At 71.5% G+C, this 57,671-nt stretch carries 45 protein-coding genes (2 of these 45 running past the window's edge); 15 read left to right on the top strand and 30 right to left on the bottom strand.

Features of this window, described 5'->3' with window-relative positions; genetic code table 11:
- From IM787_RS17490 to IM787_RS17475, 4 genes are all read right to left on the bottom strand, one after another.
- Window positions 1-237, bottom strand: partial view of a hypothetical protein gene (locus tag IM787_RS17490; protein WP_193677993.1) — the 5' portion only. Its footprint begins 87 nt before the window's first position; the window shows 237 of its 324 coding nt (coding positions 1-237); its start codon is at window positions 235-237; the stop codon falls past the left edge of the window.
- 444 nt (window positions 238-681) lie between these two features.
- The gene (dcd, locus tag IM787_RS17485) at window positions 682-1,248 is read right to left on the bottom strand and encodes a dCTP deaminase (RefSeq protein ID WP_193677992.1); all 567 of its coding nucleotides are present in this window, start codon (window positions 1,246-1,248) and stop codon (window positions 682-684) included.
- A gap of 467 nt (window positions 1,249-1,715) precedes the next feature.
- Window positions 1,716-3,014 (bottom strand): guanine deaminase, encoded by a 1,299-nt coding sequence (gene guaD / locus IM787_RS17480; protein ID WP_193677991.1) that lies wholly within the window; start codon window positions 3,012-3,014, stop codon window positions 1,716-1,718.
- Between the two features lie 4 nt (window positions 3,015-3,018).
- Window positions 3,019-4,092, bottom strand: a complete 1,074-nt coding sequence (locus tag IM787_RS17475; RefSeq protein WP_193677990.1) for a BMP family ABC transporter substrate-binding protein — start codon at window positions 4,090-4,092, stop codon at window positions 3,019-3,021.
- Between the two features lie 382 nt (window positions 4,093-4,474).
- Here IM787_RS17475 and IM787_RS17470 point away from each other — a divergent pair, with 382 nt between their 5' ends.
- Genes IM787_RS17470 through IM787_RS17460 form a run of 3 tightly spaced genes read left to right on the top strand, consistent with a single transcriptional unit; the run spans window position 4,475 to window position 10,423 of the window.
- Entirely contained in the window at window positions 4,475-6,094 is a 1,620-nt protein-coding gene (locus tag IM787_RS17470; RefSeq protein WP_193677989.1) for an Ig-like domain-containing domain, read from the top strand.
- A 52-nt stretch (window positions 6,095-6,146) separates the two neighbouring features.
- A complete protein-coding gene (locus tag IM787_RS17465) occupies window positions 6,147-8,585 on the top strand; it encodes a hypothetical protein (RefSeq protein ID WP_193677988.1) in 2,439 nt (812 codons plus the stop codon).
- 32 nt (window positions 8,586-8,617) lie between these two features.
- Entirely contained in the window at window positions 8,618-10,423 is a 1,806-nt protein-coding gene (locus IM787_RS17460) for a hybrid sensor histidine kinase/response regulator (protein WP_193677987.1), read from the top strand.
- Here IM787_RS17460 and IM787_RS17455 read toward each other — a convergent pair.
- From IM787_RS17455 to IM787_RS17445, 3 genes are all read right to left on the bottom strand, one after another.
- Window positions 10,420-11,508 (bottom strand): D-alanyl-D-alanine carboxypeptidase family protein, encoded by a 1,089-nt coding sequence (locus tag IM787_RS17455; protein WP_193677986.1) that lies wholly within the window; start codon window positions 11,506-11,508, stop codon window positions 10,420-10,422. The two genes, IM787_RS17460 and IM787_RS17455, sit on opposite strands and share 4 nt — an antisense overlap.
- Window positions 11,509-11,592: 84 nt before the next feature.
- A complete protein-coding gene (locus tag IM787_RS17450; RefSeq protein WP_193677985.1) occupies window positions 11,593-12,867 on the bottom strand; it encodes a DEAD/DEAH box helicase in 1,275 nt (424 codons plus the stop codon).
- On the bottom strand, window positions 12,864-13,094 hold the full coding sequence (locus IM787_RS17445) for a hypothetical protein (RefSeq protein WP_354004437.1): 231 nt from the start codon (window positions 13,092-13,094) through the stop codon (window positions 12,864-12,866). The genes IM787_RS17450 and IM787_RS17445 overlap by 4 nt, the downstream gene beginning before the upstream one ends.
- A 79-nt stretch (window positions 13,095-13,173) precedes the next feature.
- On the opposite strand from IM787_RS17445, the gene arfB reads away from it, so the two are divergent.
- Window positions 13,174-13,572, top strand: a complete 399-nt coding sequence (arfB, locus tag IM787_RS17440; protein ID WP_193677984.1) for an alternative ribosome rescue aminoacyl-tRNA hydrolase ArfB — start codon at window positions 13,174-13,176, stop codon at window positions 13,570-13,572.
- Window positions 13,573-13,582: 10 nt separating this feature from the next.
- Here arfB and IM787_RS17435 read toward each other — a convergent pair whose 3' ends face one another.
- The 8 genes from IM787_RS17435 to IM787_RS17400 are packed head-to-tail and all read right to left on the bottom strand — an operon-like array spanning window position 13,583 to window position 22,055.
- Window positions 13,583-14,296: an RNA pseudouridine synthase gene (locus IM787_RS17435; protein WP_193677983.1), complete on the bottom strand. Its 714-nt coding sequence runs from the start codon at window positions 14,294-14,296 to the stop codon at window positions 13,583-13,585.
- Between the two features lie 11 nt (window positions 14,297-14,307).
- Complete coding sequence (locus IM787_RS17430) at window positions 14,308-15,342, bottom strand: adenosine deaminase (RefSeq protein ID WP_193677982.1); 1,035 nt, start codon at window positions 15,340-15,342, stop codon at window positions 14,308-14,310.
- Window positions 15,342-16,319: a Rieske 2Fe-2S domain-containing protein gene (locus tag IM787_RS17425; protein WP_193677981.1), complete on the bottom strand. Its 978-nt coding sequence runs from the start codon at window positions 16,317-16,319 to the stop codon at window positions 15,342-15,344. Before IM787_RS17425 ends, IM787_RS17430 begins: the two co-directional genes overlap by 1 nt.
- Window positions 16,320-16,377: 58 nt before the next feature.
- A complete protein-coding gene (locus tag IM787_RS17420; RefSeq protein WP_193677980.1) occupies window positions 16,378-17,559 on the bottom strand; it encodes a BMP family ABC transporter substrate-binding protein in 1,182 nt (393 codons plus the stop codon).
- Window positions 17,560-17,597: 38 nt separating this feature from the next.
- A complete protein-coding gene (locus tag IM787_RS17415) occupies window positions 17,598-18,518 on the bottom strand; it encodes an ABC transporter permease (RefSeq protein WP_193677979.1) in 921 nt (306 codons plus the stop codon).
- Between the two features lies 1 nt (window position 18,519).
- Window positions 18,520-19,593 carry an ABC transporter permease gene (locus tag IM787_RS17410; protein ID WP_193677978.1) on the bottom strand — a complete coding sequence of 358 codons (1,074 nt, stop codon included), beginning with the start codon at window positions 19,591-19,593 and terminating at the stop codon, window positions 18,520-18,522.
- A complete protein-coding gene (locus IM787_RS17405; RefSeq protein WP_193677977.1) occupies window positions 19,580-21,094 on the bottom strand; it encodes an ABC transporter ATP-binding protein in 1,515 nt (504 codons plus the stop codon). Before IM787_RS17405 ends, IM787_RS17410 begins: the two co-directional genes overlap by 14 nt.
- 28 nt (window positions 21,095-21,122) lie before the next feature.
- Window positions 21,123-22,055 (bottom strand): LysR family transcriptional regulator, encoded by a 933-nt coding sequence (locus tag IM787_RS17400; protein WP_193677976.1) that lies wholly within the window; start codon window positions 22,053-22,055, stop codon window positions 21,123-21,125.
- Between the two features lie 72 nt (window positions 22,056-22,127).
- Between IM787_RS17400 and xdhA the strand changes: the two genes are divergently transcribed.
- From xdhA to IM787_RS17380, 4 genes are all read left to right on the top strand, one after another.
- Window positions 22,128-23,597 (top strand): xanthine dehydrogenase small subunit, encoded by a 1,470-nt coding sequence (gene xdhA / locus IM787_RS17395; protein WP_193677975.1) that lies wholly within the window; start codon window positions 22,128-22,130, stop codon window positions 23,595-23,597.
- Window positions 23,594-25,903, top strand: a complete 2,310-nt coding sequence (gene xdhB / locus IM787_RS17390) for a xanthine dehydrogenase molybdopterin binding subunit (protein ID WP_435531169.1) — start codon at window positions 23,594-23,596, stop codon at window positions 25,901-25,903. Before xdhA ends, xdhB begins: the two co-directional genes overlap by 4 nt.
- 144 nt (window positions 25,904-26,047) lie before the next feature.
- Window positions 26,048-28,915 carry a DUF2339 domain-containing protein gene (locus tag IM787_RS17385; RefSeq protein WP_193677974.1) on the top strand — a complete coding sequence of 956 codons (2,868 nt, stop codon included), beginning with the start codon at window positions 26,048-26,050 and terminating at the stop codon, window positions 28,913-28,915.
- Window positions 28,912-30,303 carry a DUF3999 family protein gene (locus IM787_RS17380; protein WP_193677973.1) on the top strand — a complete coding sequence of 464 codons (1,392 nt, stop codon included), beginning with the start codon at window positions 28,912-28,914 and terminating at the stop codon, window positions 30,301-30,303. Before IM787_RS17385 ends, IM787_RS17380 begins: the two co-directional genes overlap by 4 nt.
- Before the next feature lie 13 nt (window positions 30,304-30,316).
- On the opposite strand, the gene IM787_RS17375 is transcribed toward IM787_RS17380, so the two are convergent.
- Both IM787_RS17375 and IM787_RS17370 read right to left on the bottom strand, forming a co-directional pair.
- Entirely contained in the window at window positions 30,317-30,754 is a 438-nt protein-coding gene (locus IM787_RS17375) for a hypothetical protein (RefSeq protein ID WP_193677972.1), read from the bottom strand.
- Window positions 30,755-30,867: 113 nt separating this feature from the next.
- Window positions 30,868-32,007, bottom strand: coding sequence for an alpha/beta hydrolase family protein (locus tag IM787_RS17370; RefSeq protein ID WP_193677971.1), 1,140 nt, complete (start codon window positions 32,005-32,007; stop codon window positions 30,868-30,870).
- A 106-nt stretch (window positions 32,008-32,113) separates the two neighbouring features.
- Here IM787_RS17370 and IM787_RS17365 point away from each other — a divergent pair, with 106 nt between their 5' ends.
- The gene (locus IM787_RS17365; protein WP_193677970.1) at window positions 32,114-32,566 is read left to right on the top strand and encodes a helix-turn-helix domain-containing protein; all 453 of its coding nucleotides are present in this window, start codon (window positions 32,114-32,116) and stop codon (window positions 32,564-32,566) included.
- Window positions 32,567-32,670: 104 nt separating this feature from the next.
- Complete coding sequence (locus IM787_RS17360; protein ID WP_193677969.1) at window positions 32,671-32,970, top strand: hypothetical protein; 300 nt, start codon at window positions 32,671-32,673, stop codon at window positions 32,968-32,970.
- Here IM787_RS17360 and IM787_RS17355 read toward each other — a convergent pair.
- Window positions 32,960-33,853, bottom strand: a complete 894-nt coding sequence (locus IM787_RS17355; RefSeq protein ID WP_193677968.1) for a LysR family transcriptional regulator — start codon at window positions 33,851-33,853, stop codon at window positions 32,960-32,962. The genes IM787_RS17360 and IM787_RS17355 overlap by 11 nt on opposite strands.
- Before the next feature lie 86 nt (window positions 33,854-33,939).
- Here IM787_RS17355 and IM787_RS17350 point away from each other — a divergent pair, with 86 nt between their 5' ends.
- From IM787_RS17350 to IM787_RS17335, 4 genes are read left to right on the top strand one after another with little or no spacing between them, the layout of a single operon-like run.
- Window positions 33,940-36,093 carry a thiamine pyrophosphate-dependent enzyme gene (locus IM787_RS17350; protein WP_193677967.1) on the top strand — a complete coding sequence of 718 codons (2,154 nt, stop codon included), beginning with the start codon at window positions 33,940-33,942 and terminating at the stop codon, window positions 36,091-36,093.
- On the top strand, window positions 36,090-37,703 hold the full coding sequence (locus IM787_RS17345) for an indolepyruvate oxidoreductase subunit beta family protein (RefSeq protein WP_193677966.1): 1,614 nt from the start codon (window positions 36,090-36,092) through the stop codon (window positions 37,701-37,703). Before IM787_RS17350 ends, IM787_RS17345 begins: the two co-directional genes overlap by 4 nt.
- A 55-nt stretch (window positions 37,704-37,758) precedes the next feature.
- Window positions 37,759-38,754, top strand: coding sequence for a Bug family tripartite tricarboxylate transporter substrate binding protein (locus IM787_RS17340; protein ID WP_193677965.1), 996 nt, complete (start codon window positions 37,759-37,761; stop codon window positions 38,752-38,754).
- A 2-nt stretch (window positions 38,755-38,756) separates the two neighbouring features.
- Window positions 38,757-39,176 (top strand): acyl-CoA thioesterase, encoded by a 420-nt coding sequence (locus tag IM787_RS17335; protein WP_435531168.1) that lies wholly within the window; start codon window positions 38,757-38,759, stop codon window positions 39,174-39,176.
- Window positions 39,177-39,178: 2 nt separating this feature from the next.
- Here IM787_RS17335 and IM787_RS17330 read toward each other — a convergent pair whose 3' ends face one another.
- From IM787_RS17330 to IM787_RS17290, 9 genes are all read right to left on the bottom strand, one after another.
- Window positions 39,179-39,550, bottom strand: coding sequence for a response regulator (locus IM787_RS17330; protein WP_193677963.1), 372 nt, complete (start codon window positions 39,548-39,550; stop codon window positions 39,179-39,181).
- A complete protein-coding gene (locus IM787_RS17325; RefSeq protein WP_193677962.1) occupies window positions 39,547-43,158 on the bottom strand; it encodes a PAS domain-containing protein in 3,612 nt (1,203 codons plus the stop codon). The genes IM787_RS17330 and IM787_RS17325 overlap by 4 nt, the downstream gene beginning before the upstream one ends.
- Window positions 43,159-43,278: 120 nt before the next feature.
- Window positions 43,279-44,124: an S-formylglutathione hydrolase gene (gene fghA, locus IM787_RS17320; RefSeq protein WP_290427335.1), complete on the bottom strand. Its 846-nt coding sequence runs from the start codon at window positions 44,122-44,124 to the stop codon at window positions 43,279-43,281.
- Between the two features lies 1 nt (window position 44,125).
- Window positions 44,126-45,232 carry an S-(hydroxymethyl)glutathione dehydrogenase/class III alcohol dehydrogenase gene (locus tag IM787_RS17315; protein ID WP_193677961.1) on the bottom strand — a complete coding sequence of 369 codons (1,107 nt, stop codon included), beginning with the start codon at window positions 45,230-45,232 and terminating at the stop codon, window positions 44,126-44,128.
- A gap of 79 nt (window positions 45,233-45,311) precedes the next feature.
- Window positions 45,312-45,884, bottom strand: a complete 573-nt coding sequence (locus tag IM787_RS17310) for a cysteine hydrolase family protein (protein ID WP_193677960.1) — start codon at window positions 45,882-45,884, stop codon at window positions 45,312-45,314.
- Window positions 45,881-49,723, bottom strand: coding sequence for an ATP-binding protein (locus IM787_RS17305; protein ID WP_193677959.1), 3,843 nt, complete (start codon window positions 49,721-49,723; stop codon window positions 45,881-45,883). The genes IM787_RS17310 and IM787_RS17305 overlap by 4 nt, the downstream gene beginning before the upstream one ends.
- A 130-nt stretch (window positions 49,724-49,853) precedes the next feature.
- A complete protein-coding gene (locus tag IM787_RS17300; RefSeq protein WP_193677958.1) occupies window positions 49,854-50,810 on the bottom strand; it encodes a tripartite tricarboxylate transporter substrate binding protein in 957 nt (318 codons plus the stop codon).
- 60 nt (window positions 50,811-50,870) lie between these two features.
- Window positions 50,871-51,941 carry a tartrate dehydrogenase gene (locus IM787_RS17295; RefSeq protein ID WP_193677957.1) on the bottom strand — a complete coding sequence of 357 codons (1,071 nt, stop codon included), beginning with the start codon at window positions 51,939-51,941 and terminating at the stop codon, window positions 50,871-50,873.
- Between the two features lie 99 nt (window positions 51,942-52,040).
- Window positions 52,041-53,138 carry a hypothetical protein gene (locus tag IM787_RS17290; RefSeq protein WP_193677956.1) on the bottom strand — a complete coding sequence of 366 codons (1,098 nt, stop codon included), beginning with the start codon at window positions 53,136-53,138 and terminating at the stop codon, window positions 52,041-52,043.
- Window positions 53,139-53,235: 97 nt separating this feature from the next.
- Between IM787_RS17290 and IM787_RS17285 the strand changes: the two genes are divergently transcribed.
- Window positions 53,236-54,144, top strand: coding sequence for a LysR family transcriptional regulator (locus tag IM787_RS17285; RefSeq protein ID WP_193677955.1), 909 nt, complete (start codon window positions 53,236-53,238; stop codon window positions 54,142-54,144).
- Between the two features lie 3 nt (window positions 54,145-54,147).
- Here IM787_RS17285 and IM787_RS17280 read toward each other — a convergent pair whose 3' ends face one another.
- The 3 genes from IM787_RS17280 to xdhC all read right to left on the bottom strand — a co-directional run.
- The gene (locus IM787_RS17280; RefSeq protein WP_193677954.1) at window positions 54,148-55,464 is read right to left on the bottom strand and encodes a glycerate kinase type-2 family protein; all 1,317 of its coding nucleotides are present in this window, start codon (window positions 55,462-55,464) and stop codon (window positions 54,148-54,150) included.
- 488 nt (window positions 55,465-55,952) lie between these two features.
- Window positions 55,953-57,149 (bottom strand): urate hydroxylase PuuD, encoded by a 1,197-nt coding sequence (locus tag IM787_RS17275; RefSeq protein WP_193677953.1) that lies wholly within the window; start codon window positions 57,147-57,149, stop codon window positions 55,953-55,955.
- Between the two features lie 126 nt (window positions 57,150-57,275).
- On the bottom strand, window positions 57,276-57,671 hold the 3' portion of the coding sequence (gene xdhC / locus IM787_RS17270) for a xanthine dehydrogenase accessory protein XdhC (RefSeq protein ID WP_193677952.1). 399 nt of this gene lie beyond the right edge of the window; only the last 396 of its 795 coding nucleotides appear in the window; its start codon lies beyond the right edge, outside the window; it ends in the stop codon at window positions 57,276-57,278.

Here is a 57,671-nt window from a genome sequence, read left to right as displayed (position 1 = left end):
GATGCGCCGGCTGCAGCTCGCAATGGTGGAACCCGGGATGTACTGCAGGCAGTCCGCCAGCGCCATCTGGTGCACCATGACCTCGTTGTTGCGCGCTTCGGCCTTGCGGACCTGGTGGCTGCACAGGAGCCAGAACGCGAACAGCTGCGCGACGACCAGCGCCCCCAGCAGGACCCAGAACATGCGGCTGCGGGGCTCCTGCGTTTGCGGGTCGATGACGTTGGCGAGGATGGACATGGCGGGACTTCCTTGGGGTACTTTGATGCTAGGCCCCGCCCTGGGCCGCCGCCAGAGTGGCCGCCGCGTCCTGCTGTAGGACGGAATCTTGACTGCACAGCTTGCGGTTCTTCCGGCCTCTCGACGAACCTTCCGCGTGCCATTCACCGCGCGCGCGGTACGCGCGCAGTGCATGCGCCCGCTGCCGGGTACTTTGTTGCGCGCGAGCGACCGCTTCGATGCTGGGGCGCCGCGAAAGCGCGGCGGACCATCCCTCCGCGCACCGGCCAAGTAGCGCGCCGGCAACGGAAACGGAAAGACTGATGGAACGTCGCGACAGCACGAAAGTGCGCATCCGCCTTCCCGCGAACACGCCGCACTGCCCGGCCGTGGCCCAAACGAAGCGAGCGCCCACGTGGGGCGCTCGCCGAAGCGGTGCGGCGGACTACACGCCGCCGTGGGGATTCAGGCCTTCGGCAGCGTCACCCCGTGCTGGCCCTGGTACTTGCCGCCGCGGTCCTTGTAGCTCACGTCGCATTCCTCGTCGCTCTCGAAGAACAGGACCTGCGCGCAGCCTTCGCCCGCATAGATCTTCGCGGGCAGCGGCGTGGTGTTGGAGAACTCCAGCGTCACGTAGCCTTCCCACTCGGGCTCGAACGGCGTGACGTTGACGATGATGCCGCAACGGGCGTACGTGCTCTTGCCCAGGCAGATGGTGAGCACGTTGCGCGGGATGCGGAAGTACTCCACCGTGCGTGCCAGCGCGAAGCTGTTGGGCGGGATGATGCAGGAGTCGCCGTGGAAGTCGACGAAGCTCTTCTCGTCGAAGTTCTTCGGGTCCACCACGGTGCTGTGGATGTTGGTGAACACCTTGAACTCCGGCGCGCACCGGATGTCGTAGCCGTAGCTGGAGGTGCCGTAGCTGATGACGCGGCGGCCGTCGACTTCGCGCACCTGCTTCGGCTCGAACGGCTCGATCAATCCGTGCTTCTCCGCCATGCGGCGGATCCACTTGTCGCTCTTGATGGTCATCGCGGGGGGCTCCTCGGTCGGTATTCTAGGTTGGACGCGCCGTGAGTCCTTTGTGCACACGGGGTCAGGGCGAGGTCGGGGGCCGGGGGCCCGCCCTCCGGTCCAGGCTCGCGCAATCCGCGGCCATGGAGAACGAGAGCCTCCAATGCGGACGAGCGGTCAGGTGCACCAGGAGCCAGGTAGCGCGAATCGTCCCTGCGGTCGGACCCCCAACCCCCAACCTCATCACGCCGCAGTTCATGACGGAGCGCAGCCTGGGAGGATTCACTTGCGCTCTGCCAGGGTCGGGGGTTCGGGTTCCCGATCGCAGGGACGATTCGCTCCCCCATGGACAGCATTGCACCAAGCCGCTCGTCCGCAGCAAAGCCTCTTGCTCTCCATGACCGGCAATAGAGCGAGCCTGGACCGGAGAGCGGGGGCCCGGACCCCCGGCCCCGCCCTGCCACCGACAGCGGAAGGGCTCGCGCTCAGCGAGCCATAGTGCACGCCGCCCCATCCGCCCACACCTGCTCCACCACCCGGTCATCCCCCAGCACGATCAGCGAGAACAGCAGTTCGTCCAGGTTGCGCGCATTCGCGACCTTGCGCGCCAGCAACGGCGTGGCCGACGGGTTCAGCACCACGAAGTCGGCCTCGCATCCCGGCCGCAGGTTGCCGATCACGCCTGCGAGACCGAGCGCCTGCGCGGCACCGGCCGTGTGCTGCCACCACAGGTGCTGCGGCGAGAGGCTGACGCCCGGCTTGGTCTGTCCCTCGCGGCCCACGTAGTAGGCGGCGAGCATGGTGTGGAAGGGGCTGAAGCTGGTGCCGCCGCCGACGTCGCTCGCCAGGCCGAAGCGGAAGCCGACGCGCATCGCGCCTTCGTAGTCGAAGAAGCCGCTGCCCAGGAACAGGTTGCTGGTCGGGCTCACCGCCGCCGCGGCGCCCGTATCGCGCATCAGCGCGCGGTCCTCGTCGTCGAAGTGGATGCAGTGCGCGTAGACCGCGCGGTCGCGCATGAGGCCGAAGTCCTGGTACACGGAGAGATAGCTGCGCGACGCGGGGAACAGTTCTCGCGCCCAGCGCACCTCGTCCTTGTTCTCGGCGACGTGCGACTGGATCCAGACGTCGCCGTACTGCGCGGCCAGCTCGCCGGCACCGCGCAGCTGCGCCTCCGTGCAGCTGGGCGCGAAGCGGGGCGTGATCGCATAGCCGAGCCGGTCGGTGCCGTGCCAGCGCCGGATCAGCGCTTCCGTGTCCAGCAGGGACTGGACGGTCTCGTCGCGCACGCCGTCGGGCGAATGGCGGTCCTGCAGCACCTTGCCCGCGACCAGGCGCAGCCCGCGCCGTTGCGCGACTTCCATGAGCGCGTCGACCGAGTGCGGATGCGAGGTGCAGAAGGTCAGCGCGCTCGTCACGCCGTTGCGCAGCAGTTCGTCCAGGAACACGTCCGCGACGCCGAGGGCGTAGGCGTGGTCGGCGAAGCGCGCCTCGTGCGGGAACGTGTAGTCCTCCAGCCAGGGCAGCAGGCCCTCGGCCGGCGAACCGATCACGTCCGTCTGCGGGAAGTGCACGTGCAGGTCGATGAAGCCCGGCGCCAGGAGGCGGCCGGGCAGGTGCGTCACCGCGACGCCGGGAAAGTTGGCCGCGAGCGTGGAGAACGCGCCGGCCGCGCGCACCACCTTGCGGCCGCGGGCATCGGGGCCGATGACCAGCAGGCCGTCGGGTTCGTGGCGGGCGGAGCCGTCGTCGTCGAAGAAAAGCAGCGCGGCGCGGAAGGCTTGCATCCGCCTATTGTCCCGCCTTCCCCTGCACCCCGGCGACGAGGTAGTCCATGGCGAGGATCTGCGCGTCGGTCAGCGCCTGGCCCTTGCCGAGCACGACGCGGCCGGTGTTGTCCGTGATCGGCCCCGCGAAGGGCTGCAGCCTGCCGGCACCGATGTCCTTCTGCCGCGCGAGCACCTCGTCCTGCACCGCCTTCGGCACCCGCGCGCCGAACCAGCCGACGCGGACCATCCCTTCCTTCACCCCGCCCCAGATGTTGTGCGGCTTCCAGCTGCCGTCCAGCACCGCCTGCGTGCGCAGCCGGTAGTAGTCCGCCCACTGGTGCGTGACGGCGAGCACCTGCGCGTCGGGCGCGACCTTGCGCATGTCGGAATGGTAGGCGACGGCCCACTTGCCACGCTCCTGCGCGGCCGCCATCACGGCGGTGGACGCGGTGTGGAACGCGAGCACGTCGGCGCCCTGGTCCATCAGCGCCATGGCCGCGTCGCGCTCCTTGCCCGGGTCGAACCAGGTGTTGAGCCACAGCACCTTCACCTGGGCTTGCGGATCGACGGACCGCATGCCGAGCGTGAACGCGTTGATGCCCTGCAGCACCTCGGGGATGGGAAAGCCGGCCACGTAGCCGGCGACGTGGCTCTTCGTCATGCGCCCCGCGGCGACGCCGGCAAGGTAGCGTCCCTCGTAGTAGCGTGCGTTGGCCGCCGCGACGTTCGGCGCCGTCTTGTAGCCCGTGACCGATTCGAACTTCACGTCCGGGAAGTCCTTCGCCACCTTCAGCGTGGGTTCCATGTAGCCGAAGCTGGGCGTGAAGATCAGCTTGTGGCCGGTGGCGGCGAGATCGCGGATCACGCGCTCTGCATCGGGGCCCTCGGCCACGTTCTCGACGCGGCTCGTCTGCACGCGGCCGCCGAACGCGGCCTGCACGGCCAGCCGGCCGTCCTCGTGCTGCCGGACCCAGCCGGCCTCGGTGATGGGAGCGACGTGCACGAAGCCGACCTTCAGGGGTTCGCTTTTCTGTGCCTGCGCGGGAAAGGTGAAGAGTCCGGCCGCCATGGCGATGGCAGCGAGGTTTTTGTACATGGTGTTCCTCGACATGGCCCCGGGAAAAAGGAAAGAGGCCGCCGGGGCGCGACCTCATGCGTGGATTGTACGTGCGCGATCTTCGAAAGGCAGGGCAGCAGCGCTCCACGAACGCTCGCTTCCGCCACCGGCTGCACGGCACCGGCGGCGCCGCACGATGCGCCGGCGGCATCGACGGACTCGCGCGGGACGCAGGAGGCCTGAGCGCTCCGCCGAAGCGCGTCGCGCCTGGCGACGCGCGAGAACTAGTTCCCGAACGGAGGTCCCGGCCCCTGGTGCGTGACCGGGGTCACTTACGGCGACGCGGCCGTGCCCGAATACTCCGCCGTTTTCGCAGAACGGACCTCCAGTGCGCAGCCTCCATCGAACTTCCCGCCTGTACTTGGGCGCGCTTGCCGCCGCCTTCCTCGTCTCCGCCTGCGGCGGCGGAGGCGGATCCCCCGCGCCGGCACCCGCACCGGCACCGGCGCCCGATCCCAACGCACTCTCCATCCGCAGCGCCACGCCGGAGGCAGGGGCGACGGACGTCGCCACCGACGTGCGGCCGCGCCTGCTGTTCTCGCACGGGCTCGATGCCGCGACCGCCACGGCCGGCAGCATCCGCCTGTCCAGCGGCCAGGGCACCGAGGTCTTCACGCCACGCGTGGCCGGCACGGAGCTGACCCTCACGCCGCAGCGCCGCCTGCTGCCCCTGACCTCCTACACGCTGGAAATCGGCACGAGCCTCGCGGGCACCGGCGGCGAACGGCTGCCGGCCGCGTCCTCCTTTACCTTCACCACCGCGGACGCGAGCTGGTCGGCACCTGCCGCCCTGCCGGCGCCCGCCGGCGGGGAACACAAGGTGCTGGTGGAGCGCAGCGGCGCCATGACGGTGGTGTGGACCCAGGACCTGGGCGCGACGACCGGCGTGTTCGGCATGCGCCACACGGCCGAAGGCGGCTGGAGCACGGCGCAGCAGGTCAACACGGGCGCCGGGCGCGTGACGCAGCTCGTGCTGAGCGAGGGACGCGACGGCGAGATCTTCCTGGGTTTCGCCAAGCTGGAAGGCGGCGTCAGCTACAGCGTGTTCTCCAGCCGCTTCACGGCCGCCACGGGCTGGGAAGCGCCGCATCCGCTGGAGAACAGCACCCTGTCGGCCCATGACGTGCGCATCGCCTCCGATCCGGCAGGCAACGCCATCGCGGTCTGGTACCAGTGGGACGGCGTCCGCTACAGCATCTGGGCCGCGCGCCGTCCCGCCGGTGCCGCCTGGGGCACCGCCGGCGTGATCGAGACCACCAACATGCCGGCGGCCGCGCCGGAGCTGGCCATGAACGCCGGCGGCGAAGCGATCGCCGTCTGGACTCACTACGACAACACCCGCAACAGCGTCTGGGCCGCCCGCTACACGCCCGCCGGCGGCTGGTCCAGCCCGCGGATGGTCGACCTGGCGAACGTCCAGGACCGCGTCGAGCCACGCGTCGCCGTCGCGCCGTCGGGCGAAGCCATCGCGGTGTGGAGCGAGATCGATGGCGCGAACCGCACCCTGCGCGGCAGCCACTTCACGCCGACCGGCGGTTGGGGCGCCACCGTGTCGCTCGAGGCTTCCGGTCCGGCCGACTCCTCCGCGGCGAGGATCGGCATGGATGCCGCCGGCCACGCGATCGCCACCTGGGTCCGCGACGGCGGCGCGTCGGATGTGTGGACGAACCGCTGGGTCCCGGGCACCGGATGGGGCACGGCGCGCCGGATGAATCCCGCCGGCGTGCTGTCCGATGCGCCGGTGCTCGCGGTGAACGCGCGCGGCGAAGCGCTGCTGGTCTGGCGGGAGAGCCCCGCCTCGGGAGGGCTGCACCTGGGCGCGGCGCGCTATCGCCCGGCCACGGGCTGGACCGCCAGCGAGCGCATCGCCAGCAGCGCCTACGAACCGCATGCATCGCTCAACGACAGCGGCGTCGGCATGCTGTTGTGGCGGCCGAGCGCGACCGGCTCGGCGAACATCCAGGGCCGCAGGCTGGATTGAGGCAGCGCCCGCGGGCCCGGCGCGCGCCGGGCCCGCGGGCGAGCCGACCTGCATGGCCACCGCTGCCTTCCTGCTCGCGACCCGCGTCGCCGTCCCCCAGCAACTGCCCGGCGAACCGCCGCGCAGGACGCCGTACGACCAGGCGGTCCTGGACCACGACGGCGCTTCGGGCCGGCCCTTCCCCGAGGAAGCCGACCACCCCGACCCCTTCGGGCACCAGCCACCCCGGGACGCGGCGTTGCTGCCGCTGCTCGCCTACCGGGGCCTGCGCTTCCGGCCCGTGCGCCGGCGCGCCGGCCTGGCCTTCGTCGCCGGCGCCGTCCGCTCCGAGACCTTCAACTTCGGCGAATCGCGCAGGGACGAACTCGGCCGGGCGCACGACCTGGTGCACGCCTATGGCGGCGATGCCGTCGTCCTGTGGACCTGGGGACAGGCGGTCCACGTGTGGGCGGCCCGTTCCGCGGGACCGGGTGCACGGCCGGCCGTGCTGCAACTGAGCCTGCGCATCACGGCGCCCCGCGGGGGCCGTACGCAAGGCGCGGCCGAACGCCTCTGCGCCTGGCTGCGCGGGTCCGACCTCGCGCCGGACCCGCCGGCCCTGCAACGGGCGCTGGCGGCCGCTCCACTGTCCCTGGCGGACTTCTTCGCCGCGTTCGGCATTCCCGGCGTGGAGGAACTCTCGCCGGTGGATCCCGCGCCGGTGTGGGATGCGTTCGCGCAGGGGGCCGACGCGCTGCTGGCCGGAAGGCCGGCCGACCCCGCGGCGCGCAAGGTCGTGAATGCCGCGATCCACGACGCGACGCAGCACCTGCCGGCCAAGCCCGCAACACGCCTCGGTGCAACGGCGCGGCGCGTGGCCGCTGCGTTCGCTGCCTTGCGGGAGGAACTGGGCACGCCGACCTCGCCCCGCCTGGCGCAATGCGCAGCCGCGGCGGCGCTCTTCGACCCCATCACAAGCGGCCCTGCGGGCGACGCCCTGCTCCGCACCTCGGGCAAGCAGCCGGCGCTGGCCCTCGCCCTGGGCCGCCTGCTCGCGCACTACCCCGTGGCGCTGCGCCGCGACCCCTTGTTCCTGGCGCTGGCCGCCCATGAGGCCGAAGCCTGGAACGGCCACCTGTACGCGGCCGCGTTCGCCGAACTGGCGGAACGGGCTCGCGTCGCGGGCTTCACCGCGGTGCTGGTGCCGGCGGCGCGGGAACAGGCCTTACGCAAGGCGCATGGCCTGCAAGCTGACGCGAGTGCCGCACGGGACGGCTGGGCGGGCGAAGTGTCGATCGACCTGGCCGAGGGCCCGTGCGAGGGCTTCGCGCGCTGGTTCGCGAAGACCGGTGCCGACGGGGCCGTGCTGCGCTGCGGCGCCGACGGTCATGGCGAGCTGCTGCGCTTCTCGGCCGGCGAGCGCTCGCGGCAGGACGTGCCGGCGCAGGTGTCCGACGCCGCACGCGCCCTCGATCCGCGCGGCGCCCTCCTCGCCGCCGGCCTGGCCGACGTTCTCGCCCCGGGCGCACTGGCGCCGCAGGAGCGCGCGCCGCAAGGCACCGGCGAACCGGTCGTGCCGCGCTGCGAACTGGAACAGCGCCTGCGCGGCGAGGCGACCACCGTGGCCTGGCCGATGGACCGCGGCTGGCCCCGGCAGGACGAGCGCGTGGCTTTGCTGCTGCGCCTTCCCGCGCCCGACCCGGCCTGCCTCGCCGCCATCGTCCTGGACGCGCGGGCCGCGTGGATGCGCGGCATCCACGCGGAAGTCGCACCCGGCGGCGCCGAACTCTGGCTGCACACCGGCCCGCGCACGGGCCAGGCGGGACAACTCGCGCGCCTGCTGGGAGACCTGCCCGCCGGCAGCCGCCTCGCCCTCGTGCATGGGGCGCATGCCGCGGTACTGCGGATCGCCGAGGCGCCGGAAGGCCCGTACTTCCCGCCCACGCTGGTCCCGGCCGAGCCGGGCTGGACACCGCCCAGGGTGCTGCTGCACGCGCAGAACATCTATGCCACGGCCGACACCTCGCGCCTGTCCTGGTACCGCGCCCAGCGGCAGCAGATGGCGCAACGGCTGGCCGCCCGGTACCCGCAGCGGGTGCAAGCGGGAACGGAGGTCACGCCGCAGCAGGCACTGGGCCTGCACGACGCCGCGCTCCGCGACATCGGGTTCGCGCCCGTCGGCGACCTGCTCGCGTCGCATCTCTACGCCTGCGCCTTGCGCGCCTACGTCCACGCCGACGGCGTGACCGCGGCGCTGGTGTACCTGCTGCCGGCGCGCCCCGCGATCGAATGCGAATTCCGCACGCGCCTGGCCGACGGCGCGGACGTCGTCACCGCCTCGATGAACCCCGCCCGGCCCCTGCGCGCCGGAGCGTCGCGGCGGCACGTCGACGCGCCCGTGCACGGCCTGCACGAGTCGCACGCGATGCACGTCGCGGAGGTGCGAGGCGACCGCGCGGCCACCGGCGCCCCGAAGACCCTGGAAGAAGTCGCCCGCTCGCTGGAGACCTAGCGGCAAGGGCGCCCTGCGCATAATCGCCCGGCGTGCCTGCCTCCTCCTTCCACCGGCTGCTGCAGTCGTTCCGCCCCACGCCCGCCGCCGGCGCGGTCCCGGTGGCGGTCCAGCGCATCCAGCTGGACCTGCTGCTGCAGAAGACCGGCGCCCTGCGCCTGCTGTCGCCCATCCCCTTCGCCGCGCCGCTGGCGCTGATCTTCCACGCGCGCTGGGGTTCGCCGCTGGCGCTGGCATGGCTGGCGCTCTTCGCGGCGGTCAGCATCTCGTGCTTCGTGGCGCGGCACCGGCTCGAACGCCGACAGCCGCTCGCCGACGACGCCATCGCGCCCGCGCTGCGGCGCAGCCACCGCAACATCCTGCTGCTGGGCCTGATGTGGGGGCTGGCGCCGTGGATGCTCGACCCGCACGGCGACCTCGCCTACCTCCTGATGACGTCGGTCTTCGTCGTCGCGGCCGTCGCGCTCGGTTCGATGCTGGTCGCCTCGCACCGGCAGACGATCGCGGCGATGCTGGGCCTGTGCTCGGCCCTCGCGTGGTTCGGCGGCGTGGTCGGCTGGGTGCTCGCGGCGTCCAGCCTGCTGTTCCTGCTGATGGCGCTGGACTGGATCCGCCAGCAGCAGGCCCTCCTCCAGCAATCGCTGGTCGTGCGCTTCGAGAAGGAAGACCTCGCGCGCCGGCTCGAGCAGCAGGTCGAACTCGTGCGCGAAGCCAACCGCGAGAAGACGCGCTTCTTCGCATCCGCCAGCCATGACCTGCGGCAGCCGCTGCATGCGATCTCGCTGTTCACCTCGACGCTGCAGCGCACCGCGCTGCCGGCGGACGGCGTGGAGACGGTGGAGCAGCTGGCGCAATCCGTGCAGGCGCTCAGCCACTCGCTGGAGACGATGCTGGACGTCTCGCGCCTCGACGCCGGCGCGGTGCAGCCCCGGCTGCGGTCGGTGGGCGTGCATGCCCTCTTCGTGTCGCTGCAGAACACCTTCGCCGGCCGGGCAGAGGAAAAGGGGCTGCACCTGCGGCTGCGCTCGCCGGGCGACCTGCACGTGGCGAGCGACCCGCTGCTGCTCGAGCGCCTGGTCGGCAACCTCGTCGACAACGCCATCAAGTACACGCACGCGGGCGGCGTGCTGGTGGCCGCGCGCGCGGCGGACGTGTCGGGCCGCGCCGGGCACATCCGCATCGACGTCGTCGACACGGGACAAGGCATTCCCGCGGAGGAACACCGGCGGGTCTTCGAGGAGTTCTACCAGGTCGGCAACCCGCAACGCGATCGCGGCTCCGGGCTCGGCATCGGCCTGTCGATCGTGAAGCGGCTGTCCGAGCTGCTGGCGCACCCGGTGCGCCTGCAGTCGCGGCCGGGCCGCGGCACGCGCGTGCAGGTCTGGGTGCCGCAGGCGCACGCCGCCCCGTCCGCGCGAAGCGAAGGCGACGCCGCGGCGGAGACCGTCGCTGCGCCTGCGCTTCCCGCGCACGTCCTCGTGCTGGACGACGAGGCCGCCAGCCGGCAGGCGATGGCGGCGCTGCTCGCGTCGCACGGCTGCCGCGTCAGCACCGCCGGCGGCATCGCCGAAGCGGAGGCCCTCCTGCACGGCGCGCGCTTCGATGCGGCGATCGTCGACTACCGCCTGCCGGGCGCGCGCAACGGCCTGGATTACCTGCTGGACCTGCGGGAGCAGTCGCCACGGCTGCGGACGCTGCTGGTCACGGGCGAAACGGCACCGCGGCGGATGGCGGCGATCCACGCGAGCGGCGTGCCCTTCCTGCACAAGCCGGTGCGGGCGCAACAGCTGCTGGAGGCCCTTGCAAGCCCCCGCGAACCGCACGGCGAAAAGACCTAGCTCTCGTCGCGCCCGGGGGAACCGGCGATCTCCGAGTGCTTGCCCAGCCAGCGGCGCAGCAGTTCGGCGTCCTTGATGCGCGTGACCTTGCTGGCCGAATCGAGGAACACCATGATCAGGTTGCGGCCCTTCACCCGGGTCTGCACGACCAGGCACTGCCCCGCCTCGGAGATGTAGCCCGTCTTCTGCAGGCCGATGTCCCATTCGCCGCTGCGCACCAGCCGGTTGGTGTTCACGTAGCGCAGCGAGCGGCCGCCGACGGCCAGCTGGTAGCCCGGCGAGGTGGAGTACTCCCGCAACAGCGGGCGTGCGTAAGCCGCGTCGGCCAGCAGCACGAGGTCGCGCGCGCTCGACTGGTTCCGGCTGGAGAGGCCGGTCGGGTCCACGTAGCGTGTCTGCTGCATGCCCAGCTGGCGCGCCTTGTTGTTCATCGCGCTCACGAAGGCGCTGACGCCGCCCGGATACGTGCGGGCCAATGCGTGCGCCGCGCGGTTCTCGCTGGACATCAGCGCCAGGTGCAGCGCCTGGCGCCGCGTGAGCGTGGTGCCCACCCGCAGGCGCGAGCTGCTGTGCTTGAGCCGGTCGACATCCTCGCCGGTGATGGTGATGCGTTCGTCCAGCGGCAGGCCGGCCTCGGCGACGATCAGGCCGGTCATGATCTTGGTGAGGGACGCGATCGGCCGCACGTCTTCGGCATTGCGCCCGAACAGGACCTCGTCGCTCTCCATGTCCACGACGTAGGCAACGCTCGATTTCAGCGCCAGCTTGTCCGGGTCCGCGGGCAAGGGGGCGAGGCGGACCACCGGTGCGCTGCGCCGCTTCGCCACCAAGGCCTTCTTCGAAGACCGCGCCTTCGCGACCTGTTTTTTCGAGGCGCGCTTCTTGGCCACGGCGACGCGCGAAGCACCGCGCTTCTTTGCGGGGGATGCGGATTTCTTCGCCTTGGAAGCTGCCGGCTTGCCCTTCGCGGAGGCGGTGAAACCTTCGACGGGCGCGAGGCAGAGGAAGACTGCGAGCAGCACCGTCCAGGCGTGGAGGGCGATGCGCCGCAGCGCAGGGGCGCAAGCCCGTTGCGGTGGGGTCATGCCACTAAGGGGGGGATCGTCAGCGGAAGTTCCCCGCGTTACGCGATGTTCTCCGGCAAACTTTTCCGGGGTCAGGCGAAATGACTAGCTTGCGTCCTCGCCTTCGCGTTTGCCGGCCGTGGCTGCCGCGGCGCGCAGCTTGTCCTTCTTGCTGGGCCGCCGGCCCTTGATGCCGCCGGTGCCCGCATCCGCGCGCAGCGGGGGCGCGTCTTCCGTCGGCTCGAAGCCCGGAACCTGCTCCCGCGGCAAGGCCATCGCGTGGCGTTTCTCGATCAGGCGAAAGTGTGCTTCGGTGGCGGCCGTCGTGAAGCTGATCGCGACGCCGGCGGCGCCCGCCCGGCCCGTGCGGCCGATCCGGTGGACGTAGTCGTCGGCCGAACGCGGCAGGTCGTAGTTCACCACCACTTCCAGCGCAGGGATGTGGATGCCCCGGGCCGCCAGGTCGGTCGTCAGCAGCACCTCCCAGCGGCCTTCCTTGAAGCCGGCGAGCACGTCGGTGCGCTGGCCCTGGCTCATCTCGCCGTGCAGGGCTGCCGCGGGCACGCCGCGCTCGCGCAGCTTGCGCGCCACCTGCTCGGTGGCGTGGCGCGTGGCGACGAACACCAGCACGCGTTTCCAGCCGCCCTGCTGCACCAGGTGGCGCAGCAGCTCCGTGCGGCGCGGCGCGTCCACCGCGATGGCGCGCTGGTGGATGTCCGGCGCGGCGCTTTCCTGCGTGGCGGCTTCGATGCGCACCGGGTCGCGCAGCAGCAGTTCCGCCAGCGCCTGCACCTCCGGTGGAAAGGTGGCGGAGAAGAGCAGGTTCTGCCGGCGCGCAGGCAGCGCGGCCAGCACCCTTTCGCGCTCGGCGGCGAAGCCGAGGTCCAGCAGGCGGTCGGCCTCGTCGAGGACGAGCGTCTCCACGGCATCGAGACGCACGGCGTTGCGGTCCAGGACGTCGAGCAGCCGCCCCGGCGTCGCGACGACGACATCGGCGCCGCCGCGCAAGGCCATCATCTGCGGATTCACCGAGACGCCGCCGTGCAGGACGGAGACCTTGGGCCGGCGTTCGGTTGCGCCGCCCAGCACGCGGAACACCTCGCCGACCTGCATCGCGAGTTCGCGCGTGGGCACGAGCACCAGCACCCGCACGCGGCGGAACGCAAAGGCGCGGCCTTCCAGCAGCCGCTGCAGCAGCGGCAGGGCGAAGGCGGCGGTCTTGCCGGAGCCGGTGGGTGCGAGCCCCAGCACGTCGCGTTCCCTCAGCACCGGGGGAATGGCCTCGCGCTGCACGGGCGAAGGCAGCGCGAAGCCCGCTTCGCCGCACGCCCGCACGAGCTCGGGCGACAGGCCCAGGTCGGCGAAGGTCGCTGCGGTCATGGGGAACGGTGCAGCCGCGGCGCCGACAGCGCCTGCACGCTTTCGGCGATCGCGGCATCGACGTCGCGCCAGCGGCCCGCCATCTGTGCGGCAGCCAGCGCCTTCTCGAGCGCGCGCAGGTCGCGCACGGTGGGCGCGACGCGGATCTGCGCCACGGCGGCGGCGGCGTTGCCGGCGCGCAGCAGCGCCATCACCTTGTCGGGCCAGGAGGAGGAAGGGCGGGGCACGGAAACTCTCGCGGGGGTTCGGAACCCGCATTGTCCGCCCGCCGGGTCGGCCGCGGGCCGGACCTGCTTAACATGCGGCATGCCGCCCACCGTCCGCATCGAGGAAGTCGAGTTCACCGCCATGCGGGCGCAGGGGCCCGGCGGGCAGAACGTCAACAAGGTGTCCAGCGCGATCCACCTGCGCTTCGACATCCGCGCCTCGTCGCTGCCCGAGGCCGTCAAGGACAAGCTGCTGGCCCTGCCGGGCCGGCGCGTCAGCAAGGACGGCGTCCTCGTGCTGAAGGCACAGTCGGCCCGCAGCCAGGAGCAGAACAAGGCCGAGGCCTTCGCGCGGCTGGAGGAACTGGTGGCGCAGGCCGCGCAGGTGGAGGCGGTGCGCCGGCCGACGAAGCCCACCTACGGCTCGAAGCAGCGCCGGCTGCAGGGCAAGGCGATCCGTTCGCAGGTGAAGGCCACGCGCGGGAAGGTGCAGGAGTGAGCCTGCAGCCTCAGAAGCGCTCGTCGGGGCGCAGGTAGCGCCACTGCCCCGGCGGCAGCCCCGCCAGCGGGACGCGGCCGATGCGCAGGCGCTTGAGCGCCGTGAGCTGCAGGCCGACCTGCGCGCACATCCACGGCAACGCTTCCGGCGGGATGCCCTTCACCGCGAACCGCAGCCGCGCCTCGCTCTGCCAGCTCACGCGCGCGGGGGGCAGCACGCGGCCTTCCAGCACCAGGCCGCCACGGCACAGGCGCTCCAGCCCGCCGGGCGCGAGGGTCCCCGTCACGTCCGCGAGCAGCTCCTGCTCGATCGTGCGGGCCTCCTCCGTGAGCTTGCGCACGATGCGGCCGTCCTGGCTGAGGACCGCCAGGCCGCTGGCCGGCACCGGCAGGGGCAGCAGCGCGACCAGGGCCGCCGCGTGGCTCTTCACGCGGCGGATGCCCGAGTCGTCGCCCGCCCAGCGCGCCTCCGCCGGCAGGTCCTGCGCCTGCGGCGAGCGGAAGGTCGCCGGCTTGTGCACGAGGAAGGTCGCGGGCTGCACGGGCTGCAGGCGCGCCCGGGGGTCGACCTCCACGCGCTGGCCTGAGACGCGGAACTGCGGTTCCTCGACCACCTGGCCATCCACGCGCACCCAGCCTTCGGCGATGTACTGCTCCGCCTCGCGCCGGGAACAGGGCACCAGCGCGGCAACGACCTTGGACAGGCGGGTGGGTTCGTCGGCCATGGAAGGGGCGTTCACGCCGCGGCGAACGCGGCGTCGAGGCGTTCGACGTAGCGGCGCCTGGCCGCCGGTTCGGCGAAGCTGCCCTCGAAGCTGTTGCGCGCCAGGCGGTACGCGTGATGCGCGTCGAGCCCGGTCGCCGCGAAGGTCTGCAGGAAGTTCGCGTTCATGTAGCCGCCGAAGTAGGCCGGGTCGTCCGAGTTCACCGTGGCAACGAGGCCCGCATCCAGCAGCTCGCGCAGGTTGTGCTGCTCCAGCTGCGGGAAGACGCACAGCTTCAGGTTCGACAGCGGGCAGACGGTGAGCGGGATGCCGTCCTGCGCGAGGCGCTTCATCAGCGCCGGGTCCTTCGTCGACTGCACGCCATGGTCGATGCGTTCCACCTTCAGCACGTCGAGCGCCGACCACACGTAGGCGGGCGGGCCTTCCTCGCCGGCATGCGCGACCAGGTGCAGCCCGTGCCGGCGGCAGGCGTCGAACACCCGCGTGAACTTCTCCGGCGGATGCCCGAGTTCGCTCGAGTCGAGGCCGACGCCGATGAAACGGTCGCGGAAGGGCAACGCCTGCTCCAGCGTCGCGAACGCCTCTTCCTCGCTCAGGTGGCGCAGGAAGCAGAGGATCAGCTCGGCATCGACGCCCAGCTGCCTGGCGTCGCGGCAGGCGCGCGACAGGCCGTCGATGACGGTTTCCATCGCGACCCCGCGGGCCGTGTGGGTCTGCGGGTCGAAGAAGATCTCGGCGCGCACCACGTGGTCGGCCGCCGCGCGCTGAAGGTAGGCCCACGCCATGTCGTAGAAGTCCTGCGGCTGCAGCAGCACGCTGGCGCCGGCGTAGTAGATGTCCAGGAAGCTCTGCAGGTTGGTGAAGGCGTAGGCGCGGCGCAGCTCCTCCACGTCCGTGTAGGGCAAGGCCACGCCGTTGCGCTGCGCGAGCGCGAAGATCAGTTCCGGCTCCAGCGAGCCCTCGATGTGGATGTGCAGTTCGGCCTTGGGCATCGCCGCCAGCAACGCGGGCAGGCGCTCCATCGGGACGTCAGGGACGGCGTTCATCAGCAGGCTCCGAAGGTGATCCCCAGGCGGGACAGGTAACGGCGGTAGGCGGACGATGCACGGTCGGCCGCGGTGTGCAGTTCGGCGCGCAGGTCCAGCGGCAGCCGCCGGGGGCTCTGCGATTCGAGCACGGGCTGGTCCTGCCGGAAGATCGTGTCCTGGAAGGCGCGCAGCTTGTCGTCGGGCGAGTCGAAGTCGGCGACGGCGAGTCGGAACCAGGCGACGCTACGTTCGGGCGCCACCGGCGCGATGAACAGCGCGATGGACTCGCGCCAATCCGCCACCGCGACCGAGCCGGCTTCCGGGATCTTCGTGAGGACCGCGGTGTAGGGACCGGTGACCTCGTAGGTGTACTCGACCTGCGCCGGCGCCGTCGAATGCAGGTTCGATTGCGGCTGCCACGCCTTGCAGCCGGTGGCGCGCAGGCCCGTGGGCAGTTCCTCCACCGCATACGCGTCGATGGCCGTGGCGGTGCGTGCCCCGAGCCAACCCTCGTGCACGAAGGCGAAGTGCGACAGGTCCAGGAAGTTCTCGACCAGGCGGGGCGCGCTCGTCTCCACGACGTAAGGACCGCAGTTCAGCTTGCGCAGCCGCGCATCGTCCTCGGCGGCGAAGGCCGGGAGGTCCGTGTCGCCGCCGGCGAGCCGGACCCAGGCGAGGCCATGCGCCTCGCGCGCCTCGAAGGACGGCACGCAGTGCGTGGCCGGCGGCGTGAAGGCCGGCAGCGCCGGCACGTGCACGCAGCGGCCTGAAGGCGCGAACTGCCAGCCGTGATAGGGACACTCGATGCGGTCGTCGACGATGCGGCCCATCGACAGCTTCGCGCCGCGGTGCGGGCAGCGGTCCGGCCAGGCATGCAGCACGCCGGCGGCATCGCGCCAGAGGACCAGGTCCTCCTCGAGCAGGCGGACGGCGAGCGGCTGCGCGGCCACCGCTTCAGCGGCCGCGACGGGGTGCCAGTGCTGTCGTTCGACCATGGTCCATTCTGGAAGAAAAAAGGGCCGCGCGAGCGGCCCTTCGTTGCGCAGGCGCGGATTACTTCTTCTCGCCGCCCGGGACCTTGCCTTCGACGCCCTTGACGTAGAAGTTCACGCCGCCCAGGAACTTGTCGTCGGCGACGGCGTCCTTGGCCAGCACTTCCTTGCCGGTGTTGTCGGCGATCGGGCCCTTCCAGATCTGGAAGGTGCCAGCCTTCAGGCCGGCGCGGATCTCGTCGACCTTCTTCTTCGTCTCTTCCGGCACGTCGGCCGCGACGGAGACCATGTCGATCGCGCCTTCCTTCACGCCCCACCAGCTCTGCCCGGTGCTCCACGTGTTGTTCAGCGCGTCACCCACGGCCTTGATGTAGTACGGGCCCCAGTTGATGATGGCCGAGCCGAGGTGCGCCTTCGGGCCGTAGGCCGTCATGTCGCTGTCCCAGCCGAAGGCGCGCTTGCCCATCTTCTCCGCGGTCTGCAGCACGGCCGACGAATCGGTGTTCTGCATCAGCACGTCGGCACCGCCGTTGATCAGCGACGTGGCGGCGGCGGTCTCGTTCGGGGGATCGAACCACTTGTTCACCCAGACGACGCGGGTCTTGACCTTCGGGTTCACCGACTGCGCGCCCAGCGTGAACGCGTTGATGTTGCGCACCACTTCGGGGATGGGCACCGAGCCGACCACGCCCAGCGTGTTGCTCTTGGTCATGGCGCCGGCGATCACGCCCGCCATGTACGCGCCTTCGTAGGTGCGGCTGTCGTAGGTGCGCAGGTTCTCGGCCGTCTTGTAGCCGGTGGCGTGCTCGAACTTCACGTCCTTGAAGTCCTTGGCGACCTTGTCCATCGGCTCCATGTAGCCGAAGGTGGTGCCGAAGATCAGCTTGTTGCCGCTGGACGCCATCTCGCGGATCACGCGTTCGGCGTCGGCGGACTCGGGCACGTTCTCGACGAAGCTGGTGACGACCTTGCTGCCGAACTCCTTCTCCACCGCCTTGCGCCCGTTGTCGTGCGCGAAGGTCCAGCCGCCGTCGCCCACCGGGCCGACGTAGGCGAAGGCGATCTTCAGCGGCGCGGCGGCGGGTGCGGGCGCCGGGGCGGGCGCGGCGGCCGTCGGCGTGGGAGCGGCGGCCGGCGCGGCGGGCGCCGGGGTCTCCTGCTTGCCGCAGCCAGCCAGGCCGGCGGCCGCCACGGTGGCCAGGGCGGCCACGCGCAGCAGGGAGCGTTTCTTCAGGTCGGTCATTGGAAGGTCCTCTGGGTCGGAACGGTGCGAAGGCAGGATTATGAACCGGGGTAAAACGGCTTTCCAAGCGAGGCCGGCATGTTGACCCGGATCCACGCCGGGTTGCGCGAGATCAGGGCCAGCACCACGATCGTCGCCACGTACGGCAGCATGCTCAGGAACTCGCTGGCCACGTCGACGCCGCTGCCCTGCAGGTGGAACTGCAGCATGGTCACGCCGCCGAACAGGTAGGCACCAAGCAACACGCGTGCCGGGCGCCAGGTGGCGAAGGTGGTGAGCGCCAGGGCGATCCAGCCGCGGCCCGCGGTGACGCCCTCGACCCAGAGCGGCGTGTAGATGATCACCAGGTAGGCGCCGGCCAGCCCGCACAGCGCACCGCCGGCGATGACCGCCAGCATGCGCATCACGCGCACGTTGTAGCCGAGCGCGTGCGCGGACTCCGGCGACTCGCCCACCGAGCGCAGCACCAGCCCCGTGCGCGAGCGGTACAGGAACCAGACCAGCCAGGCGACCAGCGCGATCGCGATGTAGACCATCGGGTGCTGGCGGAACATGGCGGGCCCGAGCAGCGGGATGTCGGCGAGGAAGGGCACGGCGAAGTGCGGCCGCTCCGGCAGCTTCTCCTGCACGTACTTGATGCCGGCGAACGCGGAGAAGCCCGCGCCGAACAGGCTCAGCGCCAGGCCGGTCGCGTACTGGTTGGTGTTCATCCAGATCGCCAGCACGCCGAAGGCGGCGGCGAGCAGCGCGCCCGCGCCCATGCCGGCGGCGAAACCGATCCAGTCGCTGCCGGTGTGCACCACGGTGGCGAAGCCGGCGATGGCCGCGCACAGCATCATGCCCTCGGCGCCCAGGTTGACGATGCCGGCCTTCTCGTTGATCAGGAGGCCCAGTGCCGCGAGCGCCAGCACGGTGCCGGCGTTGAGCATGGAGGCGAAGAGGAGTGCGTAGCTTTCCATGTCAGGCGGCCGCCTTCGCGGCGGGCTTCAGGCGGATGCGATAAGCCATGAGCGTGTCGCAGGCGAGCAGCGTGAACAGCAGCAGGCCCTGGAACACGCCGGTCAGCGACTTCGGCAGGCCCAGGCGGGATTGCGCCAGCTCGCCACCGATGTAGAACATGCTCATGAGGAGGGCCGAGAACACCATGCCGACGGGATGCAGCCGGCCGACGAAGGCGACGATGATCGCGGCGAAGCCGTAGCCGGCCGGCACGTAGGGCGTGAGCTGGCCGATGGGGCCGGCGACTTCCAGCGCGCCCGCCAGACCCGCGGCGCCGCCGGAGATCAGGAGCGCCGTCCAGAGGGCCCTGCGGGAAGAGAAGCCCGCATAGCGCGCCGCTGCCGGCGCCAGCCCGCCGACCTGCTGCGCGAAGCCGGCGCGGGTGCGAAACAGGTAGACCCACAGGGCCGCGACGCCGGCCAGCGCGAGCAACGCGCCGATGCTCACCCGCGAGCCCTGCATCAGCCGGGGCACCTGGGTCGCGCTCGCGAAGGTCTTGGTCTGCGGGAAGTTGTAGCCGCCCGGGTCCTTCCACGGCCCGAACACCATGTAGTTCAGGACCAGCGTGGCCACGTAGACCAGCATCAGGCTGACCAGGATCTCGTTGGCGTTGAAGCGGTCGCGCAGCAGCGCGGTGAGGCCCGCCCACGCCATGCCGCCCAGCACGCCCGCCAGCAGGATCGCGATGACGATCAGCCGGCTGGTGTCCTTGCCGGCCATCAGCGCGATGCCGCCCGCGGCCAGCGCGCCGATCACGAACTGGCCCTCGGCGCCGATGTTCCACACGTTGGACCGGAAGCACACCGCCAGGCCCAGCGCGATCAGCAGCAGCGGCGTCGCCTTCACCAGCAGCTCGCCGATGCGGTAGGCGTTGCTCACCGGCTCCCAGAAGAACACGCGCAGGCCCTGAACCGGGTCCTTGCCCAGTGCCACGAACAGCAGCGTGCCCAGCACCACCGTGATCGCCAGCGCCAGCAGCGGGGAGGCCAGGCTCCAAAAGCGCGATGCTTCCGGCCGCGGTTCAAGCTTCAGCATGTCGGCCCTCCCACAGTCCGCTCATCCATTCGCCGATCCGCGACACCGTCGCCTGGGCACGCGCGATGGAAGGCGACAGCCGCCCCTTGGCGATCACGTGCAGCCGGTCGCTGATCTCGAACAGCTCCTCCAGCTCCTCCGACAGCACCAGCACCGCGCAGCCCGCGTCGCGCAGCGCCAGGATCTCCGCGCGGATCTGCGCCGACGCACCCACGTCCACGCCCCAGGTGGGCTGCGACACGATCAGCAGCTTCGGCTTCGCGTCGATCTCGCGGCCCACGATGAACTTCTGCAAATTGCCCCCCGAGAGCGACCGCGCCGCGGCGTCCGGGCCGCCCGCCTTCACGTTGAAGCGCTCGATGATGGCGGCGGCCTGCTGCCGCAGGGCCCCGACCCGGATCCAGCCGCCGCGCCCCACGGCGTCGGTCCGCGTGAGCAGCAGGTTCTGCGCCAGCCCGAGGCTCGGCACGGCGCCGCGGCCCAGGCGCTCCTCGGGCACGAAGTGCAGGCCGAGATGGCGGCGGTGCGCCGGACCGAACCGCCCGGCAGCCTGCCCCGCCACCTGCACCATGCCGGGCGCCGCGCGCCGGTCCTCGCCCGACAGCGCGAACAGCAGCTCGCGCTGCCCGTTGCCCGACACGCCGGCGATCCCCACGACCTCGCCCGCGCGCACCTCGAAGGAGATCGCTTCCAGGTCGTGGCCGAACTGGTCCTCGCGCGGCAGCGTCAGGCCCTGCACCTTCAGCACCACCTCGCCGGGCGTGCGGGCGTGGTGCTCCAGCTGCGGCGGCTCGGCGCCGATCATCATGCGCGAGAGCGAGGCATTGGATTCGTTCCGCGGATCCGCCACGCCGGTCACCTTGCCGCCGCGCAGCACCGTGCAGGCGTTGCACAGCGCGCGGATCTCGTGCAGCTTGTGGCTGATGTAGAGGATGCTGCAGCCCTGCGCCCCCAGCTGGCGGAGTACCGCGAACAGGCTCTCCACCGCCTGCGGTGTCAGCACCGAGGTCGGCTCGTCGAGGATCAGCAGCTTGGGGTCGGTCAGCAGCGCGCGCACGATCTCCACGCGCTGCATCTCGCCGACCGACAGCGTGTGCACGGGCCGGGTCGGTTCCACGTCCAGGCCGTACTCGCGCGCCTTGGCCACGATGCGCTCGGTCACCTGCTTCAGCGACAGGCTCTTGTCCAGGCCCAGCCAGACGTTCTCGGCCACGGTCAGCGTGTCGAACAGGCTGAAGTGCTGGAACACCATGCTGATGCCCAGCGCCCGCGCCTCCTGCGGGTTGCGGATGTGCACGGGCCGGCCGTCGAACACCACGCTGCCCTCGTCCGGCTTGACCGCGCCGTAGATGATCTTCATCAGCGTGGACTTGCCGGCGCCGTTTTCGCCGAGCACGGCGTGGATCTCGCCCGGCTGCACCGTCAGCGAGACGTCGCTGTTGGCGACCACCGCCGGGTAGCGCTTGGTGATGTGCGCGAGTTCGAGTCGCGGTGCGGTCACGCCGGTCTTCTCCTGTCCATGCCTGTCTTCATCCTTCTTGCAGCCCGCCCGCCACGGCCTTGATGCGCTCGCGCAGCCAGCGTCCCGCCGCGGACTGGTGGCTGCGCTCGTGCCACAGCTGGTAGTACACCAGCGGCGGGAAGGGCACCGGGCAGTCCAGGATGCGCACGGGCAGGGCCTGGGTGAAGCGTTCGCAGAACTGCCGGCCGGTCGTCAGCACCAGCAGCGTGCCGGCGACCATGCGGGGCAGCAGCCCGAAATGCGGGCAGCGGGCCGTGATGTTACGGGACAGGCCCTGCCCTTCCAGGAATTCGTCGATCACGCCGCGGGCGCCGGGGTGGGTCGGCGTCGGGGCGATGTGCTCCGCCTCCAGCCATTCCTCCGGCGACCAGCCGCGGCGCACCGCCGGGTGGTCCTCGGCGACCAGGCAGACGATCTCGTCCTCGACCAGCCTGCCCAGGTGCAGGTCCTGAGGCGGCTTGAGCCAGTTGCCGACCACCACGTCGACCTCGCCCTGCGCCAGCTGCGCGTGGCAGTCGGAGGCCGCGGACAACGGATGGATCTGGACCTGGCTGCGCGGCGCCCGGGCCTTGACCTGCGCCACCAGCGCGGGCAGGAACAGCGGGTCGAGGTAGTCGGCCGCGGCCACGCGGAAGGTCGTCGTGGTGGTCTGCGCGTCGAAGCCCCGCGCGTCGCTGAAAAGCATTTCGGCGGCACGCAAGATGCTTGCGCTGGGTTCGACCATGCGCAACCCGGCATCCGTAGGCACCATCCCCGCGCCCGAGCGCACCAGCAGCGGGTCGCCGGCGAGTTCGCGCAGGCGCTTGAGCGACGCCGACACCGCCGGCTGGTACATGCCCAGCTTCAGTGCGGCCCGCGAGACGCTGCGTTCGGTGAGGACGGTATGCAAGACCCTGATCAAGTGGAGGTCTATCTTGTCCAAAAGGTCCTGGTCTCTCATACCTTTGCGTGCATCCCGCCCATAAGAACACCGGTATGCGCGTGGCCCCTCGAATGGAACCATACTGACGGCATGGATGCGAAGACGATCCGATTTGTCCGGCGCGGCGAGCTCGTCAGCCTGGCCAATGTACCACCCGACCGCACCCTGCTGGAGCTGCTGCGCGAGGACCTCGGCTGCACCGGCACCAAGGAAGGTTGCGGCGAAGGCGACTGTGGCGCCTGCACCGTCGTGCTCGGCGAGCCGCGCGGCGGCGCCCTGGAATACAAGGCCATCAACAGCTGCGTCCGGCTGGCCCACTCCATCGACGGCATGGCGCTGTGGACGGTGGAAGACCTGGCCGCGGCCGACGGCAGCCTGCACCCGGCGCAGGAGGCGATGGTGCAGTGCCACGGCTCGCAATGCGGCTTCTGCACGCCGGGTTTCGTCATGAGCCTGTTCGGCATGTACCAGAACCACGTCTGCCGGGGCGCCGCCATCGACCGCGCCCTGGCGCAGGAGGAACTGTCGGGCAACCTCTGCCGCTGCACGGGCTACCGGCCGATCCTGGACGCGGCCCGGCGCATGGGCGACCTGCCGCGGCGGCCCGTCGACGAAGCCGGGGTGCTGGCGCAGTTGCGGGCCCTCGAGGACAAGCGCGCGCTGGTGCCGGCCAGCGGCAGCTACCTGGACCCGCGCACCCTGGACGAAGCGGTGGCGTTGCGCGCGGCGAACCCGCAGGCGCAGGTGGTCGCCGGCTGCACCGATGCCGGCCTCTGGATCACCAAGATGCACAAGCGCTTCCCGCGCGTGCTCGACGTCACGCGCGTCGCGGAACTGCGGCGCGTCGAAGCGAGAGACGGCGAGCTGGTGATCGGCGCCGCCGTGACGCTCACCGAAGCCTTCGCCGCGCTCGTGGCGCAGCGCCCGCAGCTCAAGCCGTTCGCGTCCCGCTTCGCCGGCCTGCCCGTGCGCAACTCCGGCACGCTGGGCGGCAACGTGGCGAACGGTTCGCCCATCGGCGATTCGATGCCGCTGCTGATCGCGCTGGGCGCGCGTGTGGTGCTGGTCGGCCCGCGCGGCGAGCGCGCGCTGCCGCTGGAGGATTTCTACACCGGCTACCGCCAGAACATGCTGGCGCCGGACGAGCTCGTGGCGCGCCTGGAGGTGCCCCAGCCGGCGCCGGGCGAGTTCCTGCGCGCGTACAAGATCTCCAAGCGCTACGACGACGACATTTCCGCCGTCTGCCTGGTGCTGAACCTGCACCTGCAGGGCGGCGTGGTGCAGCACGCCGGCATCGGCGCCGGCGGGGTCGCCGCGACCCCGGTGCGGGCACGCCAGGCCGAAGCGGCGCTCACCGGCCAGGCCTGGACGGCGCAGGCCGCGCAGCGGGCGGCGGATGCCTTGCGCGCGGAGTTCCGGCCGATCAGCGACATGCGCGCCTCCGCGGCCTATCGCGCCGAGGTGCTGGGCAACCTCGTGCAGCGCTTCTGGCTGGAGAGCCAGGGCGTGCGGCACGTCAACCTGGAAGACTTCCGCGTGGCGGAGGCGCTCGCGCCGTGAACGCGCCCGACAAGCACCTGGCGCAGGGCGCCGCCGTCCCGGCCACCGGCCAGCCGCACGTCCACGAGAGCGCCCGCGCCCAGGTGGCGGGCGGCGCCACCTACATCGACGACATCCCCGAGGTGAAGGGCACGCTGCACGCGGCGCCCATCCTGTCGAACGTGGCCCACGGGCACCTGCGTGGCGTCGACGCTGCGGCGGCGCTGGCGATGGAGGGCGTGCGGGGCGTGGTGCTGGCGCAGGACATTCCCGGCGACCCGATCCTCGCCACCTTCGTGCACGACGAGCCGATCTTCGCGCGCGACAAGGTGGAATACGTGGGCCAGGTTGTCGGCCTCGTCGTGGCGGAGACCGTGATGCAGGCCCGCCGCGCCGCGCGCCAGGTCCGGCTGGACATCGAGCCGCTGCCCGCCGTGCTGGACGTGCGCGAGGCGCTGGCTGCGCAGAGCTTCGTGCTGAAGCCGGTGACGGTGCGGCGCGGCGAACCGGAACAGCGCATCGCCGCGGCGGCGCACCGGCTCTCCGGTTCGCTGGACGTCGGCGGGCAGGAACACTTCTACCTCGAAGGCCAGGTCGGCTACGCGATGCCGCTGGAGCAGGACCAGTGGTGGATCTACTCCAGCACGCAGCATCCCGGCGAGGTGCAGCACTGGGTCGCGCATGCGCTGGGGCTGGAGAACCACGACGTGCGCGTCGAGTGCCGGCGCATGGGGGGCGGCTTCGGCGGCAAGGAAACGCAGGCCGGGCACATCGCCGTGTGGGCGGCCCTGGCGGCGCGCAAGTTCCGCCGGCCCGTCAAGCTGCGCCTCGACCGCGACGACGACTTCATGGTCACCGGCAAGCGGCATCCGTTCGCCTACGACTACGAAGTGGGCTTCGACGGCGACGGCCGCGTGGCCGGCCTGAGGCTCACGATGGCGGTGAACTGCGGCTTCAGCGCCGACCTGAGCGGCCCGGTGGCGGATCGCGCGGTGTTCCACGTCGACAACGCGTACTTCCTGGGCGACGTGGAGATCGCTTCGTACCGCTGCAGGACGAACACCCAGAGCCACACGGCCTTCCGCGGTTTCGGCGGGCCGCAGGGGATGATCGTGATGGAGGCGATCCTCGGCGACATCGCGCGCGCGCTCGGCAAGGACGCGCTCGACGTGCGCCGGGCCAACCTGTACGGCACGACGGAGCGCAACGTCACCCACTACGACATGACGGTGGAGGACAACATCCTCGCGCCGCTGATCGCGCGCCTGGAGCAGTCGTCCGCCTATCGCGCGCGGCGGGCAGAGATCGCGGCCTGGAACGACGGCAGCCCGGTGATCAAGCGCGGCCTCGCGCTCACGCCGGTCAAGTTCGGCATCTCCTTCACCGCCACTTTCTTCAACCAGGCCGGCGCGCTGGTGCACGTGTACGGCGACGGCAGCGTGCAGGTGAACCACGGCGGCACCGAGATGGGCCAGGGCCTGCACACCAAGATCCTGCAGATCGTGGCCGACGAACTCGGCGTGCCCTTCGGCCGCGTGCGCATCAGCGCCACCGACACCGGCAAGGTGCCCAACGCCAGCGCCACCGCGGCCTCCAGCGGCACCGACCTGAACGGCCGCGCCGCGCAGTTCGCCGCGCGCCAGGTGCGGCAACGGCTGGCGGAGTACGTGGCGGAGAAGCAGAACTGCCGGCCCGAACAGGTGATCTTCGCCCACGGCCAGGTGAGCACCCCCGGCGCGGTGATGCCCTGGGAGCAGTTGGTGGACGACGCGTACCACTCGCGCGTGCAGCTGTGGAGCGACGGCTTCTACCGCACGCCCAAGATCCACTACGACAAGCACACGCTGACCGGCCGGCCGTTCTACTACTTCTCCTATGGCGCGGCCTGCACCGAAGTCGCGATCGACACGCTCACCGGCGAGAACCGCGTGCTCAAGGTGGACATCCTCCACGACGTCGGCCACTCGATCAACCCGGCGATCGACATCGGCCAGATCGAGGGGGGCTTTGTCCAGGGGATGGGCTGGCTGACGACGGAGCAGCTGGTCTGGAACGGCCAGGGCGTGCTCGCCACGCACGCACCCAGCACCTACAAGATTCCGGCGACCGGCGACGTGCCGGCGCATTTCCGCGTCGAGCTGTGGCCCGAGGCGAACCCGGAGGACAACGTCGGCGGCAGCAAGGCCGTCGGCGAACCGCCGTTCATGCTGGCCATCAGCGTGTGGGAAGCCTTGCGCGATGCGGCGGCGGCGGCGCGCGGCGGCGGCCCGGTGCGCATGGATGCGCCGGCGACCGCGGAGAACGTGCTGAAGGCGCTGCGCGCCTGAGCGTGGAGGCCCGCGCGACCGGCGGTGCCACGCCGGTCCCGTGCGGTGCGCTTCCGGGTAGCGATTTCCTATACTGCCCGCACACCGCCCCGGCACGAGGGCGCGGCGGCCGCACACTCGCGGCGCCATCTGAGGAGGATCACCATGGTTCTGTGGGGTGCTGTCTGGGGCGCCGTGCTCGGCCTGCTCTGGCCGGGCTACAACGAGGAGCTGCACGCGATCGCCGGTGCGCTGCTGGGCGCTGCCGCGGGGTGGTCCCTGCGCAAGGCGGTGCGTGGCGAGGTTGCGCGCACGGCGACGCTGCTGCAGGCCGCACGTGCGCAGGCCGCTGTGCAGCCGCCCGCGCCCGCCGCCGTGGCGCCCGCACCGGCGCCGGCCACCGGGGACGGACCGACCGTTCCCCTGTCTTCGCCCGGGGTCCGGCCGCAGCCCGCCGTCGCCCCGGCCCAGGTGGCAGCGACGGCCTCGCCCCGTCCGGCAACGGCGACGCCCGCGACCGCGCGGACGCCTGCGCCGCCGAACCCGGTCTTCGACCTGCCGGCCACCCTGGTCCGGCGCGCCTGGGAGTGGCTCTTCGGCGGCAACACCGTGGTGCGCATGGGCGTGGTCGTGCTGTTCATCGGCCTGGCCTTCCTGGCGCGCTACGCGGTGGAGAACGCGCTCCTGCCGCCGCAACTGCGCCTGGCGGCGATCGGCGTCGCCGGCATCGCGCTCTTCGCCTTCGGCCTGCGCATGCGCCGCCGGGCGGAGCGCACCGGCTATGCGACCACGCTGCAGGGCGCGGGCATCGCGGTGCTGTACCTGACCGTCTTCGCCGCGTTCCGGCTGTACCAGTTCCTTCCCGCGGGCGCGGCCTTCGTGGCGCTGGGCCTGATCTGCCTGTTCTCCGCCGTGATCGCACTCGTGCTGAACGCGCAGGCGCTCGCCTTCATCGGGTTCGCCGGCGGCTTCGCCGCGCCGCTGCTCGTGTCCACCGGCCAGGGCAACCACGTCGCGCTGTTCGGCTACTACCTGCTGCTCGGTGCGGCCATCGCCGTCATCGCCTGGAAGCGCGCGTGGCGCCCGCTCAACCTGCTCGGCTTCCTCTCCACCTTCGGCATCGCCACCGCCTGGGGCGTGCTGCGCTACGACCCGGCGCACTATGGGTCGACCCAGCCCTTCCTCATTGCCTTCTTCACTGTGTACGTCCTGGCCAGCCTGTTCTATGCCTTGCGGCACGGGCAGCCCGCCCGCAAGGCAGTCGACGCGACGCTGGTGTTCGGCACGCCCATCGTGGCGTTCGGATTGCAGGCCGGCCTGGTGCGCGAGATGCCGTACGCCACGGCGTTCTCCTCGCTCGCGCTCGGCTTCGTCTACGTGCTGCTCGGTGCCTGGACGCTGAAGCGGCGCAGCGGTGATGCCACCGTGAACCGCTGGCTGGCCGAGTGCTTCCTGGCGCTCGCCCTCGGCTTCGCGACACTGGCCGTGCCGCTGGCGCTGGACGGCCGCTGGACCTCCGCAGTGTGGGCGGTCGAAGGCGCCGGCGTGTACTGGATGGGCCGGCGGCAGGGCCGCTGGCTGGCGCGCGCCTTCGCCCTCGCGCTGCAGGGGCTCGCGGCGCTCCTGTACCTCGAGGGAAGCACCGGCATGGCCGCCGGCCGCTTCCCCGTCGCGAATCCCGCCTTCATCGGCGCGGCCATGCTCGCCGCGGCGGCGCTCGTCATCGCCTGGTGGGCGCGGAATCCGGCGCAGGACGAGGGCGCCAGCCGCGCCGGCCAGGCGTTCGCGCGGCTGGAACACGGACTGGCCCCGGTGCTGTTCTGGATCGGTTTCCTGTGGTGGCAGTCGGCCCTGGGGGTCGAGATCCACCGTTACGTGATCGACGCGCAGGGCAGCTACGCCATGGTCTTCGACCGCGCGACGCGGCTGGTGCTGATGCTGGCGGGATGGGTCCTGAGCGCGTTCGCCCTGCACCCCTTCGCGCTGCCGACGCGTGCCGCGCCGTGGCGCGTGGCCGCGACGCCGGCCTGGCTCAACGCACCGGTCCTGCTGCTGGCCGCGCTGTGGGGCATGGCCACCCTGGACCACGTGTTCCAGGGCGGTGGCTGGCTCGTGTGGCCGCTGGTGATCGCGCTGCACCTGCGGATGCTGCGCCGGTTGGACGACGGCCGTCCGCAAGCGTGGTGGCCGTGGGTGCATGCCGCGGGCGTGTGGCTCGCGGTGCTGCTGGCCGGCAACCTGCTCGTGTTCGCGATCGGCCGCGCGCAGCTGTGGGGGACGGCCTGGGCCACCGTCATCCTGCTCGTCGCGGGCAGCCTCGTGCTGCTGGCGCTCGTGCTCGCATGCCGTGGGGCCCTGCAGGCACCCGGGTCCGCGAGGCGCTGGCCGCTGGACCGCTTCACGCCAGCCTATGCCTGGCGCGCCGCGGCACCGCTGTCCATCGCGCTTGCCCTCGGCGCACTGGTGGTGGCCGTCTATTCGCGCGGCGAGGCCCGCCCGCTGCCCTACCTGCCCTTGCTGAACCCGACCGACCTCTCGGTGGCCCTGGCGCTGGCGATCTGCGCGGCCTGGCTGCTGAGGGTGCGCCGCAGCGCGCTCGTCCTGCCGGGGATGGCGCGCGGACCGGCGCCGCTCGCCCTGCTGGGCGCCATCGCGTTCGTGGCCGTCAACACGGTGTGGCTGCGCATCGCGCACCACTGGGGCGGCGTGGCGTGGGATGCCGACGCGCTGTTCGACTCCTTCCTGGTGCAGGCGGGCTACTCCATCCTCTGGACCGTGATCGCGCTGGGCCTGATGGTGGGCGCGCACAAGCGCGCACTGCGCCCCGCCTGGATGCTGGGCGCGGCGCTGCTGGGCATCACCGTGCTCAAGCTGTTCGTCGTGGACCTCTCCAACCGCGGCGGCTCCGAGCGCATCATCGTGTTCATCGCCGTCGGACTGCTGATGCTGGTGGTCGGCTGGTTCGCGCCGCTGCCGCCGGCGCGCACGGCGCCGCCGCGAGCGGCCGGCAACCTGCAGGAGGCAACCCCTTGAGCATCCGCCGCATCGCCGCCTTCGCGCTGGCCGCCACGTCGCTGCTCGCGTCCGCACAGGAACCGCGACCGGACACCTTCGCCTGGCGCGCCACGCTGGACACGGCCGGGCACCAGGGCCTGATGCGCGTGCCGCTGCCGGCCGAGGCGCTCGCGCGGCTGCAGTCGCGCGACGCCGGGGACCTGCGGGTGTTCGATGCGCAGGGACAGCCGGTGCCCTTCGCGCTCGCCACCCCGCCACGGCCCGCCGCCGCGCCGCCGCAGCAGACCGCCGCGATCCGCGCGCTGCCCCTGCATGCCGCGCCCGCGGGATCGCGGGCGCCCAAGGGCACGCTGCAGCTGCGGGCCCGGCAGAACGGGGACCGGCAGTCGGTGTGGGTGCAGTTCGGGGACGCCGCGGCGCAGCAGCCTCCCGGCACGACGCCGCTGCCCGCCGCGCTCTTCGACACGCGCCAGCTCGCGGCCGACGTGGGCGGCTTCATCGTGCGCGCGCAACTGCCGCCCAACGTGCCCGTGCAGTTCACGCTGTCGAAGAGCGCCGACCTGGCGGAATGGACGCCGGTACCGGCGCGGGGCCGCATCTTCCGCTTCGACGGCGAAGGCGCGCCCGCCAACGACCGCCTCGAACTCTCCGCCCCGCTGCGCCTGAAGGACCGCTACCTGCGCCTGGACTGGAGCGGCCAGGAAGGCGTGCGCGTCGAGTCGGTGGTCGGCCTCCTCGCCTCGGCCGCACCCGCGCGCGAACTGCCGGCCCTGGTGCTGCCCGCACCCGCGCCCGACGGGGCATCGGCCGTGGAATGGCCGCTCGGCTTCGCCACCCCGGTGTCCATGCTGGAACTGGGCACCCCGCGCGCGAACACGCTGGTGCCCGTCCGCGTGCTTGGACGCGGCCAGCCGCCCGAGCCGTGGCGACCGCTCGCGCAGGCCGTCGTCTACCGCCTGGGACCGGCCGGCCAGGAGAGCACCAACCCCGCCATCGCGCTGCCGGCCGTGTCGGCCGGAACCCTGCGCGTGGAAGCCACGCACGGCGTGCGGCTGGAGGGCGTGCCCCTCACGTTGCGGGTGCTGTTCCAGCCGGTCGACGTGGTCTTCGCGGCGGGCACCGCCGGGCCGTACCGGCTCGTGGCGGGAAGCGCGGGGGTGCGTGCCTCGGCGCTGCCCCTGGGCATGCTGGCGGCGACGACCGCGACCGCCGTCGAGGCGCTGCCCGCCGCGCGCATCGCGTCCGTGGACGTCGCGGCAGCGCCCGCGACCGGAGGCCCTGGCTGGCTGCCGCGCGGGGTGGACGGCAAGACCGCGGGCCTGTGGCTCGTGCTGCTGCTGGGTGTCGCCCTGCTGGGCGGCGTCGCGTGGTCGCTGCTGCGGCAGTCGGGCCGCGAGGCCGGCTGAACCGCGTGCGGCATCAGCCGATGCAGACCACCCGCGCGTTCGGGAAGCGAGTGAACGGGTCGTAGCCGCGCAGGCCTTCGCGCAGCGTCGGCTCGTGGTGCTGCGCGATGCGCATGCGGCCGCGCGCTTCCGACTTCCACATGACCTCCAGCAGCGCCGGGTCGAAGCGCAGCATGACCGGGGCGGCGTACGAATAGCGCGCATGCGGGTCGTCCTGCACCGACCAGGAGATCACCAGGTTGCCGCCCGACGTCTGCGCGGCCATCGCATGGGCCGGGAAGAGGTGGCGATAGGCTTCCCAGAACACGACGCGGACGTTGTCGAGCGAACCCGCGGGTTGCCGCTTGCGCCGCTGCGCCTCGCCGTCGCCACCCGTTGCATCCCCATGCCGCCGGATGGTCCGGATCGCGGGCTTGGGGACGGCTGCGGGGCGCGTGGGGTGGGGCTGCATGGCTTCTCCCGTGAGGGGAAGCGAACTCTATGCCTTTCGTTACGAATTCGCTTGTAGGACACGGACCACAAAGCCCATCCGCCTGCCGATGTTCGGCCTGAACGTGGCGGAAGTCACAGCCGCAGGATCCAGTCCGCCATCGCATCCGCCACCTCCCGCACGTGCCCCGGCTGGCCAGCGAGGTAGTGGTTCCCGCCCTGGATGTCGACGTTGCGGATGCGGTCGCCGCCCGCGCGCAGCCAGGCGTCACGGGTGCTCGGGAAGGTGGACGGGTCGGCGGTGTGGGTGCACAGCAGGACGGGAACCGAGGTGCGCGCCAGGTTCGACGGCCCATCGGCACGGCTGCGCGGCGACCATTGCGACAGCCAGCCGGTCAGGGAGGTGATGCGGCCCATCTGGCTGGCCGCGTAGTTGACGCCGCGCGCCCCCGCCGGCCCGCTGCCCCAGACGCTGCCGGCTTCGCGGTCGTTCGGGTCCAGCGAGAGATCCAGGAAGCGCGGGTCCGCGTGCGTGCGGTGCACGACGAACACCTCGTCGCGCGGGCTGCCCGGCGCCGTCTGCGCCCGCAGTTGCCGCAGCCGCTCGCCCACCCAGGCATCGACGCGCTCGTAGCGCCGCTGCTGCGCGTGGCGGAAGCGCTCCAGGAAGTCGTGGGCGTACGGAGGCCCGTTGCGCGCGTCGTACATGTCGAGCGCGGGGTCGACGGAGAGCACGTCGCGCTCGTCGGTGAGGGAAGGGTCGATCCAGTGGCGCATCAGGGTGGAGCGGCCCTCGTGCGCGGCGCACAGCGCGAGACCCTGCACCGGCGGCAGGTCGGCGGGCGACAGGTTCGCGGGGTCGCCGTCCAGCATCGTATCGATGTCGAGAAGCTCGGCCTGCGCCTGGTAGAACGCCGAGAGCGCGGCGCCACCCGAGTTGCCGACCAGCACAACCTTGTCGTAGCCCTGCGCCCGCAGGAACTGCACGCCCGCGCCCAGGTCCTGGATGACCCGCTCCATCAGCAGCAGCGTGTCGTTGCCCGCATAGCGCGAGTTCAGGCCCATGCAGGCGACGCCGCGTTCGGCCAGCGGCGCGATCAGGTAGTGCCCCATGAAGTTGCTCGCGGGGTGCATGACGATGGCGGCGGCGCGCTTGGGTCCCGCGGCTTCGCGCCACGCGCCATAGATGCGGGGCCGCAGCAGTTGCAGTCCGGACTGGCTTTCCATCGCCGCGCCCGGCTTGACGTCGATCACCGCGAGCTGGAGTTCAGGCATCGCTGCATTGTGTCGCAGCGCGGCGGGCCTCCGGGCCGGCCACTATGATGGAGCCCAGGGAGCCACGACCGCAGCCGCCAGGGTGGCGCGGCGATGCCAGGATCACATGCCCAATATCGCCACAGTCTTCAAGGACGAGATCGCTCGTCTTGCGCGCAAGGAAGTCCGCGCCCAGACGCAGGAACTCAAGAAAGCCTCCGCCGCCTACCGCAGCCACATCGCCGCGCTGCGCCGGCGCGTGGACGCGCTCGAGCGCGAACTCAAGCGGGTGGGCCGCGGCGGCAGCCGCGCCGCCGCGGCTGCGCAGGAGGAAGGCGCCGGGGCACAGGAAGGCACGCCACGCCGCTTCAGTGCGACGCGGCTGGCGGCCCAGCGCCGCAAGCTCGGCCTCTCCGCCGCGGACTTCGCCACCCTGCTCGGCGTTTCGGGCCAGTCCGTCTACAAGTGGGAGCATGGCGAATCCCGCCCGCGCGCCCGCCAGCTGGAGGCGATCGCGGCGCTGCGCGGCATCGGCAAGCGCGAAGCCGCCGACCGGCTGGCGAAGCTGCAGGCGCGGTAGCGCGCCTCGTGCCGTTCCGGCCTACACGGATGCTGCCCTCTTCCTGATCCACGAACCGCAACCGGCTGACAAGCCGTGCGGCCGCCAGCGGTGAACCTGCGCGGATGGATGCACCCAAGGTCGAACTCGCCCGCACGGAACTCGATTTCCTGCAGCGCCTGCTGCTGGACCTGCAGCGCCGGCTGGCCCAGCCGGAGGCGGCGCAGCCTGGGGACGAGGAAGCGGTGGCCGCCCTCGAACTGGCCCTTGCGATGCTGCACTGGGACGGCACGCCGCCCCCCGCCCTCGACACGCAGCTCGGCCTCGGCGCGGCCGTGCAGCTGAAGCTGGGACCGGACGCCATGTGCGCCTACCGCCAGTGGCGCACCGAACGGCGCAAGGTCGCGGCCGTCCTCACTCCCTGAACAGCTCTTCCACCACGTCGCGCAGCCAGCGGTTGCCCGGATCCGCCTCGAAGCGCCGGCTCCAGTGCAGCGAGACGGCGAAGTCCCGTTCCGGGAACGCCGGTTCGACGATCGTGTAACCCTCGCCGAAGCCCTGCGCGATGTTGCGCGGCACCACCGCCGCCAGGTCGGTCGCCCGCACGATGGTGGGCAGGGCGAGGAAGTGCTCCGTCACCAACCGCAGGCGGTCCTCCAGCTGCACCTGCTGCAGGATGCCCAGTGTCGCCGCGTGCGTGCGCACGGCCACGAACTCCAGCTCGCGCAGGCCCGCCTTCAGCGCGGCACCCGTGCGGCGCTTCCGGGCGAACGGATGCCCCGCGCGCAGCAGCACCACGTAGCGGTCCTGCAGCAGGCGCAGCTGCCGCGTCTCGCGCGCGGTCGGCAGGAAGCCGATCGCGATGTCGATCCGGCCGGAATCCAGGGCACCCGTGATCTCCTCGCGCGGCACGGGCCGGGTCTCGACGCGCAGGTTCGGCGCGCGCTGCCGCAGGGCCACCATCAGCTCCGGCAGGAAGCGGCTCTCGCCGATGTCGCTCAGGTGGATGCGGAAGGTGCGCGAGGAGCGCGCCGGCTCGAAGCCGGCCGTCTCCCCGAGCGCCTGCTCGATGGTGGCCAGCGCCTCCCGCACCGGGTCGGCCAGCCGCTGCGCCTTCGGCGTCGGCTGCATGCCGCGCGCCGTGCGCGTGAACAGCGGGTCGTGGAGCAGCGCCCGCAGCCGGCTGAGCCCCTGGCTCGCGGCGGGCTGGGTGAGGTCCAGCAGCTCCGCGGCACGGCTGACGTTGCCCGTGCGGTAGACCGCGTCGAACAGCCGCAGCAGGTTGAGGTCGAGGTCTTTGATATGCATTGGGCTGATACCGCTTAGTCGCCTCATTTTATTGATTGATGACGCGGGAGCGGGGACACTGCGCGGTTGCTCCAGGAGACCGCGCTTTGGAAGTTTCATTCAGCAAGGAAATCGAATCGCTGCGCCTCGGCGCCGGCGAGACCTTCCACGGCGAGGGCATCCTCGCCATCACCAAGGCGCTGCTGCAGTCCGGCGTCGCCTACATCGGCGGCTACCAGGGCGCGCCGGTGTCGCACCTGCTGGACGTGATGGTCCAGGCCAAGGACTACATGGACGAGCTCGGCGTGCACGTCGAGGCCTGTTCCAACGAAGCGTCCGCCGCCGCGATGCTGGGCGCTTCCATCCACTACCCGCTGCGCGGGGCCGTCACCTGGAAGTCCATCGTCGGCACGAACGTTGCCGCCGATGCGCTGTCCAACCTGTCGTCGCCCGGCGTGACGGGCGGCGCGCTGATCGTCGTCGGCGAGGACTATGGTGAAGGCGCGTCCGTGATCCAGGAACGCACCCATGCCTTCGCGCTGAAGTCCAGCATGTGCCTGCTCGACCCGCGTCCCGACCTGGGCGTGATGACGCGGATGGTGGAGGAAGGGTTCCGGCTGTCCGAAGCGTCGAACATGCCCTCCATCCTGGAGCTGCGCATCCGCGCCTGCCACGTGCGCGGCAGCTTCCAGACGAAGGACAACGTGAAGCCGGCCGTCTCCACGCGCCAGCTGATGGAGAACCCCGCCGGCTTCGACTACATGAAGCTGGCGCACCCGCCGGTGACCTTCCGCCACGAGAAGCTCAAGGGGGAGCAGCGCATCCCCGCCGCCCGCCGGTACATTCTGGAGAACAAGCTCAACGAACTGTTCGACGGCCGCCACCAGGACGTCGGCATCATCGTCCAGGGCGGTCTCTACAACTCGCTGGTCCGCTCGCTGCAGCAACTGGGCCTGGCCGACGCCTTCGGCAACGCCGACGTCCCCCTGCTGGTGCTGAACGTGACGTATCCGCTGGTGCCGGAACAGGTTGCGGACTTCTGCGCCGGCAAGCGCGCCGTGCTGGTGGTCGAGGAAGGCCAGCCCGAATACATCGAGCAGGAGATCGCCACGCTGCTGCGCCGCCGCGACATCCAGACGAAGCTGCACGGCAAGGACCTGCTGCCCTCCGGCGGCGAATACTCGGTGGAAGTCGTCTCCAACGGCCTCGTGCACTTCACCACCAGCTACCTGCCGGGCGCGGCCAGCGAAGACGCGCGCCGCTGGCTGGCCGCGAACACCGACCGCCGCCAGGCCGCGGCCGCCGCGCTGGCCAAGCCGCTGCCGGCGCGTCCGCCGGGCTTCTGCATCGGCTGCCCCGAGCGGCCGGTGTTCTCGGCGCTCAAGCTGGCGCAGGAGCAGATCGGCAAGGTGCACATCGCGGCCGACATCGGCTGCCACGCCTTCGGCACCTTCGAGCCCTTCTCGATGGGCCATTCGATCCTGGGCTACGGCATGTCGCTCGCCTCGCGCGCCGGCGTCTCGCCGATGATGCAGAAGCGCACGCTGGCCATCATGGGCGACGGCGGGTTCTGGCACAACGGCCTGCTCACGGGCGTGCAGAGCGCGCTCTTCAACGGCGACGACGCCGTGCTGCTGATCTTCAAGAACGGCTACACCTCCGCCACCGGCACGCAGGAGATCATCTCCACGCCGAAGGACGCCGCCAAGGAAGCGGCGAGCGACAAGTCGAAGAGCATCGTCCATACCAACCAGACCATCGAGTCCGCGCTGAAGGGCCTGGGCGTGCAGTGGATGCGCACGGTGCACACCTACGAGGTGGAGCAGATGCGTGCCACGCTGACCGACGCGTTCACCAGCGACTTCAACGGGCTGAAGGTGATCGTGGCGGAAGGCGAATGCCAGCTGGAGCGGCAACGCCGCGTCAAGCCCTGGATCGCCAGCCTGCTGAAGAAGGGCGAGCGCGTCGTGCGCGTGAAGTACGGCGTGGACGAGGACGTCTGCAACGGCGACCACGCCTGCATCCGCCTGTCGGGCTGCCCCACGCTCACACTCAAGGACAACCCCGATCCGCTGAAGGTGGACCCGGTGGCCACCGTGATCGACGGCTGCGTGGGCTGCGGCCTGTGCGGCGCCAACGCGCACGCGGCCACGCTGTGCCCCAGCTTCTACCGCGCCGAGGTCGTGCAGAACCCCAAGTGGCACGAACGTCTCCTGAACTCCTTCCGCAGCGCCGTCGTCCGCGCGCTCCAGCCCGCATGAAACACCGTTCCATCTCCCTCCTGGTCTGCGCCCTCGGCGGCGAAGGCGGCGGCGTGCTGACCGAATGGCTCATCGACATCGCGCGCCACGCCGGCTATCCGGCGCAGGCGACGTCGATCCCCGGCGTGGCCCAGCGCACCGGCGCGACCACCTACTACATCGAGGTGTTCCCCGTGCCCATGGCGGACCTCGGCGGCAAGCGCCCCGTGTTCAGCCTGAACCCGGTGCCCGGCGCGCTGGATGCGATGGTCTCCTCCGAGCTGCTGGAGACGGCCCGCCAGGTCGGCAACGGCATGACGGCGCCGGACCGCACGCTGGTGATCACGTCTTCGGCGCGCACGCTCACCACGCAGGAGCGCATGCAGCTGGGCGACGGCCGGGCCGACCCCGAAGACATGCTCAAACTGGTGCGCCAGTTCAGCAAGCAGCACCAGGTCTTCGACATGGCGGGCATCGCGCGAGAGGCGGGCACGGTCGTCAGCGCAGTGATGCTGGGCGCCATCGCCGGCAGCGGGCTGTTCCCGTTCCAGCGCAGCGCCTACGAAGCCGTCGTCAAGGCCGGCGGCAAGGGCGCGGAAGCGAGCCTGCGCGGCTTCGCCAGGGCGTTCGACATCGTCGCGCAAGGCCGCCAGCAGTCGCAGTACCTGGAACAGGTGCTCGCGCCGCAAGCGATGCCGGCCGGCACGCTGGCGCCGCAAGCCTCGCCGCCGCAGCACCAGCACGCCGAAGCCTTCCCGCAGACCGTGCGCGAGATGTTCGGCCTGGGCTACCAGCGGCTGCTGGACTACCAGGGCGCGAAGTACGCCGAGCTGTACGTGCAGCGGCTGCAGTCGGTACTGGCCGCCGAGCGCGAGGCCGACCCGGCCGGCGCGAACGGCCATGCCGTCACGAAAGAGATGGCGCGCTGGCTGGCGTTGTGGATGGCCTTCGACGACATCGTGCGGGTCGCCGACCTCAAGAGCCGCGCCTCGCGCTGGCAGCGCGTGCAGGGCGAAGTCAAGGCGGGCGAGGACGACCTGCTGAAGCTGTACGACCACTTCAAGCCCGGCGTGCCCGAGTTCGCCGCGCTGCTGCCCGAAGGCCTGGCCGGCCGGCTGGTCGCCTGGGACCGCAAGCGCGTGCGCACGGGCAAGCAGCCCTGGGCGATGCCGCTGAAGATCGGCACGCACAGCGTCTTCGGCATGGTGGCGCTGCGCACGCTCGCTTCGATGAAGTGGCTGCGCGTGCGCGGCAGCCGCTTCGCGCTGGAGCAGCGGATGATCGACAAGTGGCTGCAGGGCGTGGTCCAGGGCACGCAGCGCAGCTGGGCGCTGGGCCACGAGATCGCGCTGTGCGGCCGGCTCATCAAGGGCTACGGTTCGACCAACGAGCGGGGCAAGGAAAACCTGCTGCACGTGCTGGATCACCTGGCCCACGGCGGCCGCGCCGAGGAAGCGGCGAAGGCCGTGCGCGCCGCGCGCGAAGCGGCGCTGGCCGACGATGCCGGCAAGGCGCTGGACGCCACGCTGGTGCAGCACGGCGCGCCGCCGCGGCCCGTGAAGGCGGTGCCCATCCGCTGGGTGCGCAAGCCGCGCGGCCTGGCCGATGAAGTGCAGGCGAAGGTGCATTGAGCGGCTGCTACAGTCCTCGCCGACCGACAAGACACAGCAACAAGGAGACGCATCCATGCAACGCAACCAACGACTGACCACCCTGGCCCGCCGCGGCGTGCTGGCCGCGGCCGTGGCCGCCTGCGCCCTGCCCGGGCTGACGCTGGCCCAGGCCTTCCCCAGCAAGCCGGTCCGCGTGATCGTGAGCTTCCCGCCGGGCGGCGCCGCCGACCAGATCGCGCGCGCCGTGTCCGAGCCGCTGTCGCAGGCGCTCGGCCAGCCGGTCGTGGTGGAGAACCGCGCGGGGGCGAACGGCAACATCGCCGGCGACTTCGTCGCCAAGCAGGCGGCCGACGGCCACACGCTGCTCATGAGCTCCGGCGGCACGGTGTCGATCAACCCGCACCTGTACGACCGCATGCCCTTCGATCCCACCAAGGACCTGGTGCCGGTGGCCGCCGCGGCCCGCGTGCTGGTGTTCCTGGAGGTGAATCCGCAGAAGGTGCCGTCGAACAATGCGCGCGAGTTCCTGGCCCACCTGAAGGCCAACCCGGGCAAGCTGTCCTACGGGTCGCCGGGCAACGGCAGCTCGCCCCACCTGGCCGGCGAGATGATGAAGGTGCAGGGGAACGTGTTCGCCACCCACATCCCGTACCGCGGCGCGGCTCCGGCGATGCAGGACCTGCTGGGCGGGCAGATCGACTTCATGTTCGACCCGGGCATCGGCCTGCAGCACGTGAAGAGCGGCAAGCTGAAGCTGCTGGCCGTGGGCAGCCCCAAGCGGTCGCCGCAGTTCCCGGACGTGCCCACGCTCGACGAGGTGGGCCTCAAGGGCTTCGACGCCGACACCTTCTTCGGCTTCTACGCGCCCGGCGGCACGCCGCCGGCCGTGGTGGCGCGCCTGAACACCGAGATCAACAAGGTGCTGCGCAGCCCCGCCTTCCAGCAGCGCATGGACGCGATCGGCGCGATCCCGGCCCCGATGTCGCCGCAGGAGTTCGGCGACCGCGGCCAGGCCGACAGCAAGCGCTTCGGCCAGCTGATCCGCGAGCGAAAAATCAAAGGCGATTGAACTTGTCCAAGTCGGTCGTCTACACCGTGCGGGTCGAGTTCGGCGACTGCGACCCCGCCCGCATCGTCTGGTTCCCCAACTTCTTCCGCTGGATCGACGCGGCGTCGCGGCACTTCTTCGTGGAGTGCGGCGTGCCGCCCTGGCACGAGACCGAGAAGTCCATGGGCGTGATCGGCACGCCGCTGGTGGACACGCACGCGAAGTTCGTGAAGACCGCAAGCTACGGCGACACGCTGCAGGTCCACACGAGCATCGCGGAGTGGCGCGGCAAGAGCTTCGTGCAGCGCTACGTCGTGAAACGCGGCGAGGATGTGATCATGGAATGCGACGAAGTGCGGATCTTCGCCGCACGCCGCGAAGGCGACACGCCCGGCATCCGGGCCGTGGACATCCCCGAGGCGATCCGCCGGCTCTGCGAGTAGATTCAGGACGTGAGCTGGTCGATCCGGGAGACCAGCTCCGCGAGCGGCGCGCGCTTGGAGACACCGGGCCGCCCGCCGACTTCGCCCTGCAGGTCCTGCGTTTCCTCGGGCGACACCAGGTCGGTGAGGTAGACGAAGGGGATCCGCGCGAGCGTCGTGTCCTCGGACAGCGCAGCCGCCACCTCCCCTCCGCCCATGCCGGGCATGTCGATGTCGCACAGGATCACGTCGGGCAGCTCGCGCCGCGCCATCGCCACCGCCTTGCGCGGGTCGGAGGTGGAGACCACCTCGTACAGCTTCGACAGCTTGGTGGTGAGGTAGCCCACGACGGTGGCGTCGTCGTCGATGAGCAGCACGCGTTTCTTCTCGGTCATGATTTCTCCAGGGAAGGCTCGGGGAGCCCGTCGATGTCGATGAAGCGGATGTCGGCGGTTTCCAGGTGGGCCTCCAGCTGGCCCGCCAGTTCTTCCACCCGCGCGGCTTCCACGTGCGCCGCGTTGTGCTCGATCCAGCGGCATTGCTCGCTGGCCCAGCGGAATCCGTAGAGCCCCAGGCTGCCCGCCAGCTGGTGTGCGCTGCGGCGCAGGGCCTCGCGCTCGCCGGCGAGCGCCTGCGCGGGAAGGCCGCCGATCAACGCGCGCCGCGACACCAGGTACTCGCCCAGCATCGCCTGCATGTCGGCGTCCACCAGCACCGGGTCGCCGGGCGCGGCGGGCAGGGCCGGCGACGGGCGGCCGGCCGCGGGCGCCCCGCCGTCGGGCGCGCACAGTTCCAGCAGCGCGCCGTGCAGCACCTCGCGCGTCACCGGCTTGCTCAGGTAGCGGTCGAAGCCGGCGGCGAGGGCCGCCTGCTGCGTCTGTTCGTCCTCGTGCGAGGACAGGGCGATGATCGTGCAGCGGCGCCGCGCGCCGCCGGCCTCCAGCGCCCGCAGCTCGCGCACCGCCTGCATGCCGCCCATCACCGGCATGTCCAGGTCCATGAAGATGATGTCCGGCCAGTGGCGCTCGGCCTGCGCGAGGCCCATGCGGCCGTTGATGGCGGTGTCGACCGTGAACGGCGGCGAGGGCAGGAAGCGCCGCACGATCAGCAGGTTGTACTCGTCGTCGTCCACCAGCAGCACGCGGCTGGGCGGCAGGCCGTTGATGCGCAGCGGTTCGGGGCGGGCGCGCTCGCTGGCGTGCCGGACGCTGGCGGGGATCACGCCTTCGGCGGCGGCGCGCAGCGTGACGGTGAGCGTCGTCCCCTCGGCCTCGGAGGTCTGCATGGCGACCTCCCCGTCCTGCACCCGCGCCATGAGCCGCGCCGAGTACGTGCCCAGCCCGGTGCCGCTCGCCTTGCCGAGCGTGGCGTACTTCTGGAAGAAGCTGCCGCGGATCGCCTGGGGCACCGCGCCCTGGTTGTGCACGTGCAGCCGCACCGTCCCCGGCTCGCCCGCCTCCGCCCGCAGCGTGACCGTCGCGTTTTCAGGCGAGGCCTCGACGGCGTTCTTGGTCAGGTTCGCCAGCAGCGAATAGCAGAGAAGCTCCTCGGCCCACGCATAGGGCGCGCCGTGCAGGTCGACCTGGAAATGCACGCCCTTGGAGGCGGCGTGCACGCGCACGTCGGCGAGCACCTTCTCCACGAGGTCCGCCAGGTCCACCGCGTCGGGCCGGAAGACGTAGCTGCCCTGCTCCATCTTGTACAGGTCGAGCGACAGGTTGACCATGGACAGGATGCGGTAGCCGGCGCGCTCCACGATGCCGAGCAGTTCGTCCGCCTCCGGCCCGAGCCGCCTTTCCTCCCGCAGCAGGCGCGGCACCGCCACGATGCTGTTCAGCGGGGTCTTGATGTCGTGGCGGCCGATGCGCTCGACCTCCTCGCGCAGCCGCACGTTCTCCTTCAGCGCCTCGTTGGAGGCGCGCAGGGCCTCCTCGTGCGCCCGCCGCTCCGTGATGTCCAGGATGGCGGCGATCCAGCGCACGACGAAGGCCTTCTCGTCGCGCACCGCCATGCCGCTCACCTGCACCCACACGTAGCTGCCGTCCGCGCGCAGCAGGCGGTATTCCTCGGGCGCGTAGAAGTCGCCCCACGGACCCTCCGGGCCCTGGCCCTTGATGAAGGTGACCCAGCGCCGCGTGACGCGCTCGCGGTCGTCCGGATGGATCATCACGCGGAAGTAGTCGGGCCAGTCCGCGGTGTCCGCGTCGGGCGCGTAGCCGCGGATCTCGCGGAAGCGCGGCGAGTAGTAGGTCTCGTGCGTGACGCCGTCCCAGTCCACGATGCCCACGCGCGCGCCGCGCACCACCAGGTCCAGCCGCCGCTGCTCGGTGCGCGTCAGCGCCACCTGCGCCCGCAGCGCCGCCTGCTGCTCCGCCATCTCGGATTCGTGCCGCTTGCGGTCGGAGATGTCGATGAAGGAGCAGATGTAGCGCAGCGTCCGGCCCCGCGAATCGCAGACCGACACGGCCTCGGCGTGGATCCAGAGGTCGCTGCCGTCCGCGCGCCGCAGCCGGTAGTCCATCGGCTCGCCGGCGCGCACGCCGCTCGCGACGCTGCGGTCGCGCAGCTGGCGCAGGAAGCTGCCGTGCACGCGGTCGTGGTCCTCCGGGTGCACGACGCTGCGGAACTCCGGCAGTTCGGGAGCATCGGGGCCGCCGGGATGGCCCAGCATCTCGCGCAGGCGTTCCGACCATTCGGTGCGGCCGCTGATCGCGTCCCAGTCCAGCAGCCCCGCCTTGGTGGAGCGCACCAGCAGGTTGGCGCGCTCGCGCTCCTCGATCGCCACCCGCTCCTCCACCAGCAGCGCGCGGGCGAAGCGCCGGGCCATCAGGTAGGCCGGCGCCGCGACGAACAGCAGCACGCCATAGGGCAGCAGGCTCAGGCGCGCGAGATGGGCGAACTGGACGATGTCGTGCACCACGGCGATCGCCAGCATCGCCAGCCCGCCCAGCAAGAGGGGCGCCGTGCGGCGGCCGCTGCGCCACGCGGCGGCCAGCCGCCACGCCAGGTACAGGCCGAGCAGCGCGGAGCCGGTGGCGAGCGTGGGCACCAGGGCGGTGAACACGCGCGGCGACGTGAGCAGCACGACGGCGCACGACAGGGCCACCCAGCCGACGATCAGGCGCACGGCGCGCGTGCCCACCTGCTGCGGATACAGCGAGCGCACGAAGAGCACGAACAGCGCGTTGTTCGCGTACCAGCACAGGAACACGAGCTGCATGTATCGGCCCCAGCCCATCGAGCCGAGCACGGGCTGCAGGATGCGCGTGCCGGTGAGCGCCATGCCCAGCGCGAACACCAGGCAGAAGAGGCCGAAGTACAGCGGGCTGCGGTCGCTGCGGCGGCCGAAGTAGAACAGCAGCGGCAGCAGCCCCAGCACCAGCAGGCCGCCGACGGACAGCAGGTCGCGCATCAGCGCCAGCTCGCGCCGCTGCGCCAGCTGCTGCGCCTCGCCCAGTTCCACGCTGCGCAGCAGGCCGCCGCGCTGGGCATCGAAGTTGGAGACGTGCGCGACGATGTGCAGCGGACAGGCGACGCTGCCCAGCGCCACGGTCTGCTGCACCAGTTCCGGCCGCGCACCGCGGGGGCTGGCGCCCGGCTCGCCCTGGCGCGCCACCAGCGCGCCGTTGACGAACCAGCGCACCGCGCTGTGCTGCACCGGCAGGCTGAGGGCGAGGCCGGCGCCCCGCTCGCATTGCACGGTCAGGTGGTAGGTGCCGCGTCCGTAGCGCTGGCCGGCGACGTCGTTCCACGCGGACGGGACTTCGATGCCGCGGGCGGCCGGCGCGGCGGGCTGGCGCGGGTCGCCGAATTCATCCCACTGCAGCAGCCATTGGCCGTCCAGCGGCGCGATGCCGTCCCTTCCGAAGTCCCAGGTGCGCAGGTCGATGTGCCCTGCCGCAGCCCGCGGCGTCTCGACGGCACGCGCGGCCCCCAAGCCCACCAGCAGGAGCGCGGCGAGACACAGGGCAGCCACGCGGCGGCAGGCACTCGGGAGGGACATGCTCGAGCATAAGCATGGCTCCCGGCGCTGCCCACAGCGGCGTGCGCCAACGCGCCGCAGGCTGCGCACGTCCGCGGCATTTAAGCAACAAGTTGTAAGCGCCGCGGCGGCGCCGGACGTTCAGGCGGCGAGGGCTTCCGCGTGGTGCGCGAGGTGGTCGGCGACGAACGAGGCCACGAAGAAATAGCCGTGGTCATAGCCCGCGTGCCGGCGCAGCGTGAGCGGCTGGCCGGCGGCGGCACAGGCTTCCTCGAGGCGCTCCGGGCGCAATTGCGCGGCCAGGAAGGTGTCGGCCAGGCCCTGGTCGACCAGCAGCGGCGGCACGCGCGCCCCCCGCCGCACCAATTGCACCGCGTCGTGCGTCGACCATGCCTCGCGGTGGCCCCCGAGGTACCCGGTGAAGGCCTTGTGCCCCCACGGCACCTCGGAGGGCGCGCAGATCGGCGCCAGCGCCGAGACGCTCCGGTAGCGGCCCGGATGCCGCAGTGCCAGCGTCAGCGCGCCGTGGCCACCCATCGAGTGCCCGAAGATGCCGGCGCGGGCCGTGTCCACCGCGAAGTGCCGCTGCAGCACCTGCGGCAGTTCCCGCGCGACGTAGCTCTCCATCCGCCAGTGCCTGGCATAGGGCTGCGCCGTGGCATCGAGGTAGAAACCCGCGCCGTGGCCGAAGTCCCAGTCCTGGTCGGCACCCTCGACGCCCGTGCCGCGCGGGCTGGTGTCCGGCGTGACCAGCGCGATGCCCAGCCGCGCCGCGTGCTGCTGCGCGCCGGCCTTGATCGCGAAGGTCTGCTCGTTGCACGTCAGCCCCGCCAGGTAGTACAGCACCGGCACCGGCCCCCGCGCCGCCTGCGGCGGCAGGTACACGCCGAAGCGCATCGGCAGGCCGATGGTGTCCGAAGCGTGCTCGTGGAAGCCCTGCGTGCCGCCGAAGCACGCATGCTCCTCCAGCGTCTTCAGTCCTTCCATTTCAGAACACCACCACGGAGCGGATCGACTCGCCCGCCTTCATCAGGTCGAAGCCCTTGTTGATGTCTTCCAGCGCCAGCTGGTGCGTGATCAGGTCGTCGATGTTGAGCTTGCCGTCCATGTACCAGTCGACGATCTTCGGCACGTCGGTGCGTCCGCGCGCGCCACCGAAGGCCGAGCCCTTCCACTGGCGGCCGGTCACCAGCTGGAAGGGCCGCGTGCTGATCTCGGCGCCGGCCTCCGCCACGCCGATGATGATGCTCTGGCCCCAGCCCTTGTGGCAGCACTCCAGCGCCTGGCGCATGGTGGTCGTGTTGCCGATGCACTCGAAGCTGTAGTCGGCGCCCCCGTCGGTGAGCTGCACGATCGCGTCGACGACGTTCGCGTGCTCCTTCGGGTTGATGAAGTGCGTCATGCCGAACCGGCGCGCCATGGCTTCGCGCGTCGGGTTGAGGTCGACGCCGATGATCTTGTCGGCGCCGACCATCTTCGCGCCCTGGATCACGTTCAGGCCGATGCCGCCGAGCCCGAACACGACGACGTTTGCGCCGGCTTCGACCTTCGCGGTCCAGATCACGGCGCCGACGCCGGTGGTGACGCCGCAGCCGATGTAGCAGACCTTGTCGAAGGGCGCGTCGCCGCGGATCTTCGCCAGCGCGATCTCCGGCGCCACGATGTGGTTGCTGAACGTGGACGTCCCCATGTAGTGGAGGATCGGCTTGCCGTCCAGCGAGAAGCGCGAGGTGCCGTCCGGCATCAGGCCCTTGCCCTGCGTGCCGCGGATCAGCTGGCACAGGTTGGTCTTGCGCGACAGGCAGAACTTGCACTGCCGGCATTCGGGCGTGTACAGCGGGATCACGTGGTCGCCGGGCTTCAGAGAGGTCACCCCCGCGCCCACTTCCAGGACCACGCCGGCGCCCTCGTGCCCGAGCACCGCCGGGAACAGCCCTTCGGGATCGGCGCCCGACAGCGTGTAGTAGTCGGTGTGGCAGATGCCGGTGGCCTTGACCTCCACCAGCACCTCGCCGGCACGGGGGCCTTCAAGGTCGAGTTCTTCGATGGTCAGGGGTTGGCCGGCCTTCCAGGCGACGGCGGCGCGCGTTTTCATGGGCGATGTCCTTGTGCGGGATGCAGCGGGCCATCGTAGCCGCAGGCGTGCCCCTTGCGAGCTCGGCCGCGGGAGCGCGTCAGCCTTGGCGGGCCGCGGCGCGCGCAGACCGCACGTCGCACTTGAGCACGTCGCGCATGTACCGGATGCTGGCCGCCTTGGCCTGCGGCGTCTCGGCGGCCGTGCATTCCGGCGGCACCCATACGCCTTCGAAACCGCGCAGGAAGGCGTCGGCGGCCGTCATCTGCACGCACATGTCGGTGGCCAGGCCCGCGAGGATCAGTTCGCGCGTGCCCATCTCCCGCAGCAGCAGCTCCAGCGCGGTGCAGTAGAAGGCGGAGTGGCGCGGCTTCAGCAGCGTGATGTCGCGCGGGCCCGGCGCGAGCAGTCGCGCGATCTCGCCGCTGGTGTCGTCGCCCGCGGCCAGCTGGCTCACCATCGACTGGAAATCGGATTGCCACGCGCCGTAGTTGTCGTTCGCATAGACCACGGCCACGTTCTCCGCCGCGAGCCGCTCGCGCAGGCGCACGGTGGCGCGGGCGGCGGCCAGGGCCGGCCGCGCCAGCTTCTCGGCGCCGGGGAAGTTCAGGGGATTGATGAAGTCGACGATGACCAGCACGCGCGGGCTGCGCGGCACCTTGGCGGGCTTCATGCGCCTTCCTGTTCCTGCGCCCCCGCCAGGAGGCGCTGCAGCACGTCCATCGGCACCGGCTTGGTGAGGTGCAGGTCGAAGCCGGACAGCGCGGACTTCTCGCGCGCCTCCTCGTTGCCCCACCCGGTCAGGGCGACGATGCGCATCTCGTCCAGCGGGCGCGTGCGGCGCAGCGAGGTCGCGACGTCGTAGCCGCTCAGGTCGGGCAGGCCGATGTCGAGGAACACCAGGTCGGGCCGGAAGGTCTCGGCGGCGAGCAGGGCCGCCGCGCCGCTGTGCACCACGCGGATGTCGTGCCCGCCGCCCAAAAGGAGCTGGCCGAGCGAGTCCGCGGCGTCCACGTTGTCGTCGACGACCAGCACGCGGCGCGCGGCGGCGGCCGCCGCTTCCGCCTGGCCGCCCGCGGGCGCCGCCGATGGCGCTTCGTGCGCCGCCAGCGGCAAGGTGATGCGCACGGTCGTGCCCTGGCCGACACCGGGGCTTTCCACCGACACGACGCCGCCGTGCATCTCGACCAGCTTGCGCACCAGCGACAGGCCGATGCCCAGGCCGCCCTGCGCCGCCGCGAGCGTCTGGGGCCCCTGCACGAACAGGTCGAACACCTCGCCGAGCAGCTCGGGCGCGATGCCGACGCCGTCGTCGCGCACCTGCAGCACCACGGTGCCGCCGGACACTTCGGCCCGCAGCGCGATGTGGCCGCCGGGCGGCGTGTACTTGGCGGCGTTGTTGATCACGTTGCCGAGCACCTGCGCCAGGCGCGTGGGATCGCCATCCAGCCAGACTTCACCGGGCGGGAGGTCCACGGCCAGCTGATGCTGGCTGCGCTCGACGAGGGGCCGGCTGGTCTCCAGCGCGGACTGCACCACGGAAGCCAGGGCCACGCGCTCGCGCCGCAGTTCGACCTTGCCGCGGCTCACGCGGGCGATGTCCATCAGGTCGTCCACCAGCCGCACCATGTGCGACAGCTGGCGTTCCATCATCGCGAGCACCTGCGGCGTGCGTTCCGGCTGCGTGGCGCCGAGCCGCTTGAGCAGCTCCACGCCGTTGCGCAGCGGCGCCAGCGGATTGCGCAGCTCGTGCGCCAGCGTCGCGAGGAACTCGTTCTTGCGCCGGTCCTGCTCGCCGGCCTCGTTGACGCGCCGGGCCAGCTTGGTGTTGATGTCCTGCAGGAGGTCTTCGGCCTCCTTGCGCTCCTGGATGTCGATCACCGAACCGACGTAGCCGAGGTACTCGCCCTCTTCCGTGAAGCGCGGCGCGGCCGCATCGATCGCCCAGCGGTAAGTGCCGTCGGCGCGGCGCAGGCGGTACTCGGTCTGGAACACCTCGCTGCGCGCGTTGGCCTCGACGAAGGTGCGCTCGGCGTGGGCGCGGTCGTCCGGGTGCGTGGCATCGAGCCAGCCGTAGCCGAGCGACTGCTGCCGCGTCTGGCCCGTCATCTCGTACCAGCGGCGGTTGAGGTAGGTGCAGTAGCCGGTGGCGTCCGTCACCCACATCATCACGGGCGCGTGGTCGGCCATGTTGCGGAAGCGCGCCTCGCTCTCGCGCAGCGCGGCGCCCGCTTCCCGCCGCACCGCCGCGAGGTGCAGGTTGGAGCGCACGCGCGCGACGAGTTCCCGCGCGGAGAACGGCTTCACGAGATAGTCGTCGGCGCCCGCCTCGAGGCCGCTCACGCGGGCCTCCTCGCCGGCGCGCGCCGACAGCATCACCACCGGCAGTTCGCTGAGCGCCGCGTCGGCGCGCACGGCGCGCAGCAGCTCGAAGCCGTCGAGCACCGGCATCATGACGTCGGTCAGCAGCAGGTCGGGCTTGCGCGCGCGGATCGCACGCAGCGCCTCCTCGCCGTTGCCGGCGGTGACGACCTCCCAGCGCTCGCCGAGCAGCCGCGCGACGTACTCGCGCATGTCCGCGTTGTCGTCGGCGACCACGATGCGCGCGCGGTGGGGCAGCAGCCCGTGCAGCGTGCCGTCGGCCTCGAGCGCGGGCACCGCCGGGTCGGCCGCCGGCGCGGGCGGATCCGGCAGCCAGCGCAGGGCCTCCTCGACGAAGGCGTCGGCGCGCATCGCGTCGAGGCTGCGCGGCTCGCCGCCCGGGCCCGCCGCGAGATGGTCCTGCGGCAGGTGCTCACGCCCGAAGGGCAGCGTGATGGTGAAGGTGGTGCCGCGGCCCGGCGCGCTGTCGGCGGCGATGGTGCCGCCATGCTGGCGCACCAGCTCCTGCACCAGCGCCAGGCCGATGCCAGAGCCCTCGAAGGAGCGGCTCTGCTGGTTCTGCACGCGGTGGAAGCGCTCGAACAGGCGCGGCAGCTCGTGCGGCGGGATCCCCACGCCGGTGTCCGCCACCACCAGCCGCGCATGCCGTCCGTCCTCGGTCGGCTCCACGCGCACCGAGATGCCGCCTTCGAAGGTGAACTTGAAGGCATTCGACAGCAGGTTGAGGACGATCTTCTCCCACATCCCCGGGTCGACGTACACCGGCTGCGGCAGCGGCGGGCAGGACAGCGCCAGCGTGAGGCCGGCGCGCGCCGTCACCATCTCGAAGTTGGAGGCGAGCTCGCGCGTGAACTCGGCCAGCGCGGTCGGACGGAAGGCGGCCTGCGCGCGCCCGGCCTCGATGCGCGAGAAATCCAGCAGCGTGTTCACGAGGCGCAGCAGCCGCTGGCTGTTGCGGTGCGCCAGGTCGAGCAGTTCCGCATGCCGCGGCGACAGCCCGTCGCGCAGCGCGAGGGCTTCCTCCAGCGGGCCGAGCATCAACGTGAGCGGCGTGCGGAATTCGTGGCTGACGTTGGAGAAGAACTGCGTCTTCGCGCGGTCGATCTCCGCCAGCGCTTCGGCACGGCGCTGCTCGGCCTGGTACGCCTCCGCGTGCGCGACCGCGGCGGCCGCCTGCTTGGCGGCCAGCATCAGGAAGTCCCGGTAGTCCTCGTCGAACAGGCGCACCGGGCTCAGTCCGATCACCAGCAGCCCGTGCGAGCCGGCCTCGCCACCGGCCGCCAGCGGCAGCACCACGGCCTCGCGCGAGGGCTCGCGCCAGGCACCGGACGGCCAGGGGCCGAGCCCGAGATCCAGCGGCACCACGGTGCACTCTTCGTCCCGGGCCGCGACGGCCCACGGCCGCGCGCCCGGCCGCAGCAGCAGCGGTGCACCCGGTGCACCGCGCTCGATGCCGTGCGCGGCGACCAGGCGCAGGTCTTCCTCGCCGGGCGGCGCCAGGTAGATCAGCGCGAAGGTGACGTCCCGCGCGTCGGTCTCCAGGGCGGCGACGCAGCGTTCGCAGGCCTGCTCGGGCGTGCGGGCGTCGGCGGTGCGCTCGCCGAGCTCCCGCAGCAGGGCCAGCTGCCTTTCACCGACCACGCGCTGCGTCTCGTCGGTGTTGGCGCAGATGATGCCGGCCGGAGCGCCATCGTCGCCCGGGATCGGGCTGTACGAGAAGGTGTAGTAGGTCTCTTCCGGGTAGCCGTTGCGCTCCATGACGAGGAGCTGGTTCTCGACGTAGGTGCCGTCGCCGGCCATCGCGGTGGCGAGCAGCGGGCCGATGTCCTGCCAGATCTCGCTCCACACCTCGGACGTCGGCCGTCCCACGGCCCACGGGTGCTTGCCGCCGATGATCGCCTGGTAGGGATCGTTGTAGAGGTAGGTGAGTTCAGGGCCCCATCCGATCCAGATGGGCTGGCGCGAGGTGAGCATGATGCGCACCGCAGTCTTGAGGCTGCGCGGCCATTGCGCCGGCTCGCCGAGCGGGCTGCCGCGCCAGTCGTGCGCCCGGATCAGGGCGCCGAGCTCTCCACCGCCGGCAAGGAAATCATCGGCGCGCTGCGACGCCGCGGGCGAGGGAGGGGGCATGGGGGATGGCGCGGGGGGAGGGGCCGGGGAAGTCCTCCATGGTAGAGCGCCATGCCGGCACGCCTTGTAGGAAGTTGCCTACCCGCCGCGGGTGAGCGCACATCACACGCACATGCCATGCACATCACTACTACTTTTTCGCGCCGAGGCCCAGCAGAGCCGCGCCTTCCGTGTAGAGCTTCACCTTGCCCTGCATGAACGCGTCCATCTCCTCGACGCCGACGTTCACCAGCTCGAAGCCGCTCTTCGCGGCCAGCTCCTTCATCTCGGGGTCGTTGTTGAGCGAGCGCCAGAGGTCGGACAGCCGCTTGCGTTCCGCGGCCGGCGTCGATTTCGGCACGCCGATGCCGCGGTAGGCGCCGTCCACCCAGTCGACGCCCAGCTCCTTGAACGTGGGCACGTCGGGCATCAGCGGATGCCGCTTCTCCATGGCGACCGCGAGCGGCCGCACCTTCGTCTTGTTGTTGATGGCGAAGGCGGTGTACGTCATCGCGCCGTCGACCTGGCCGCCCAGCACGGAAGTGGCCATGTCGCCGGTGCCCTTGAACGGCACGTAGATCGTCTTCACGCCGAAGGCCTTGTTCATGCGCTCGTGGGCGGCATGGTTGGCGGAGTTGGAGCCCGAGCCGCCGAGGCTGAGCTTGCCCGGGTTCGCCTTGGCGGCCTTGATGAAGTCGTCGAAGGTCTTCACCGGGCTCTGCTCCGGCACGACGAGGATGTCCGGCGTGTAGTGGAACCAGAACACCGGCGTGACGTCCTGGGTCTTGTACTGCACCTGGCCCTCGATGGGCTGGAACACGATGTGCGGCAGGTTGACGCCGACGATGTTGGCGCCGTCGCCCGGCAGCTGGTTCATCTGCGTCCACATCAGCGCGCCGCCGGCGCCGGCCTTGTACTGGATGATGGTGTCGATGGCGGGACAGCGCTTCTTGAGCACCACCTGCTGGTGCCGCGCGGACAGGTCGGACTCGCCGCCGGGCGGGAAGGCCTGCCAGTACAGCACGTTCTTCTCGGGACAGGCCGGGGCCTGTGCCGGGGCCGCGGGCGCCAGCAGCGCGAGCGCGAGCAGGGAAAGAATCCGGTTCATCGCCTTGTCTCCTTGGTGGGAATGCGCCACTCGCCGGCGTCCCGGCGTCGTGGCTTGGAATCAGCGGTTCTTCAAGCGGTGGCACACCGCGGACGTGACGTCGGCCGTGCGTGCCTTGCCACCGAGGTCGCCGGTGTGCAGGGCGGGGTCGGCGGTGACGGACTCGATCGCCTGCATCAGCCGCGCGGCGGCTTCGTGCTCGCCCAGGTGTTCCAGCAGCATCACGCAGCTCCAGAACGTGCCGATGGGATTGGCGAGGCCCTGCCCCATGATGTCGAACGCGGAGCCGTGGATCGGCTCGAACATGCTCGGATAGCGGCGCTCGGGGTCGATGTTGCCGGTGGGTGCGATGCCCAGGCTGCCCGCCAGCGCCGCCGCGAGGTCGCTGAGGATGTCGGCGTGCAGGTTGGTGGCCACCAGCGTGTCCAGCGAGGCCGGCCGGTTGACCATGCGCGCCGTGCACGCGTCGACCAGCTCCTTGTCCCAGCGCACGTCCGGGAACTCGCGCGCGACCTCGGCGGCGATCTGGTCCCACATCACCATGGCGTGCCGCTGCGCGTTGGACTTGGTGACCACCGTCAGCAGCTTGCGCGGCCGCGACTGCGCGAGCCGGAACGCAAAGCGCATGATGCGTTCCACGCCGGCGCGCGTCATCATGCTCACGTCGGTGGCGACCTCGATCGGGTGGCCCTGGTGCGCGCGGCCGCCCACGCCGGCGTACTCGCCCTCGGAGTTCTCGCGCACGATGACCCAGTCCAGGTCCCTCGGCGTGCAGCGCTTCAGCGGGGCGTCGATGCCCGGCAGGATGCGCGTCGGGCGCACGTTTGCGTACTGGTCGAAGCCCTGGCAGATCTTCAGCCGCAGGCCCCACAAGGTGACGTGGTCGGGGATCTGCGGGTCGCCGGCGGAGCCGAAGAGGATCGCGTCCATGCCGCGCAAGGCCTCCAGGCCGTCGTCCGGCATCATCTGCCCGTGCGCGCGGTACCAGTCGCCGCCCCAGCCGAAGCTGGTGAACGCGAAACCGAAGCCGGCCCCGGCGGCGGCGAGCGCCTGCAGCACCTCCTGCCCGGCGGGGATGACTTCCTTGCCGATGCCGTCGCCGGGGATGCAGGCGATGCGATAGGTCTTCATGGGCCGTCCTTTCTGCCGCCACTGTAGGCGGCGGAAGGCGGCCGGGCCTTCGCGCAGGCTCAACCCATCGTTAACCCACGGGTCAACAATGGGCCGCGATCACATCGCGCGGTTCAGGTCGATGTCCAGCCCGGCCTGCTTCATCTCGCGCGCGACCAGCAGCTTCCACAGGCCGCCGTCGTCCAGCGTGTGGCGCGGGACCGCGTCGACGCCGGCGGCCGGCGTGCCCTTGCCCAGGAAGCAGAGGCGGTTGCGCCCCACCAGGCCGAGGAGGAAACCGATGTGCAGCGGCGGGATGGCGGAGGCGTCCGCCGCGCCCAGCACGATGGCATATTCGGCGCCGCGCGCCGCCTCCAGCGCTTCCAGCGTCGCCGCGTCGGTGCCCGCCTTGGCCAGCGAATGCAGCGCCGGCGACAGCCCCAGCTGCGTGACGTAGTTCGACAGCGACTGCGCGCTCTTGGTGTCGGCGGTGGCGCAGATGATGGCGATGCTGCGCTTCTGCGCGGACGGGGCGGGGGATGCGCTCATGGCGGGTTCCTGCGGTGCGGGTGTGGGGACGGGCGTCGGGGCGGGGGCGGGGGTGGGCGTGGGCGCCGGCGCCTTCGCGGGCGCAGGGACGGGAGCCGGAGCCGGCTTCGCGGCCGGGGTGGGCGCCGGCGTTGGAGCGGGTGTCGGCGCGGGTGTGGGAGCCGGTGTCGCGGCCGGCGGCGGGGCCGGTTCGGGCTCCGGTTCTTCTGCGGGCGTCTCTTCTTCGATTTCCGCCTCGGGCTCGGGCTCGGGTGCGGGTTCCGGCGCGGGCGCGGGGGCCGGGCTTTCGGCCGGGCCGCCTTCGGCGCGCTGCACCAGCTTGCGGCTCACCGCCTCCAGCTTGTTGGCCGCCTGGTGGAGCGCCAGCCGCAGGATGTCCCGGTATTCCTCGACGGTGTAGCGCTCGCCGAACGTCGTCTGCAGCTCGGAGTCGAGCGGCGGGACCTGTTCCTTCTTGTATTCCGCCGACGAGATGCCCAGCGCCTCGGCGAGCACGCCGTTGATCTTCTTCTGCAGGCCGTCGAGACGGGTGTCCCAGCGGTCCTCGATGGTGGAAACGTCGGTGTTGCGCAGTTCGCGCACGGTGCGGGCGATCTTCTCGATCGTCCTTTCGATGGCGGCGCGGTCCTGCGGCCCGTGCGAGCCGGCATTCTGCTTGCCGTTGGACATGGAGCACTCCTCGTAGACCCACGAATTTAACCGTTGTGGCGCTCCGCGCTGTCGCGCGCGCAAGACAGGACGAGAATGCCGCCAGGGAAAACCAGCCATGTCCAGCGCCGCCGCCTCCTCCACCGACATGCAGTTCTTCAGCGACCTGGTGCGCTCCGGCAGCCTGTCGGCGGCCGCCCGCGAGCTCCAGGTGAGCACCGCGGCCGTCAGCAAGCGGCTCGCGCAGCTGGAGGCTCGCCTGGGCGTGCCCCTGCTCCACCGCACCACGCGGCGCATCGGGGTGACGGCCGAGGGCGAGACCTACCTGCAGCATGCCCGGCGCATCCTGGCCGAGATCGAGGCGGCCGAAGGCGAACTGCGCGGCACGCGCGCGCAGGCGCGTGGGCTGTTGCGGGTGAACGCCACCCTCGGCTTCGGCCGCATGCACGTGGCGCCGCTGATCGCCGGCTTCGCCCGCAAGCACCCGCAGGTCGACGTGCAGCTGCAGCTGTCCGCGAACCCGCCGGCGCTGGCGGAGGACAGCTTCGACGTGTGCGTGCGCTTCGGCGAGCCGCCGGACGCACGGGTGATCGCCCGGCGCCTGGCGCCCAACCGGCGGCTGCTGTGCGCCGCGCCCGCCTACCTCGCCCGCCACGGAACGCCGGAGGAACCGCAGGACCTGCTGGAACACGGCCTCATTGCGATCCGGCAGGGCAACGATCCTTACGGCGTGCTGAAGCTGCGCGCCGGCCGCAAGACCGAAACCGTGAAGGTGCGCGGGCGGCTGTCCACCAACGACGGCGAAGTGGCCGTCCACTGGGCGCTGGCCGGCCACGGCATCGTGCTGCGCGCGGAATGGGACGTCGCGCGCTACCTGCGCAGCGGCCGCCTGCGCCCGGTGCTGGAAAACTGGCTGGCGCCCCCGGCGGACATCTACGCCGTCTACCCGGCAGCCCAGGCCCACACCGCGCGGGTGCGGCTCTTCGTCGAGCACCTCGCCGCGCACTTCGGCAGCGCGGCGCTCTAGCGTTCAGAGCACCAGCAGCGCGCGGAAGTCGTTGACGTTGGTGTGGGTGGGCCCCGTGACCACCAGGTCGCCGAGCGCCTGGAAGTAGCCGTAGGCATCGTTGCGCGCCAGGTGGGCGGCGATCTTCAGGCCTTGCGCCTGCGCGCGCCGCAGCGTGTCCGGCGCCACGAAGGCGCCGGCGTTGTCCTCGCTGCCGTCGATGCCGTCGGTGTCGGCCGCGAGCGCGAACACGCCGGGCTGGCCCTGCAGCGCCTCGGCCAGCCCCAGGCAGAACTCGCCGGCGCGGCCGCCACGGCCGCGCGGCGTGCCCTCCGGCACCTTGCGCACCGTCACGGTCGTCTCGCCGCCGGACAGGATCACGCACGGCCGGTGGAAAGGCTGGCCGCGCAGGGCCACCGCGCGCGCCAGCGCCGCATGCACCTTGCCGACCTCGCGCGACTCGCCTTCCATCTCGTCGCTGAGGATGTGCGCCTCGACGCCGGCGGCCCTTGCCGCGGAGGCCGCGGCTTCCAGCGACTGCTGCGGCGTCGCGATCATGTGCACCTGCTGGCCCTGGAACACGGCGTCGCCGGGTTTCGGCGTTTCCAGCGCGCCCTGCTCCAGCAGGCTCATGATGGCGCCCGGCACCTCGATGCCATAACGCTGCAGGATCGCGACCGCGTCGGCGCAGGTCGTCGTGTCGGGCACGGTCGGCCCGCTGGCGATGACCGAAGGATCGTCCCCCGGAACGTCGCTGATCGTCAGCGTCACGACGCGTGCCGGTGCACACGCGGCCGCCAGGCGCCCGCCCTTGATGCGCGACAGGTGCTTGCGCACGCAGTTCATCTCGGTGATGTTGGCGCCCGAGTCCAGCAGCGCGCGGTTGATGCGCTGCTTGTCCTCCAGCGACAGGCCTTCGGCGGGCAGCGTGAGCAGCGCGGAGCCGCCGCCGGAGATGAGGCACAGCACCAGGTCGTCGGGCGTGAGGCCATGCGCAAGCGCGAGGATGCGTTCGGCGGCGTGCAGGCCCGCGGCATCGGGAACGGGATGCGCGGCCTCGACCACCTCGATCCGGCGCGGCAGGCCGGCCGGGCGCGGCGGCGTGTGGTGGTAGCGCGTCACGGCCAGGCCGGAAAGCGGCGCGTCGGCCGGCCAATGCGCCTCGACCGCCTGCGCCATCGCGCCTCCTGCCTTGCCCGCGCCGAGGACCAGCGTTCGCCCCCGCGGCGGCGCCGGCAGGTAGGCCGCGGTGTTGTGCAGCGGCAGGGCGCGATGCACCGCGGCGCGGTAGAGGTGCTCGAGGAAGGCGCGGGGGTCTTGGCGGGGGTCGGGCGCTGGCATGGGGGATCCTTGCACCGCATTGTGCGGCAGGCTTCGCTGCCGCTTTCCTTCCGCTATGAGTGACAGGGCGGGCCGGGGGGCCGGGCACCCGCTCTACGGTCCAGGCTCGCTCTATGGTCGGTCATGGAGAACGGGAGGCTTTGCTGCGGACGAGCGGCTTGGTGCAATGCTGTCCGTGGGGGAGCGAATCGTCCCTCCGAGCGGGAACCCGAACCCCCGTCCCTGGGTCGACTGCGCGCGAACTGTCCCGCGCCGGCCGTGCCCTGAATGAACGGCGTGATGAGGTTGGGGGTTGGGGGTCCGACCGCAGGGACGATTCGCGCTACCTGGCGCCTGGTGCACCTGACCGCTCGTCCGCATTGGAGGCTCTCGTTCTCCATGGCCGCGGATTGCGCGAGCCGGACCGGAGGGCGGGCCCCCGGCCCCCAACCTCGCCCTGAACCGCCGATCGCCCCGGAAGAACCGGAAGAAGCCGGAAGGAGGAAGACTCAATCCGTCCGCGCCCCCGCCTGGAACCACCGCCCCACCAACGCCCGCTCCACGTCCGTCATCTGCGTCGCGTTGTTCAGCGGCATCGTCTTCGCCACCACCGACTGCAGGTACACCGCCTGCGCGTGCTGCTTCACCGCCTCGGCGGAGTCGAGGCGCACGTTCTTCATCTGGACCTGCGCGCCGTGACATTGATAGCAGCGCTGCTCCAGCACCTTCTGCACGGCCGCGTAGTTCGCGGTGGCTGGTGCGGCCGCAGTCGCCTCCTGGCGCGGGGTGAGCCAGGCGATGGTGGCGACGATCGCGGCGATGCCGACGAGCGCGTAGCCGGCGGGATGGCGGTTGCGCCCGAGCTTCCAGCCGTGCCGCATCACGAAGAACTGGCGGATCGCGGCGCCGGCGAACATCATCAGGATCAGCACGACCCAGTTGTGCGCGTGCGTGTAGAGGAAGCTGTAGTGGTTGGACAGCATTGCGAACAGCACCGGCAGGGTGAAGTAGGTGTTGTGCACGCTGCGCTGCTTGCCCCGCTGGCCGTGGATGGGGTCCACGGGTTCGCCTGCCTTGATCGACGCGATCACCTTCTTCTGGCCCGGGATGATCCAGAAGAACACGTTGGCGCTCATCGCCGTGGCCAGCATGGCGCCCACCAGCAGGAAGGCCGCGCGCCCCGCGAACCACTGGCAGGCCAGCCACGAGGCCACGCACACCAGCAGCAGCACCAGCGCGCCGACGATGGCTCCGCCGTTCTTCCGCTGGCCGAACAGCTGGCAGATCGCGTCGTAGAGGATCCAGAACACCACCAGGAAGGACAGGGCCACGGACACCGCCGCGCCGGGCGACCAGTCCATCAGCGAGCGGTCCACCAGGTAGCTGCCCGCGTTCCAGATGTACGAGACCGTGAAGAGCGCGAAGCCGGAGAGCCAGGTCGAGTAGCTTTCCCAGAAGAACCAGTGCAGGTGCGGCGGCAACTGGGGCGGCCGCACCGCGTACTTCACCGGGTGGTAGAAGCCGCCGCCGTGGACGGCCCACAGTTCGCCGGTGGCGCCCTCCTCGCGCAGCTTCGCATCGGCGGGCGGCGTGAGGCTGCTGTCGAGGAAGACGAAGTAGAAGGAGGAGCCCACCCACGCGATGGCGGTGATCACGTGCAGCCAGCGCAGCAGCAGGTTGGCCCAGTCGAGAAGATAGCTTTCCATGGCTTTCGTTCTGGACTGCTCACCACCGCGGGCGCTCTGAGCAGGAAGAAGGCCGCGCACATCGCGGCGGCCCGCCCCGGCAGGGGAAGGTCCGTCACGAGCGCCGCTGCGGCGAAGTGGCCGAGTTTAGCTTTGCAGCAGCTGCGCCGCCACCGCCACGGCGATCACCTCGGGCTCCTTGCCCCCGATGCCCGGGATGCCGATCGGGCAGGTGATGCGCGCCAGTTCGTCTTCCGCGAATCCGCGCTCCACCAGGCGGTGGCGGAAGGTGGCCCACTTCGTCCTGCTGCCGATCAGCCCGACGAAGGGCAGGTCGCCGCGCTCGCGCAGCCGCCGCAGGCAGGCCGCGACGATGTCCAGGTCCTCGGCGTGGCTGAAGCTCATGACGAGCACGCGCGAGCCGGGCGCCAGCGCGGCGACGGCGGCCTGCACGGGATCGGAGTGCTCGCACCGCACGTTGTCCGGCACGGTGTCCGGGAAGATCTCGTCGCGGCTGTCGATCCAGGTGACGTCGAACGGCAA

This window comes from Ramlibacter pallidus, assembly GCF_015070875.1.
Lineage (GTDB): Bacteria > Pseudomonadota > Gammaproteobacteria > Burkholderiales > Burkholderiaceae_C > Ramlibacter > Ramlibacter pallidus.
Note: the sequence above shows the minus strand (reverse complement) of the source record. Positions and strands in the feature narration are given on the sequence as shown.

Excerpts from the sequence above, each read along its gene's own strand:
- dcd (WP_193677992.1), bottom strand. The coding sequence starts at position 1,248 with ATGACCATCAAGAGCGACAAGTGGATCCGCCGCATGGCGGAGAAGCAC.
- guaD (WP_193677991.1), bottom strand. The coding sequence starts at position 3,014 with ATGCAAGCCTTCCGCGCCGCGCTGCTTTTCTTCGACGACGACGGCTCC.
- IM787_RS17475 (WP_193677990.1), bottom strand. The coding sequence starts at position 4,092 with ATGTACAAAAACCTCGCTGCCATCGCCATGGCGGCCGGACTCTTCACC.
- IM787_RS17465 (WP_193677988.1), top strand. The coding sequence starts at position 6,147 with ATGGCCACCGCTGCCTTCCTGCTCGCGACCCGCGTCGCCGTCCCCCAG.
- IM787_RS17455 (WP_193677986.1), bottom strand. The coding sequence starts at position 11,508 with ATGACCCCACCGCAACGGGCTTGCGCCCCTGCGCTGCGGCGCATCGCC.
- IM787_RS17450 (WP_193677985.1), bottom strand. The coding sequence starts at position 12,867 with ATGACCGCAGCGACCTTCGCCGACCTGGGCCTGTCGCCCGAGCTCGTG.
- arfB (WP_193677984.1), top strand. The coding sequence starts at position 13,174 with ATGCCGCCCACCGTCCGCATCGAGGAAGTCGAGTTCACCGCCATGCGG.
- IM787_RS17435 (WP_193677983.1), bottom strand. The coding sequence starts at position 14,296 with ATGGCCGACGAACCCACCCGCCTGTCCAAGGTCGTTGCCGCGCTGGTG.
- IM787_RS17430 (WP_193677982.1), bottom strand. The coding sequence starts at position 15,342 with ATGAACGCCGTCCCTGACGTCCCGATGGAGCGCCTGCCCGCGTTGCTG.
- IM787_RS17425 (WP_193677981.1), bottom strand. The coding sequence starts at position 16,319 with ATGGTCGAACGACAGCACTGGCACCCCGTCGCGGCCGCTGAAGCGGTG.
- IM787_RS17420 (WP_193677980.1), bottom strand. The coding sequence starts at position 17,559 with ATGACCGACCTGAAGAAACGCTCCCTGCTGCGCGTGGCCGCCCTGGCC.
- IM787_RS17415 (WP_193677979.1), bottom strand. The coding sequence starts at position 18,518 with ATGGAAAGCTACGCACTCCTCTTCGCCTCCATGCTCAACGCCGGCACC.
- IM787_RS17410 (WP_193677978.1), bottom strand. The coding sequence starts at position 19,593 with ATGCTGAAGCTTGAACCGCGGCCGGAAGCATCGCGCTTTTGGAGCCTG.
- IM787_RS17400 (WP_193677976.1), bottom strand. The coding sequence starts at position 22,055 with ATGAGAGACCAGGACCTTTTGGACAAGATAGACCTCCACTTGATCAGG.
- xdhA (WP_193677975.1), top strand. The coding sequence starts at position 22,128 with ATGGATGCGAAGACGATCCGATTTGTCCGGCGCGGCGAGCTCGTCAGC.
- IM787_RS17385 (WP_193677974.1), top strand. The coding sequence starts at position 26,048 with ATGGTTCTGTGGGGTGCTGTCTGGGGCGCCGTGCTCGGCCTGCTCTGG.
- IM787_RS17375 (WP_193677972.1), bottom strand. The coding sequence starts at position 30,754 with ATGCAGCCCCACCCCACGCGCCCCGCAGCCGTCCCCAAGCCCGCGATC.
- IM787_RS17370 (WP_193677971.1), bottom strand. The coding sequence starts at position 32,007 with ATGCCTGAACTCCAGCTCGCGGTGATCGACGTCAAGCCGGGCGCGGCG.
- IM787_RS17365 (WP_193677970.1), top strand. The coding sequence starts at position 32,114 with ATGCCCAATATCGCCACAGTCTTCAAGGACGAGATCGCTCGTCTTGCG.
- IM787_RS17360 (WP_193677969.1), top strand. The coding sequence starts at position 32,671 with ATGGATGCACCCAAGGTCGAACTCGCCCGCACGGAACTCGATTTCCTG.
- IM787_RS17355 (WP_193677968.1), bottom strand. The coding sequence starts at position 33,853 with ATGCATATCAAAGACCTCGACCTCAACCTGCTGCGGCTGTTCGACGCG.
- IM787_RS17345 (WP_193677966.1), top strand. The coding sequence starts at position 36,090 with ATGAAACACCGTTCCATCTCCCTCCTGGTCTGCGCCCTCGGCGGCGAA.
- IM787_RS17340 (WP_193677965.1), top strand. The coding sequence starts at position 37,759 with ATGCAACGCAACCAACGACTGACCACCCTGGCCCGCCGCGGCGTGCTG.
- IM787_RS17330 (WP_193677963.1), bottom strand. The coding sequence starts at position 39,550 with ATGACCGAGAAGAAACGCGTGCTGCTCATCGACGACGACGCCACCGTC.
- IM787_RS17325 (WP_193677962.1), bottom strand. The coding sequence starts at position 43,158 with ATGTCCCTCCCGAGTGCCTGCCGCCGCGTGGCTGCCCTGTGTCTCGCC.
- fghA (WP_290427335.1), bottom strand. The coding sequence starts at position 44,124 with ATGGAAGGACTGAAGACGCTGGAGGAGCATGCGTGCTTCGGCGGCACG.
- IM787_RS17315 (WP_193677961.1), bottom strand. The coding sequence starts at position 45,232 with ATGAAAACGCGCGCCGCCGTCGCCTGGAAGGCCGGCCAACCCCTGACC.
- IM787_RS17310 (WP_193677960.1), bottom strand. The coding sequence starts at position 45,884 with ATGAAGCCCGCCAAGGTGCCGCGCAGCCCGCGCGTGCTGGTCATCGTC.
- IM787_RS17305 (WP_193677959.1), bottom strand. The coding sequence starts at position 49,723 with ATGCCCCCTCCCTCGCCCGCGGCGTCGCAGCGCGCCGATGATTTCCTT.
- IM787_RS17300 (WP_193677958.1), bottom strand. The coding sequence starts at position 50,810 with ATGAACCGGATTCTTTCCCTGCTCGCGCTCGCGCTGCTGGCGCCCGCG.
- IM787_RS17295 (WP_193677957.1), bottom strand. The coding sequence starts at position 51,941 with ATGAAGACCTATCGCATCGCCTGCATCCCCGGCGACGGCATCGGCAAG.
- IM787_RS17290 (WP_193677956.1), bottom strand. The coding sequence starts at position 53,138 with ATGTCCAACGGCAAGCAGAATGCCGGCTCGCACGGGCCGCAGGACCGC.
- IM787_RS17285 (WP_193677955.1), top strand. The coding sequence starts at position 53,236 with ATGTCCAGCGCCGCCGCCTCCTCCACCGACATGCAGTTCTTCAGCGAC.
- IM787_RS17280 (WP_193677954.1), bottom strand. The coding sequence starts at position 55,464 with ATGCCAGCGCCCGACCCCCGCCAAGACCCCCGCGCCTTCCTCGAGCAC.
- IM787_RS17275 (WP_193677953.1), bottom strand. The coding sequence starts at position 57,149 with ATGGAAAGCTATCTTCTCGACTGGGCCAACCTGCTGCTGCGCTGGCTG.